General features: G+C 36.6%; 46 protein-coding genes, 17 tRNA genes and 3 rRNA genes (2 of these 66 cut by a window edge). 52 read left to right on the top strand and 14 right to left on the bottom strand.

The features are described from left to right. The 3 genes from pflB to MKX66_RS17375 form a co-directional block, all read left to right on the top strand. A protein-coding gene (gene pflB / locus MKX66_RS17385; protein WP_341086808.1) for a formate C-acetyltransferase crosses the window boundary here: on the top strand, positions 1-512 show its 3' portion. It extends 1738 nt beyond the left edge of the window; only the last 512 of its 2250 coding nucleotides appear in the window; its start codon lies beyond the left edge, outside the window; it ends in the stop codon at positions 510-512. 69 nt (positions 513-581) lie between these two features. Beyond that, entirely contained in the window at positions 582-1313 is a 732-nt protein-coding gene (pflA, locus tag MKX66_RS17380; RefSeq protein ID WP_002029624.1) for a pyruvate formate-lyase-activating protein, read from the top strand. A gap of 411 nt (positions 1314-1724) precedes the next feature. After that, positions 1725-2891: a diglucosyl diacylglycerol synthase gene (locus MKX66_RS17375; RefSeq protein WP_341086805.1), complete on the top strand. Its 1167-nt coding sequence runs from the start codon at positions 1725-1727 to the stop codon at positions 2889-2891. Positions 2892-3341: 450 nt separating this feature from the next. Here the strand turns inward: MKX66_RS17375 and MKX66_RS17370 are convergent, their stop codons facing one another. The 4 genes from MKX66_RS17370 to MKX66_RS17355 form a co-directional block, all read right to left on the bottom strand. Then, on the bottom strand, positions 3342-3461 hold the full coding sequence (locus tag MKX66_RS17370) for a YfhE family protein (RefSeq protein WP_002029627.1): 120 nt from the start codon (positions 3459-3461) through the stop codon (positions 3342-3344). Positions 3462-3571: 110 nt separating this feature from the next. After that, positions 3572-4129 (bottom strand): GNAT family N-acetyltransferase, encoded by a 558-nt coding sequence (locus MKX66_RS17365; protein WP_002091129.1) that lies wholly within the window; start codon positions 4127-4129, stop codon positions 3572-3574. Positions 4130-4369: 240 nt separating this feature from the next. Next, positions 4370-5500 (bottom strand): amidohydrolase, encoded by a 1131-nt coding sequence (locus tag MKX66_RS17360; RefSeq protein WP_002010318.1) that lies wholly within the window; start codon positions 5498-5500, stop codon positions 4370-4372. A 147-nt stretch (positions 5501-5647) separates the two neighbouring features. Beyond that, entirely contained in the window at positions 5648-6553 is a 906-nt protein-coding gene (locus MKX66_RS17355; protein WP_341086802.1) for a TIGR01777 family oxidoreductase, read from the bottom strand. An 81-nt stretch (positions 6554-6634) separates the two neighbouring features. Here MKX66_RS17355 and recX point away from each other — a divergent pair, with 81 nt between their 5' ends. Both recX and MKX66_RS17345 read left to right on the top strand, forming a co-directional pair. After that, positions 6635-7447, top strand: coding sequence for a recombination regulator RecX (recX, locus tag MKX66_RS17350; protein ID WP_002029629.1), 813 nt, complete (start codon positions 6635-6637; stop codon positions 7445-7447). A gap of 9 nt (positions 7448-7456) precedes the next feature. Then, positions 7457-7774: a YfhH family protein gene (locus MKX66_RS17345; protein ID WP_002029631.1), complete on the top strand. Its 318-nt coding sequence runs from the start codon at positions 7457-7459 to the stop codon at positions 7772-7774. 64 nt (positions 7775-7838) lie between these two features. On the opposite strand, the gene MKX66_RS17340 is transcribed toward MKX66_RS17345, so the two are convergent. Further along, positions 7839-7991, bottom strand: coding sequence for a YpzG family protein (locus MKX66_RS17340; protein ID WP_002010325.1), 153 nt, complete (start codon positions 7989-7991; stop codon positions 7839-7841). Between the two features lie 32 nt (positions 7992-8023). Continuing rightward, positions 8024-8182, bottom strand: coding sequence for a small, acid-soluble spore protein K (locus MKX66_RS17335; protein ID WP_002010326.1), 159 nt, complete (start codon positions 8180-8182; stop codon positions 8024-8026). Positions 8183-8304: 122 nt separating this feature from the next. Here MKX66_RS17335 and MKX66_RS17330 point away from each other — a divergent pair, with 122 nt between their 5' ends. After that, complete coding sequence (locus tag MKX66_RS17330; RefSeq protein WP_002010328.1) at positions 8305-8571, top strand: YfhJ family protein; 267 nt, start codon at positions 8305-8307, stop codon at positions 8569-8571. A 24-nt stretch (positions 8572-8595) separates the two neighbouring features. On the opposite strand, the gene MKX66_RS17325 is transcribed toward MKX66_RS17330, so the two are convergent. Beyond that, on the bottom strand, positions 8596-9576 hold the full coding sequence (locus MKX66_RS17325) for a metal-dependent hydrolase (protein WP_002029634.1): 981 nt from the start codon (positions 9574-9576) through the stop codon (positions 8596-8598). A gap of 149 nt (positions 9577-9725) precedes the next feature. Between MKX66_RS17325 and mutY the strand changes: the two genes are divergently transcribed. Further along, a complete protein-coding gene (mutY, locus tag MKX66_RS17320; protein WP_002091125.1) occupies positions 9726-10823 on the top strand; it encodes an A/G-specific adenine glycosylase in 1098 nt (365 codons plus the stop codon). A gap of 240 nt (positions 10824-11063) precedes the next feature. Here the strand turns inward: mutY and MKX66_RS17315 are convergent, their stop codons facing one another. Continuing rightward, positions 11064-11240: a hypothetical protein gene (locus tag MKX66_RS17315; RefSeq protein WP_002091123.1), complete on the bottom strand. Its 177-nt coding sequence runs from the start codon at positions 11238-11240 to the stop codon at positions 11064-11066. 125 nt (positions 11241-11365) lie between these two features. On the opposite strand from MKX66_RS17315, the gene MKX66_RS17310 reads away from it, so the two are divergent. The 4 genes from MKX66_RS17310 (at position 11366) to MKX66_RS17295 (ending at position 14755) form a co-directional block, all read left to right on the top strand. Further along, positions 11366-11647: a gamma-type small acid-soluble spore protein gene (locus tag MKX66_RS17310; RefSeq protein ID WP_002125062.1), complete on the top strand. Its 282-nt coding sequence runs from the start codon at positions 11366-11368 to the stop codon at positions 11645-11647. 188 nt (positions 11648-11835) lie between these two features. Continuing rightward, complete coding sequence (locus MKX66_RS17305) at positions 11836-12090, top strand: YgaB family protein (RefSeq protein WP_002010338.1); 255 nt, start codon at positions 11836-11838, stop codon at positions 12088-12090. Between the two features lie 319 nt (positions 12091-12409). Then, entirely contained in the window at positions 12410-12940 is a 531-nt protein-coding gene (ntdP, locus tag MKX66_RS17300) for a nucleoside tri-diphosphate phosphatase (RefSeq protein ID WP_000506630.1), read from the top strand. A gap of 54 nt (positions 12941-12994) precedes the next feature. Then, complete coding sequence (locus MKX66_RS17295; protein ID WP_002091119.1) at positions 12995-14755, top strand: ABC transporter ATP-binding protein; 1761 nt, start codon at positions 12995-12997, stop codon at positions 14753-14755. Positions 14756-14768: 13 nt separating this feature from the next. Here MKX66_RS17295 and MKX66_RS17290 read toward each other — a convergent pair whose 3' ends face one another. The 3 genes from MKX66_RS17290 to hemL form a co-directional block, all read right to left on the bottom strand. After that, positions 14769-15857 carry an aromatic acid exporter family protein gene (locus tag MKX66_RS17290; protein WP_002063696.1) on the bottom strand — a complete coding sequence of 363 codons (1089 nt, stop codon included), beginning with the start codon at positions 15855-15857 and terminating at the stop codon, positions 14769-14771. A 269-nt stretch (positions 15858-16126) separates the two neighbouring features. Further along, positions 16127-20563, bottom strand: a complete 4437-nt coding sequence (locus MKX66_RS17285; protein ID WP_341086800.1) for a glutamate synthase-related protein — start codon at positions 20561-20563, stop codon at positions 16127-16129. Between the two features lie 203 nt (positions 20564-20766). Further along, positions 20767-22065 carry a glutamate-1-semialdehyde-2,1-aminomutase gene (hemL, locus tag MKX66_RS17280; RefSeq protein WP_002010346.1) on the bottom strand — a complete coding sequence of 433 codons (1299 nt, stop codon included), beginning with the start codon at positions 22063-22065 and terminating at the stop codon, positions 20767-20769. Positions 22066-22192: 127 nt separating this feature from the next. Between hemL and MKX66_RS17275 the strand changes: the two genes are divergently transcribed. The 6 genes from MKX66_RS17275 to perR all read left to right on the top strand — a co-directional run bounded on the left by MKX66_RS17275 (position 22193) and on the right by perR (position 26487). Next, the gene (locus MKX66_RS17275) at positions 22193-23206 is read left to right on the top strand and encodes an ABC transporter ATP-binding protein (RefSeq protein WP_002010347.1); all 1014 of its coding nucleotides are present in this window, start codon (positions 22193-22195) and stop codon (positions 23204-23206) included. After that, on the top strand, positions 23199-23990 hold the full coding sequence (locus tag MKX66_RS17270) for an ABC transporter permease (RefSeq protein WP_002140292.1): 792 nt from the start codon (positions 23199-23201) through the stop codon (positions 23988-23990). Before MKX66_RS17275 ends, MKX66_RS17270 begins: the two co-directional genes overlap by 8 nt. A 4-nt stretch (positions 23991-23994) precedes the next feature. Further along, a complete protein-coding gene (locus MKX66_RS17265) occupies positions 23995-24780 on the top strand; it encodes an ABC transporter permease (protein ID WP_002091114.1) in 786 nt (261 codons plus the stop codon). A gap of 72 nt (positions 24781-24852) precedes the next feature. After that, positions 24853-25257, top strand: a complete 405-nt coding sequence (locus tag MKX66_RS17260) for a potassium channel family protein (protein WP_002091112.1) — start codon at positions 24853-24855, stop codon at positions 25255-25257. Between the two features lie 44 nt (positions 25258-25301). Then, complete coding sequence (gene bcp / locus MKX66_RS17255) at positions 25302-25757, top strand: thioredoxin-dependent thiol peroxidase (protein ID WP_061674649.1); 456 nt, start codon at positions 25302-25304, stop codon at positions 25755-25757. Between the two features lie 301 nt (positions 25758-26058). Beyond that, positions 26059-26487 (top strand): peroxide-responsive transcriptional repressor PerR, encoded by a 429-nt coding sequence (gene perR / locus MKX66_RS17250; protein ID WP_000237831.1) that lies wholly within the window; start codon positions 26059-26061, stop codon positions 26485-26487. A 203-nt stretch (positions 26488-26690) separates the two neighbouring features. On the opposite strand, the gene MKX66_RS17245 is transcribed toward perR, so the two are convergent. Further along, complete coding sequence (locus MKX66_RS17245) at positions 26691-27047, bottom strand: YgzB family protein (RefSeq protein ID WP_044444349.1); 357 nt, start codon at positions 27045-27047, stop codon at positions 26691-26693. Between the two features lie 351 nt (positions 27048-27398). On the opposite strand from MKX66_RS17245, the gene MKX66_RS17240 reads away from it, so the two are divergent. From MKX66_RS17240 to MKX66_RS17150, 19 genes are all read left to right on the top strand, one after another. Beyond that, positions 27399-28950: ribosomal RNA gene (locus MKX66_RS17240) — 16S ribosomal RNA — on the top strand. Positions 28951-29096: 146 nt separating this feature from the next. Beyond that, positions 29097-32018: ribosomal RNA gene (locus MKX66_RS17235) — 23S ribosomal RNA — on the top strand. A gap of 100 nt (positions 32019-32118) precedes the next feature. Beyond that, a 5S ribosomal RNA gene (gene rrf / locus MKX66_RS17230) occupies positions 32119-32234 on the top strand. Together the 16S, 23S and 5S rRNA genes with 16 tRNA genes alongside form the textbook arrangement of a ribosomal RNA operon. Positions 32235-32242: 8 nt before the next feature. Beyond that, positions 32243-32317 (top strand) — tRNA-Asn (locus MKX66_RS17225). A gap of 2 nt (positions 32318-32319) precedes the next feature. Continuing rightward, positions 32320-32411 (top strand) — tRNA-Ser (locus MKX66_RS17220). Between the two features lie 19 nt (positions 32412-32430). Beyond that, positions 32431-32505 (top strand) — tRNA-Glu (locus MKX66_RS17215). A 5-nt stretch (positions 32506-32510) separates the two neighbouring features. Next, a tRNA-Val gene (locus MKX66_RS17210) sits at positions 32511-32586 on the top strand. Positions 32587-32610: 24 nt separating this feature from the next. Further along, positions 32611-32687, top strand: a tRNA-Met gene (locus MKX66_RS17205). Positions 32688-32744: 57 nt separating this feature from the next. Then, positions 32745-32821, top strand: a tRNA-Met gene (locus MKX66_RS17200). 3 nt (positions 32822-32824) lie between these two features. Beyond that, positions 32825-32900 (top strand) — tRNA-Asp (locus MKX66_RS17195). 9 nt (positions 32901-32909) lie between these two features. Further along, a tRNA-Phe gene (locus MKX66_RS17190) sits at positions 32910-32985 on the top strand. 14 nt (positions 32986-32999) lie between these two features. After that, positions 33000-33075 (top strand) — tRNA-Thr (locus tag MKX66_RS17185). 10 nt (positions 33076-33085) lie between these two features. Beyond that, positions 33086-33169 (top strand) — tRNA-Tyr (locus MKX66_RS17180). A gap of 8 nt (positions 33170-33177) precedes the next feature. Further along, positions 33178-33251 (top strand) — tRNA-Trp (locus tag MKX66_RS17175). A 19-nt stretch (positions 33252-33270) separates the two neighbouring features. After that, positions 33271-33346 (top strand) — tRNA-His (locus tag MKX66_RS17170). Positions 33347-33412: 66 nt separating this feature from the next. Beyond that, positions 33413-33487: transfer RNA gene (locus MKX66_RS17165), tRNA-Gln, on the top strand. Positions 33488-33492: 5 nt separating this feature from the next. Next, positions 33493-33567: transfer RNA gene (locus MKX66_RS17160), tRNA-Gly, on the top strand. A gap of 14 nt (positions 33568-33581) precedes the next feature. Next, positions 33582-33652, top strand: a tRNA-Cys gene (locus MKX66_RS17155). A 9-nt stretch (positions 33653-33661) separates the two neighbouring features. After that, positions 33662-33743: transfer RNA gene (locus MKX66_RS17150), tRNA-Leu, on the top strand. A 209-nt stretch (positions 33744-33952) separates the two neighbouring features. Here MKX66_RS17150 and MKX66_RS17145 read toward each other — a convergent pair. Then, a complete protein-coding gene (locus MKX66_RS17145; RefSeq protein WP_002140297.1) occupies positions 33953-34273 on the bottom strand; it encodes a DUF3884 family protein in 321 nt (106 codons plus the stop codon). Positions 34274-34934: 661 nt separating this feature from the next. Between MKX66_RS17145 and MKX66_RS17140 the strand changes: the two genes are divergently transcribed. From MKX66_RS17140 to MKX66_RS17080, 13 genes are all read left to right on the top strand, one after another. Next, positions 34935-35654: a YebC/PmpR family DNA-binding transcriptional regulator gene (locus MKX66_RS17140; RefSeq protein WP_002113875.1), complete on the top strand. Its 720-nt coding sequence runs from the start codon at positions 34935-34937 to the stop codon at positions 35652-35654. Positions 35655-35804: 150 nt separating this feature from the next. Then, entirely contained in the window at positions 35805-36266 is a 462-nt protein-coding gene (locus tag MKX66_RS17135) for an NUDIX hydrolase (RefSeq protein WP_002010362.1), read from the top strand. Between the two features lie 529 nt (positions 36267-36795). Continuing rightward, complete coding sequence (locus MKX66_RS17130) at positions 36796-37572, top strand: transglycosylase domain-containing protein (RefSeq protein WP_088038372.1); 777 nt, start codon at positions 36796-36798, stop codon at positions 37570-37572. A 186-nt stretch (positions 37573-37758) separates the two neighbouring features. Next, positions 37759-38412, top strand: a complete 654-nt coding sequence (locus MKX66_RS17125; RefSeq protein ID WP_002091101.1) for a DsbA family protein — start codon at positions 37759-37761, stop codon at positions 38410-38412. A gap of 115 nt (positions 38413-38527) precedes the next feature. Next, positions 38528-38601 (top strand) — tRNA-Gly (locus tag MKX66_RS17120). Between the two features lie 200 nt (positions 38602-38801). Beyond that, positions 38802-39944: a tRNA epoxyqueuosine(34) reductase QueG gene (queG, locus tag MKX66_RS17115; RefSeq protein ID WP_012260276.1), complete on the top strand. Its 1143-nt coding sequence runs from the start codon at positions 38802-38804 to the stop codon at positions 39942-39944. Between the two features lie 44 nt (positions 39945-39988). After that, positions 39989-40876, top strand: a complete 888-nt coding sequence (locus MKX66_RS17110; RefSeq protein WP_002029655.1) for an amidase domain-containing protein — start codon at positions 39989-39991, stop codon at positions 40874-40876. Between the two features lie 58 nt (positions 40877-40934). Continuing rightward, the gene (trmL, locus tag MKX66_RS17105) at positions 40935-41423 is read left to right on the top strand and encodes a tRNA (uridine(34)/cytosine(34)/5-carboxymethylaminomethyluridine(34)-2'-O)-methyltransferase TrmL (RefSeq protein ID WP_000538149.1); all 489 of its coding nucleotides are present in this window, start codon (positions 40935-40937) and stop codon (positions 41421-41423) included. A gap of 124 nt (positions 41424-41547) precedes the next feature. After that, complete coding sequence (locus tag MKX66_RS17100) at positions 41548-43617, top strand: sensor domain-containing protein (RefSeq protein ID WP_341086798.1); 2070 nt, start codon at positions 41548-41550, stop codon at positions 43615-43617. Between the two features lie 403 nt (positions 43618-44020). Beyond that, positions 44021-45916, top strand: a complete 1896-nt coding sequence (locus tag MKX66_RS17095; RefSeq protein ID WP_002029658.1) for a PrkA family serine protein kinase — start codon at positions 44021-44023, stop codon at positions 45914-45916. A gap of 448 nt (positions 45917-46364) precedes the next feature. After that, positions 46365-47540, top strand: coding sequence for a sporulation protein YhbH (yhbH, locus tag MKX66_RS17090; RefSeq protein WP_002029660.1), 1176 nt, complete (start codon positions 46365-46367; stop codon positions 47538-47540). 127 nt (positions 47541-47667) lie between these two features. Further along, positions 47668-50613 (top strand): leucine-rich repeat domain-containing protein, encoded by a 2946-nt coding sequence (locus MKX66_RS17085; protein WP_341086797.1) that lies wholly within the window; start codon positions 47668-47670, stop codon positions 50611-50613. A 156-nt stretch (positions 50614-50769) separates the two neighbouring features. Next, on the top strand, positions 50770-51633 hold the full coding sequence (locus MKX66_RS17080) for a GNAT family N-acetyltransferase (RefSeq protein WP_193653256.1): 864 nt from the start codon (positions 50770-50772) through the stop codon (positions 51631-51633). A gap of 130 nt (positions 51634-51763) precedes the next feature. On the opposite strand, the gene opuD is transcribed toward MKX66_RS17080, so the two are convergent. Continuing rightward, complete coding sequence (gene opuD, locus MKX66_RS17075; protein ID WP_000591600.1) at positions 51764-53314, bottom strand: glycine betaine transporter OpuD; 1551 nt, start codon at positions 53312-53314, stop codon at positions 51764-51766. 270 nt (positions 53315-53584) lie between these two features. Between opuD and colA the strand changes: the two genes are divergently transcribed. The 3 genes from colA to MKX66_RS17060 all read left to right on the top strand — a co-directional run. Beyond that, entirely contained in the window at positions 53585-56482 is a 2898-nt protein-coding gene (colA, locus tag MKX66_RS17070; protein WP_341086793.1) for a collagenase ColA, read from the top strand. A gap of 246 nt (positions 56483-56728) precedes the next feature. After that, positions 56729-57277: an NfeD family protein gene (locus MKX66_RS17065; RefSeq protein ID WP_088032433.1), complete on the top strand. Its 549-nt coding sequence runs from the start codon at positions 56729-56731 to the stop codon at positions 57275-57277. Between the two features lie 12 nt (positions 57278-57289). Beyond that, positions 57290-57671: the start of a flotillin family protein gene (locus MKX66_RS17060; protein WP_002029662.1), read on the top strand. 1193 nt of this gene lie beyond the right edge of the window; 382 of the gene's 1575 nt are visible here — the first part of the coding sequence; the start codon lies at positions 57290-57292; the stop codon falls past the right edge of the window.

Below are 57671 nucleotides of genomic sequence, written 5' to 3'. Positions count from 1 at the left end.
TGAACAAGATTCGCAAACATAAAACATACCGTAATTCTGTTCATACAATGTCAATCTTAACAATCACATCTAACGTTGTATACGGTAAGAAAACTGGTAACACTCCAGATGGACGTCGTACTGGAGAACCATTTGCACCGGGCGCAAACCCAATGCATGGCCGTGATACAAAAGGTGCATTAGCATCATTATTATCTGTAGCTAAATTACCATATGAAGATGCACAAGATGGTATTTCAAATACATTCTCTATTATTCCAAAAGCACTTGGTAAAGAAGATGATGTACAAGTACGAAACTTAGTATCTATGCTTGATGGATATGCAATAAAAGAAGGACACCACTTAAATATTAACGTATTTAACCGTGAAACATTAATGGATGCAATGGAGCATCCTGAAAAATATCCACAATTAACAATTCGTGTATCTGGTTACGCTGTTAACTTTATTAAATTAACTCGTGAACAACAAATTGATGTAATAAACCGTACAATGCATGAAAGCATGTAAGTGAAAAAAATGTCCCTCTGCTTTTAATATATAGCGGAGGGAGGCTGTTTCAATAAAGGAGGAAGTAACATGGTAAAAGGAAGAATACATTCTGTAGAGTCTTGTGGTACTGTTGATGGCCCAGGGATTCGTTATGTCATATTTACACAAGGGTGTTTATTACGTTGTCAATATTGTCATAATGCTGATACATGGGAAATCGGTAAAGGTAAAGAAATAACAGTTGAAGAAGTGATGCAGGATGTGACATGTTACCTTCCATTTATTGAAGCTTCTGGAGGCGGTATAACAGTTAGCGGTGGAGAGCCACTATTACAGCTAGACTTCTTAACCCAGTTGTTTAAAAAGTGCAAAGAAGCTGGTATCCATACAACAATCGATTCTTCTGGCGGTTGTTATTCTGAAGAACCAGAATTCCAAAATAAGCTAGATATTTTAATGGAGTATACAGATTTAGTTTTATTGGATTTGAAGCATATTGATTCAAAGAAACATCGTAAATTAACAGGGAAACCAAATGAACACATTTTACAATTTGCTCGTTATTTATCGGATATAAAGAAACCAATTTGGGTAAGACATGTATTGGTTCCCGGTGTTACCGATGGTGAAGAGGATTTGCAAAAATTATCAAACTTTATTCAAAGTCTATCTAATGTTAAGAAAGTGGAAGTGCTGCCATATCATAAGCTCGGTGTTTATAAATGGGAGGCACTTGGACATAAGTATCCACTTGCGGATGTGAATCCACCGACAGAAGAAAATGTTGAACATGCAAAACATATTTTACAAGCAGTCTAACCTAAACATTTGGTTAGGCTTTTTGTTTCTTCATAATAAAATCTAGAGTATATATTTAGAAAAGAGTATACTGAAAAGGGAATATCCATATTTTTGTAAAGAATAAGCGGAGAAATTTACATAATTGTAAAGGGAAATCAAAATAGTAAAAAGAATTAAGAAGTAAAAGAGTGAGTATTATGGAATATAGAACATTTGTAAGTTATTGCGAAAGCTCTTATAGGAAAGTATAATGTAAAGATATGAGCACAGATAGGATTAAGGGGTCAATCTTATATGCTTTGCATATCCACGACAGATACATAGCTAACAGGAAAGTATTAGAATCCGAGTATGTAGTTTTTAAGGAAAATGTTTTTCCTATTGTCGTATATGCAATATGGAGAAACAAAAAGCTAGGAGTGGATTTGTTTGATAAAAAACCCCAAGGTTTTAATATTAACTGCACATTACGGTAACGGTCATGTGCAAGTGGCAAAAACATTAGAACAAACATTTCGCCAAAAAGGAATCGAAGATGTAATTGTATGCGACTTGTTTGGAGAATCACATCCAGTTATAACCGATATTACAAAATATTTATATTTAAAAAGCTATACGGTAGGAAAAGAATTATATCGTTTGTTTTATTATGGTGTAGAGAAAATTTATGATAAAAAAATAGCATCTTGGTATGCGAATTTTGGGAGAAAGCGTTTGAAGACGCTATTACAGGTGGAGAAACCGGATATTGTTATTAATACCTTTCCAATCATCGCTGTACCAGAATTGAAAAAGCAAATAGGTATTTCTATTCCTGTTTATAACGTATTAACGGATTTTTGCGTGCATAAAATATGGATCCATCGAGAAGTAGATCGTTATTTTGTAGCAACCGATCATGTGAAAAAAGTGATGGTTGATATCGGTGTACCTGCAGAACAAATTGTTGAAACAGGGATTCCGATTCGTAGCAGTTTTGAGCTAAAGATAAATCCAGCAATTATATATAATAAATATCAGTTATGTAAGGATAAAAAGATGTTACTAATTGTAGCAGGTGCTCATGGTGTGCTAGGGAGTGTAAAAGAGCTATGCCAGTCATTTATGTCAGTACCAAAATTACAAGTAGTTGTCGTTTGTGGGAAAAACGAAGCTTTAAAGCAGGATTTAATGGAACTACAGGAACAAAGTTCTGATGCTTTAAAAGTATTTGGTTATGTTGAAAACATTGATGAATTGTTCCGTGTTACTTCTTGTATGATTACGAAGCCAGGTGGTATTACATTAAGCGAAGCAGCAGCATTACAAGTACCCGTCATTTTATATAAACCTGTCCCAGGACAAGAGAATGAAAATGCGTTGTATTTTGAAAAAAAAGGGGCTGCAGTTGTAATTCGTGATGATAGTGAAGTTTTTGCAAAAACAGAGGCGTTATTACAAGATGATATGAAGCTTCTTCAGATGAAAGAAGCAATGAAAAGTATTTATCGTCCTGAGCCAGCTGGTCATATTGTGGATACAATTTTGGCAGAAAATCATGCAGAGCCGAATCATATACCTATTAAATCACCAGTTCTTGCCGAATCTTTTACTTAATATGAAACCCTCTTTTAAGCATTTAAAGAGGGTTTTTTTTATTGTTGTAAAAAAATAAACGTGAATTATTAACTTATCCCGCAAAAGCCCGATTGGTGAGGGCTAATAATCAGTGGGGATAAACAAAACTCCGACTGATTAAAGTTTCACTTTATCCACAAGGGATTACGCCTTCATTGGACAGTAAAATCGGAATATTAACAGCTATATCCACATAATCCACAATTTTTAGAAAATTATCCACAATTCTCACGTTACGAATTCATTTAAATAAATGAATTCGTAAAATACTTTTGTAATTTATGCACAATTCTACGTTTTTTGTGGATAAGGTTGTCCACAAAAAAGGTTCCTTATAAATAAGGAACCTTTTTTACTAATTCATTGGAAAATCTTATGTAATGAAACTGAATAATTAGGGGGGAAACCTTCTAATTATTCAGTTTCACTTTAAATACTTTTTGAGCGATAGCCCGCTGCACGATCTGCTTTTCGAAATTCTCGCTGATAGAGAACTTCTTGTGTACTAGATAATGTGTTTTTTGCTTTATCACGTTTCCTTTTATCCATTACAAATCACCTCGTGTCCTAAAGTCACTATCTATCGTTTCCAAAGACATGGGGTGATATACATATATGTCAAACTAGTAATGATTAATTATCATTTCTGAATTTTTAGATTACGCTTCTTTTAATTGGTGTGCTTCTTGGAATGTTGTATCTCGCATTGTTGCAAGTGTATACTGATCTTTTGGAATTTCATATAAATTATATACTTCTTCATGCGCGTTAATTTCATCATAAACGGCTTTTCTTGTTTCGTTTGCTAGATTTACATATTGTAGTTTTTCGGCAGCTTTAATAGACCGAATATTTATTTTACGAATACGCATAAAAATCGTTTCAATATCTAATTCATAGAAAAGTTCGCTAAAAAATGAATCTTTCGCCAATTTATTATATCCTTTACCATGATATGGTTTGCCAAGCCAAGTTCCGAGGAATCCAGCTTTTTCTTGCACATCAAATAAAGTAATTGTGCCGATGGGGTTACCCCATTCATCTAAAATTGTGCGTGAGATTAATTCTCCACGCTCTTCGGCTTCGATTGTTTGTTTCGTTAAAAATAAATATTCTTCATAAGAATAGGCCTTTTGACGCACAAAAGGGAAGACAGCAGGATCCACCATTAATTCGTATAGAACGTGGCTGTCGTGTAAGTCGCGTTTTTTCAACACACTAACTCCTCCTCACACGAGGGTAGCATGACGAAAAAGCACCCACCCTCGAAATTTTTATATCAATCTTTAAAAAATTTCGGGGTGGGAATCGAACCCACTAGAACCAGTTTCTAACGCTGGTGGCGCACCATTTGCCTTCCCCATTCATCAATTTGAAAATGATAATCACGACACAAATTGATTATGGTTTCATTCAGTTTATAATCGTATAATACTGTATCTAGTCAAAAAAATAAACTAGTTTTTTTTATTTTTTTTGTAAATTATTTTTCCGTCAATCATAGTGAGTACAGGCTTGGCTAAATAATGGAAAGGATGATGTGTCCATAACACGAGGTCAGCATCTTTTCCAACATCAATGCTTCCAATTCTATCCTCCAAACGTAAATTTCGAGCTGGGAAAATAGTGATTCCTTCCAACGCTGTTTTCTCATCTAATCCTTCTCTTACTGCAATGGCAGCGCAAACATTTAAATATTGAATGGGTGTATAAGGGTGGTCGGTTGTAATAGAAACTTCTACTCCATTTTTCGATAAAATATGATAAGTATCCCACGTTTTGTTTTTAAGTTCGATTTTCGAACGTCGCGTAAGAGTAGGTCCAACTGAAACTTTTAAATTGTGTTTCGAAAGCTCTTCAACAATAAAGTGTCCTTCTGTACAATGTTCAATACGTAAATCAAGATTGAATTCTGTCGCAAAGCGTAAGGCTGAAGTGATATCATCTGCGCGGTGAGCGTGGATACGTACCGGTATTTCTCGGCGGAGTGCTTTTAAAATAGGTAGCATTCGAAAATCAGCTTCATGCCCGTAGTGTTGTGCGTCATAGAATGATTCACGAAGTAACCCCATAATTCCCATACGTGTTATTGATTCTTTTGTACCGTTGCTATGGAACTTTTTAGGATTTTCTCCAAAGGCAATTTTTAAACCAGCAGGTTCCTGAATAATCATATGATCAATACAAGTTCCAGCAGTTTTTATTACGCAAGTAGTACCGCCGATAATGTTTTGGCTTCCGGGCATCACGTGAACAGTCGTAACACCATTTTGTACAGCGTCTTGAAATGCAATATCAAAAGGATGAATCCCGTCTAAAGAACGGATATGTGGTGTTGAAACTTCGGATGTTTCATTTGCATCATTACCAGCCCAACCAGTACCTTCATCGTAGAGGCCAAGGTGAGTATGAACATCAATAAATCCAGGCAAGAGATGAAGAGCTCGTGCATCTATAACGGTCATATCCTGAGTAGTATCAATATGAGGTTTGACCGCGGCAATGCGTTCTCCTATAACGAGTACATCTCCTTGAAACTTTTGGGATGTAATAGGATATACAATGGCTTGTTTGAGCAATATTTTCATAGAGACCTCATTTCCGTCACCTTGTAATGTGTAGAATAGGTTTAGACAAAGTAACTGAAAGGTTTTTCGTGTAGTAATGCTCCGGTGTTTAAAAAGTAAGAAGTCTTGGAGGAGATAGACTACCCGTAAAACTGTATTTTAAAAGTACTACATTGTATGCAAGAGGATATTTTGTAATGCATGGTTAACTGTTGGAAATGTGTATTGATATCCATGTTTAATAGCTTTATTGGGTAATACATGTTGCCCTTCTAATACAAGTATACTCATCTCACCGAGTAAAGCGCGAAGTACAAATGAAGGAACAGGTAGCCAATGAGGTCGCCTAGTTATAGTGGCAATAATTTCACCGAACTCTTTCATCCGTATTGGCGTTGGCGCTGTAATATTAAAAGGTCCGTCAATTTCTTTTTTGTGAATGATGAAATCAATCATGCGAACGACATCGTCTATATGAATCCATGATAACCATTGGTTTCCAAATCCAAGTGTACCGCCGATATATAATTGATAGGGAAGTAGCATTTTGGGAAGAGCTCCTCCATCTGCGCCCAATACGACTCCAAATCTTGTGTAGACAGTTCTTATTCCAATGGAGCGGGCTTTAGATGCTTCTTGCTCCCACAAATATACTGTGTTTGCTAAAAAGTCATCTCCTGGAGTCTCTTGCTGTTCTGTAAAAGATTCGGTTTCAGATGTCCCATAGTATCCAATGGCACTTGCATTAATAAATGTGTGTGGCTTTGTTTCAAGAGTTTGTAATTGTTTAATGAGTCCTTTTGTTGTTTGAATTCTACTGTTTAAAATTGATTCTTTTTGTTTTTTTGTCCATCTACTATTAATAGATTCTCCAGCTAGATTAATAACTACATCGATAGAGGAGAGAGGGAAGGTCTGTAAATCCGGTGTCCACTGTACGTATTGAAGGTTAGTTTGTGAAGTTTCAGCAATTTTTTTTCGAGTAAGAATGTAAACAGTAAATCCCTTTTGAATAAAAAAACTAGAAAGGGATTTGCCTATAAAGCCAGAGCCACCAGAAATTGCGATTTTCACAATTATTTCCTCCTCATTATATATATTCTTGAAAAGAAAAAACGTTCCTTGACTATGTTAAAATAATAGAGAGGTGAGAGTATGACTGTCATTACAAAAATAGAAGTGCAAAAACGATCGAAAGAACGATTTAATATTTATATTGATAAAGGTCAAGGCGAAGAGTACGGGTTTAGTGTGAATCAATCAATCTTAATGAAACATGGGTTACAAAAAGGCTTAGAAATTGATGAAGTAGCGTTAGGGAATATTTTGTACAATGAAGAGGTACAAAAAGCATATTTACAAGCGATTTCCTATTTATCCTATCAAATGAGAACAAAACAAGAAATAGAAGATTTCTTACGAAAAAAAGAAGTGGGACAGGCCATCATCTCTGAAGTCGTTTCGAAATTATTACATGATCGATATATTAATGATAAAGAGTACGCTATTTCATACGTGCGAACGCAAAGTAATGTGAATCAAAAAGGTCCAACTGTTATTAGGAGAGGGCTATTAAGTAAAGGTGTTCAGGATTTAATCATTACACATAGTTTACAAGAGTATCCAAAGGAGAAGCAAATGGAGAATGCTTTGTTTCTTATAGAAAAGAAGAAAAAATCTTATCAAAAGCATTCATTTTTACAAATGAAGCTAAAGTTAGATGAAATGCTTGTTCGTAAAGGATATTCTAGAGATGTGATTCAAATTTGCTTGGAAGAATTGAAAGACGAAAAAGATGACGAACAGCAACAAGAAGCGTTACACTATCATGGGAATAAGTATTATGAGAAATATAAGAAGTATGATGGTTGGACATTCGAAAATAAGGTGAAGCAAGCGTTATATCGAAAAGGATTCTCTATTGATGAGATAGATATATTTTTACAAATGAAACGTGAAGAGGGATGAGGAAATAAGATGGGTACGCCAAAACGCTACAGTGAAATGACACCACATGAGTTAAGGGAAGAAATTGGGGTTTTGAAGGAGCAAGCAGTAAAGGCTGAGCAACTTGGAATTGTAAATGAATTCGATGTATTAATGAGAAAAATGGCTATGGCTCGTGCTTATATGATAGATATAAATAAATTCCATATTGGTGAGACATATGAATTAGTAGAAGAACCTGGTGTGGTATTTAAAATTACGTATTTCAATGGGGTATTTGCTTGGGGATATAAGCAAAATGATAATGAAGAGATTGGAATACCAATTTCCTTGCTGCAGGAAAAATAAAAACCAGAGAGTGAATATCTCTCTGGTTTTCATCTTTGGTAGGCGTTAAAGGAGATAGGAGATTCTAAAATTGGCGTTTTTTACATTCGTTTGCCAGTATAATGAGAGACTGGGTTTGTTGCGTCTGTCCATTAACTTGCGCTTTCGCATGTTTTGGACGAGTCCACGTATGGTTAAATAATTCAGAACGACGATCTAAATGGTCACGGTAGCTCATCTTTATCACCTCGTGTAGGAATTTAATTTGTACTACTCTTCCTGCTGATTTGCAGCACGCATACGCTCTTGTGGGTGCGTGTTAATTGTGCCGTTAGGTCGTTTCGAAGCGAAGCGTGATTTCGCTTTCGGTTGACCGTCGATTTTGCTGTTGTTTTTTGACTCAGACCAAAATTCGGCTTGTCTACCCATTAAGAACGCCCCCTCACTATCAGTCGATACCCCTTTAAGAAGTATCACTTATAGAATGTGCAAAATAGAAGAAACTATCCTTTAGAAATTAAGGGAATAAATAGGTAAAAGGAGAATAGAACATGAATGATATTTATGAAACATTAACGAAAGAATTATTAGATAAAAATGACAACCTTTCTTACGCACAAGCTCGTGCATGGGTTGAATTATTGTGGGAAGACTTCCGAACAACTTATGCTAAATCAGGTCGTTACCAAGGTGAGGAAATGACTGAACAAGTGGTACGAACATGGGTTAATAATCATGGAGGGCGCCTTCATGAAATGCGTACAAATAATCCGAAGTATAGCCATTTAATCAATCAAGAAGATCATTTGAAACATTAAAAAAAGCGACGTAGGTCGCTTTTTTTAATGTGGAAGCAATTCCAGTTTCTTTCGAAGTTTCTCTTCGCTGAAAATCCATCCTGTATATGAACTAATAATATTTAAATTTTGATCGAGCTGAACGATTGCGACGAATGGATAATAATCTTTACTTCGATACCGCAAATCAATAAATCGAACTTCATAATAGTTATCATAATCGAAAATATCCCAGCGATATACAGGCGAGAAAGATAAGAAAGCAGATATATTTTCATCTCGCACAGCGGCTTGCATAATGGCGGTATTCGGGAACAGTACGCGATCGAATTTATCGTATACAAGGATGTTACCGCGGTGCCATCTTGCGACGTAGTAATGTTCAGTTGTAACGACGGCTAAATGATAATGATAAAATTTGTAAGAAGGAGAAATAATTACTTTCTCTACATTTTTGAAACGTTTGTATACTACACTTTTAATATTTCGATGCATCATAATGCGGCCGATATAGTAAACAAACATTAATATATACGCTGCTAAAGCAGTATAGCCTTTATGTGCTCCGACAAGCATACAGGCGATAGCAAGTATATGGATAAAGAAAATGACAGTATCAAACGTATTAATTATGCCGAGCGCTACCCATTTTTTTGTGAAGGGCCTTAATGCCTGTGTACCATAGGCATTGAAAATATCCACAAAGACATGAAGAAAGACGGCAATAAATGACCAAAGTAGTAGATGCAGATAGGGAGCGTCTGAAAAGAAGGCGAAAGAGATGCCACTTATAAGGAGTGACCAAAGGATCACTGCAGGGATGGAATGAGTAATCCCGCGATGATTTCTTATATATTTAGCGTTATTACGCAATTTTAAAACTGTATCGATGTCAGGAATATTGGAACCGGCAATTGTTGCAAGCATCACTGCTTGTGGCCCAATATCACTTTGTGCTATAGCTGGATCTAATGTGGCCAAACTGCCTAGAGTAACGCCCATAACAAGGTGAGTGGCTGTGTCCATAGAAATCCACCTCCGTTTTTTATTAATGTAACTCTTTTTATTCGATACCTCAAGTCCTTTGCCTTCTATTTCCTATGTCATCTTACTTAAATTTTTTCCTAAAATCTTTATAATAGTACGTATATGCAAAAAAATGAGGGGGATCAAGTTTGACACTTGAAATATTAAATGAGTTTAACATAGAACAGTTTCAAAATGATTTAATTGGTTGGTTTGAAAAAGAACAACGTGATTTACCGTGGCGAAAAAATAAAGATCCATACCGTGTTTGGGTTTCAGAAATTATGTTACAGCAAACAAGGGTAGAGGCTGTAAAACCATATTACGCAAATTTTATGGGGAAGTTTCCTACGCTTGAAGCGCTAGCAACTGCCGATGATGAAGAAGTATTAAAAGCATGGGAAGGCTTAGGTTATTATTCTAGAGCACGAAATTTACATGCTGCAGTAAAAGAGGTAAAAGAAGTATACGGCGGGACAGTACCGAGCGATGTAAAGAAAATTGAAAAATTAAAAGGAGTGGGACCATATACAAAAGGTGCCATTTTAAGTATTGCATATGGCATACCAGAGCCAGCGGTTGATGGAAATGTTATGCGCGTATTATCTCGTATTTTATCAGTGTGGGATGATATTGCAAAACCGAAAACGAGAAAAGTTTTTGAAGAGATTGTGCGTGAAATTATTTCTATAGAAAATCCATCTTATTTTAACCAAGGTTTGATGGAATTAGGGGCATTAATTTGTATACCGAAAAATCCATCTTGTTTACTTTGTCCTGTACGTGAACATTGCAGAGGGTATGCTGAAGGTGTTCAAAAAGAACTACCAGTGAAGAGTAAAGCGAAAGCACCTACAATGGTACCGCTCGTTGCGGGAGTACTTCAAACTGAAGATGGCCGTTACGTAATTAATAAACGCCCAAGTACGGGATTACTGGCTAATATGTGGGAGTTCCCGAATATTGAACTAAGTGAAGGTATTCGTAATCAAAAACAACAGCTTACGGATTATATGAAGGAGAGCTTTGATCTCTCTGTTTCTATTGATGAATACGCGATGAATGTACAACATACTTTTACACATCGTACTTGGGATATCTTCATATTTTACGGAAAAGTAACAGGTAATATTGTCGAAACGGATACATTAAAGTTTGTATCGAAAGAAGCGTTTGAACAGTTACCTTTCTCGAAATCACATCGTACAATTTACGAAAAGTGTGTTGAGAAAATTACAATGCAGTAAAGTGAAACTTTAATCAGTGGGGGTTTTCTTCATCCCCCACTGATTATTAGCCCTCACCAATCGGGCTTTTATGGGCAGCCCGACCCCAACCTAACTTCTTTGCTTTCGCTGCATTTTGAGGTGGGGTCTTACTGCCCGGCAAATAGCGGGATAAATAATAAAAAACGTGTTCCAGAACTTTGGAACACGTTTTTTTATATTGAAAATAAATTTGTATTTTGAGGTTGAAAATCCACGCGTTTATAATCCGCCCCGTGACTCGATTTCTTTCACAACTTCTTTATAAATCGTTTGTCCCTCTACATTTAGATAAGGCATAATTTGCTGAAATGAATGATGAAAATAAGCTAATTCATCCTCTTTCCATTCATTTTTGGAAATCATAGTTAGCTCAGTCATATCACGTCCAGTATACATATTCCCACCTCCATCATATGTAGTTTGAATGAGTGATAAGAGATATATACGTGAATTTTTAAAAAGAAAATTAGGGATAACTTCTAAGTGAATTGGTTACATTATTGATTGTGGAGGTGAGAAAGATGAGTAAAAAACAACAAGGTTATAATAAGGCAACTTCTGGTGCTAGCATTCAAAGTACAAATGCTAGCTATGGTACAGAGTTTGCAACTGAAACGAATGTACAAGCAGTAAAACAAGCGAACGCACAATCAGAGGCACAGAAAGCACAAGCTTCTGCTGCTCAAAGTGCAAATGCTAGTTATGGTACAGAGTTTGCAACTGAAACAGATGTGCATGCAGTGAAAAAACAAAATGCACAATCAGCTGCAAAACAATCACAATCTTCTAGTTCAAACGAGTAATGAAAGAAAAACACTTCTCCAATTCGAGAGAAGTGTTTTCTTTGTGTGCGTGTCACTGTAATGAAAATAAAGGGAACGACATAACTTCTAATAAGTCAACAAATATAGTCAAAGGAGAAAGAAGTTCACGATTAGAAAATATGTAATAGGAATTATAAATGGCGAATGAATTAAAAAGGGGGTAAGTGATGAACGATTTTGATAAGTTGGTAGGAGAGCAGTTGGAAACGATGGATGAGCTTTTAAAGTTACAATCACATTTAGAGAAGTATCAGCAAATTGAAATGAGTGGAAGGGATACGTGCGATAAAAAAGAATTGCATTTTATCCGTCAAGAAATATACAGAACAGAAATAGCATTAAAACTTTTGCATGAAAAATTTGAACAGCAAACGAATAATGTGATTCAATCTTTTGAAACCGAAAAAATAATTTCAAATTAAGGGTGAGATATGTTGTTGATTTTAGGTGAAAAGTCCTTTCTTAAACAGAGGTGAGGGGGCTTTTCTTTTTGTTATATCTTCGTTTAATCTTCTAAAATACGTATTGCTAATTCATAGGAAATGTTCCTTCGTTAAAAGGGTTAGTGATGGGGTATTCAATAATACAAACTTCATTATATTCCTCATGAAAACAAGTGTCCTATCGCTTTAGTTTTAAAATTTTGACAAAAAAGTTATAATAGAAAAAAAGTGAATGCAGTTCAAGGGGTAGTTAAGACAACTTAAGAAAAGCATTTGCGGTTGAAAGAAGGGAGCATATATGGGATTTCCCAAAGAAGGAGAAAAGGTACAAATACATAGTTATAAACATAATGGCTCCATTCATAGAATGTGGGAAGAGACAACAATTTTAAAAGGGACGCAGAGCCTTGTGATCGGAGCAAATGATCGTACAGTAGTTACGGAATCAGATGGTCGAACATGGGTTACTCGCGAACCTGCGATTTGTTACTTCCATGCTAATTATTGGTTTAATGTAATTGGAATGCTGAGAGAAGAAGGAGTATATTATTATTGTAATTTAAGTTCTCCTTTTGCATATGACTCTGAAGCATTAAAGTATATTGATTACGACTTAGACATTAAAGTGTACCCAGATATGACATATACACTTTTGGATGAAGATGAGTATGAAAAGCATAGTCAAATCATGCAGTATCCACCTGTTATTGATACAATTTTAAAACGAAATGTAGCACATTTAACACAGTGGATTCATCAAAGAAAAGGTCCATTCGCACCGGATTTCGTAGATATGTGGTACGAAAGATATTTAATGTACAGAAATTAAAACAAACCTGCAGGGAATTTCCCGGCAGGTTTGTCCTATTAGAGGGGGGATTATGTGCAAGGTATAAAAAGATATTTACAATTTGTTAAACCATATCGATGGCTTATTGCTATTACAATTATTATTGGTCTTGTGAAGTTCGGTATCCCGCTTATTATGCCATGGTTATTAAAGTATATTATTGATGATGTTATTCAAGGCACGGGATCGCTTCAAGAAAAAACGTCTCAATTAATAACCGCAATTGGGATTGCTTTTTTTATTTTTGCAGTAGTAAGACCGCCGATAGAATATTATCGTCAATATTTCGCGCAGCGCATTGCCAATACAATACTATACGATTTACGAAAATACATTTTTGGGCACTTGCAAAAATTAAGCTTACGTTATTATTCGAACACAAAAACAGGGGAGCTTATTTCACGTGTAATCCATGATGTAGAACAAACGAAGGACTTTGTAATTACTGGTCTTATGAATGTCTGGTTAGATACTGCAACAATTGTTATTGCCATTATCGTTATGTTTTCTATGAATATAAAATTAACCTTTGTTGCTTTATTAATCTTACCTATTTATGTAGTTGCAGTGAAATATTTTTTCGGGCGCCTTCGAAAATTGACGAAAGAGCGCTCGCAAGCGCTAGCAACTATGCAAGGGTATTTACATGAACGTATTCAAGGGATGCAAGTGACACGTAGTTTTGCATTAGAAGAGTATGAAAGAGGACAGTTTGAAAAGAGAAATAATGAATTTTTAACGAAAGCACTAACTCATACGAGTTGGACGGCGAGAACGTTTTCGGTAGTGAATACGTTAACGGATTTAGGGCCGTTACTTGTTATTGGTTTTGCGGCATATGAGGTAATTCAAGGGTCGTTAACACTGGGTACGATGGTTGCTTTTGTTGGATATATGGATAGTTTATATAGTCCGCTTCGTCGCCTTGTTAATTCATCTACAACATTAACACAGTCTTTCGCCTCGATGGATCGAGTGTTTGAATTGTTGGATGAAAAATACGATATTGTTAATGTGCCAAATGCGGTGCAAACGAAAAGGCTAGATGGGGAAGTTATATTTGATAATGTTTCTTTTCGTTATAATGCGGATGAAAAAGAAATATTGCATAATCTGTCATTAACTATGCGCCCGGGAGAGAAGGTTGCGCTTGTAGGGGCAAGCGGAGGAGGAAAGTCATCTCTTGCTAGTTTAATTCCGCGTTTTTACGATGTTTCTGAAGGTGCAGTTTATATAGACGGGATAGATGTAAGAAAGTATAATATGAGAAATTTACGTAGTCATATTGGAATTGTGCTACAAGATAATTTATTATTTAGCGATACAATCGGGGCTAATATTTTATATGGCAATCCGAAAGCTACAGAGGCGGAAGTGATTTCAGCTGCCAAAGCTGCACAAATTCATAATTTTATTACAGAGTTGCCAGAGGGCTATGATACTGTCGTTGGGGAACGTGGTGTGAAATTATCTGGTGGACAAAGACAGCGTGTAGCAATCGCACGGGTTTTTCTAAAGAATCCGTCTTTACTTATATTAGATGAAGCAACTTCCGCTTTAGATTTAGAAAATGAACGATATATTCAAGAGGCACTGCAAACGTTAGCTGCAGATCGGACAACAATTATTATTGCACATCGATTAGCGACGATTACGCATGTTGATACAATTATTTATGTTGAAGATGGTGAAATAAAAGAAAAGGGTTCTCATGAAGAGTTAATGAAAAAGAGGGGATTTTATTACAATCTATATCAACTTCAGCATATAACAGAAACAGCTCCTTTAGCGTAAAAGGAGCTGTTTTTTATTCGTCTTCTTTTTTATCTTCGATTTGGAGTTCGCTTTCTGGTTTATGGTATGTGTAGAAGCTATCCACAAGTAAATCTAAATGCTCTACTTCCTCACTGTAGTTAATAATTGAAGAAATAAGAGGGAAGAGGTGTAACCATATTTTATATGCTTCCTCATCGTCTTTATTTTGATAATCCATAAAGATATCAATCAATTCTTGTTTACCGGTTTCAACTTCATCAAGCATCTCAACGGATTGTTGTTTCTTTGCTTTACCAATAAATTTTAATAACACTTGTTCGTGATAATGCGTTAATGAATCAAGTTCGTTTTGAATAGATTCCTGAAACTCTTCTGGCATATAGCGCAGTTCATTTTCGGTGCGATGTAATGATTTTAACGTGCTTAAAGCGCGGCTTGTTGTCGCTAACATTTGTCTGAATAAAACGAGCTTACGAATTTTCGCGAATTGTATTTTTTTCGTATAGCTTCTTTCTTCTTTATACAGCAAATAGTAATGATTTAGTTTAATCATTTTTTCTTTCATGCGATCAATATCGGTTTTTAGCGTTGTAAAATCAGAAGCTTGCCTACTGTTCATACGAATCCATTTAACAATTTCCTCTGTATTATCAACGATGCGATGGTAAAGTTTTGTTTCATATTTTGGCGGCATAAATACTAAATTCACAAGCGAAGCCGCAATAATTCCAATCATAATCGTCGCGAATCGAAGTAAGGCAAAATTAAAGAAATCTTCGCCTTGATACTCCATAATGGCGATAACTGTTACTAAAGCGAGTGATATTGTTTTTTCTAAGCGTAATTGTAAAGTAAGAGCAATTACTAATATACACGTTAATCCAATAATAAAAGGATTATGTCCAAAAGCAGTAGCAAATACGATAGCGAATACAGCACCAATTACGTTTGCTTGAATTTGCTCAAGAGCAGTTAAATACGAGCGGTATACAGACGGTTGAACAGCAAAGATAGCTGAGATTCCCGCAAATACAGGACTCGGTAATTGAAGTAAAATACAAGCAAATAAAGCTAATGTAATGGCAATACCCGTTTTTAAAATGCGAGCACCAAGTTTCATACCCTTATTGATATCCTTTCTCTTGTCATAATGAATGTACAACATGATACTATACATTCATTACAATATGTTAGCAAGTGATATTTTAGTGACGTTAAAAAGTTTAATAAATAAATTACAATCAATTTATAATTTCTCCAAATTCTCTTTAAACATCTATTCTTTAATAAAAAAACCTGCTGAATTTCAGCAGGTTTCAAATTGTTATTCTAGATTACTATGCGATGCTCGCTTCGTCAATTTTTTTATGAAAATAAATATTGTACATATCATTCAGTTGAAATAGATGGATCCGCCTGTTCTTTTTTCGGGATAATTTCATAGAAGTGAAGCTGGATATCATCTAATAATGGTGTTAACAAAGCGACTTCTTCATATTGTTCGTGCTCATTTAATACACGAATGTAGTCTAATAATAATTCATTCACATCTTGCAAACCATTTTTACTAATTGGCTGCAATGTTACATTTGCACCTTTAGCAATTCTTCTTTTTAAAGCGTGCTCTGTTAAACCTAAGTTTGGCTCATGATGTAAATAAACAACACCACCAGTCATGCCGGCACAAATCCATGGACCAGGATCTCCTAAAACAAGAGCGCGACCATTTGTCATATATTCAAAAGCAAATCCTTTTATATTAGAATATACTCCGATATTTCCTTGTTCTTTTTCGCGGAGTGGTTTTGTAATTCTGCCTCCAATTATCATATCTGCTCCAGAAAGGCGAATGCCAGCACGAGCATCAGCGTTACCTTGCACGTATAATGCACCTTTTTGAGCACCGTATCCAAATCCTTTTCCGACAGAACCGTTATAATATGTTCCATCTGTTCCTTTTGCTTTCGTTATATAAATGCCACCGCCAAATGAAGTTTTTCCAATTCCATCTTGCGCGCCACCATTTACGTGTATAAATAAGTTCTCGCTATTGTACGCGCCTAATCCGTTTCCGGGAACAGATCCGTTTGTATACTTTAATGTAAGTGGTTCAAGATGAGTGTTTTCATATAATTTGCTACGAATACGATAACAGGATTCTAGACCGCCCATTACGCGTTGCTCTACGCCGACGCTTACTAATTCTTTTGACTGGAGAGAATTTGTTGTTTCAAATTGTTTTTCTTGTACAGATGCCGTTATTTTCACAGATGAATCTTCTATCGTTTGTATTAAATTACGTAAGTCTAATAAGTCCTTGCCTCGAGTTTGTTCTAATAAATCCGATCGTCCGATAATATCTTGTAAGTTTGTGTAACCAAGCTGCCCTGTTAAACGTTTCAATTCTGTACCGAAAGTAGTGAATAGGCTTAATAGCCCTGTAACTGCGCTTTCTAATTCACGTGGAACGAAACGGCGCAGTCCATGTTCTTTCGCTTGAGCTTCAGATTCAATTTGTGTTGCAATTCCGACGTGGCACGTATCAAGATGACAACCACGGCAAGTTGTACAGCCAATTGCAATCATTGATAATGTGCCAAATCCGATCCGGTTTGCTCCGAGGAGCATGATTTTTAAGGCGTCATTTACACTTCGAATACCACCATCTGCCCAAATCTCTACTTTATGTCTCATATTTGCTTCTAGTAACGCATTGTGAGCAGCTTTAACACCAATCTCTACAGGAAGACCAACATGTTGCAATGCGTGAATACGCGCAGCACCTGTTCCGCCATCAAATCCACTAATGTTAATAAAGTCAGCGCCAGCTTTTGCGATACCGACAGCAATTGTTCCTATGTTAGGAACGACAGGAACTTTTACAGCTACTTTTGCAAGATGATTAGCCGTTTTAATTTCTGTAATCATTTGAGCCAAGTCTTCAATTGAATAAATATCATGGTTGTTGGAAGGTGAAATTAAATCCGAACCAATTGTAGCATTACGTGCTTCCGCAATTTTGGCAGTCACTTTTGAACCAGGCAAATGTCCACCTTCACCAGGCTTTGCTCCTTGACCTATTTTAATTTCAATTAAATTTGATGAATTTAGTAGTTCGGCGTTTACTCCAAATCGGCCAGATGCAACTTGTTGTCCGCGTGTATGTGGGTACTTACCAATCATATCTTTAATTTCGCCGCCTTCACCGTTCAAACTAATCATATTTAGCTGATCGGCAGCTTCTGCATACGCGCGAAAGGCAATTTCATTTTGAGAACCAAATGACATGGAACTAATAATAAATGGTAAATCATGATTGTGAATGCCGATGGACACTTCTTCAGTCGGAACTACATGCTGTGCTTGTTTTGTTTGAACAAGGTGCCTGATTGCGATGGGAGTGTTTTCTTCTAATTCACTTAACTTGTCGCGGTAATCATCATAAGAGTTTCCTTTTGCAACATCACCAATTGCTTTCCAAATCCGCGGGAATATATGAAATGATTTTCGCATTCTAACTTTTGGATTGTTAAAATCCTCAGCTCGAATTTTTGCATCTTCAGCAAGTGATTCAAGTGAAAAAGCTAAATTATTTGAACCGCAGAAGTTTGTAATTTGTAATATATTTGCGACTTCCTCATGTAATCCAATAGAGGAGAAGAGGCGACCGTAACCGCGTAATTCATGAATTCCAATCGTTGAAATTACTTTCTCTAGTCCTTTATTAAGTGCGGTATACAAATTAGTAATTGGTACTTTTGTTTCATCATTTACCGTTGCGAACAATAAATATGGATTAATACTATCTGCCCCTAATCCGTATAGCGTGACGATATCGTGTAAGGAGCGAAGGGCACCGGAACGTATAACGAGAGAGCATTTCCGGCGTAATTTATTTTCAGTTAATGCTTGATGTACTTTAGCAGTAACTAAATGTGGGTCAATCCATAACAGTTCATTTTGATGAGATTTAGCGTCATCTAATAATAGTAGGGAAGCACCATTTTTAACGGCTGCTATCGCTTCGGAACTAATTCGATTTAATGCGATTTGTAGAGTTTCTGATGGACTAAATGTAATAGAAATTGTAGAGACAGAGCTATGAGTAATGAATAGCTGTATAAGTTGTTCGTACGTAATCGTGTGTAAGTCTGCCGCGATAGATTGAGCTAAATTCCCTTCTAAAATAATGGGTGAAAGCATCTCGATTACAAATGGTTGTTTAGAGTTATCTAATAAACCCGGACGCTCTCCGAGTACAGTACGTGTGGAGAAGTGTTCAACTTCTCGATCGCGATCGATTGCTGGATTTGTAACAACGGCTACACTTTCCTTAATGAAATCAGCAATATTTCGTCTATCTGTATCAAGTGCGGCAAGTGGTGAGTCATGCCCAAGTGACCGAATTGGTTCGACGCCTTTTGTCGCCATTTGTTCAAGGAGCTGAATATGTTCTCGATCCCAGCCAAAAGCGACGTATTGATTCGTTTCAACTTGAACCGAAGCACATAATCCCTCAGTTTCTTTCGTTTCAGGGATAGATAAGTTTACATGATAATTGGTAACATCGATTCGTTTCTTAAAACGGTTATATACTTCAATTTGATAATTGTCGTATTCATAGAGAACGAGCTCATCTTGTTGATTCCATTTTAATCCAACTTTTTCTCCAGGAGCGAGTGGTTTCGGCTCTGCTACATATTCAGTTGGTGATACAACTCCAGGTTCAGAAGAGAAAATATAGGAGCTCTCTGTCTCTACTTTCCAAACTGGGCGTAATCCAAGGGAATCGACACTGAAAACAGCTTCATCTTTATAACGTGAAATAATACCAGCTGGACCTTGTGCGAAATGCCCCCAAGCCTCACGTATATAAGTGTATAAGTTTTGTAAGTTTGTTTCGTAAAGTTTTATTTCATTAATAATTGGTGGAAATAATATATCCATTGCTTCAAATAAACTGTAGTTATACTGAACGAGAAGGGTTTCTAAGGTGCGGTTTAAATCTTGGGAATCACTGCCCCCGGCAGTAAGTGGTACATTAATCATTTCAGCTTGATCGCGTAATTTTGCAATCGTGTTAATTTCGCCATTATGCCCGAGAATGCTAAATGGTTGTACACGAAAAAAATTAGATAACGTATTAGTAGAATAGCGATTATGTCCTAGTGTCATAGTTGAAGCGATAAGTGGGTGTTGTAAATCATTGTAATAAGCAACGAGTGTATCGCCAGCACCGAGAACTTTATATACAACATGTTCATGACTTAATGAGGCAACATGAATTGCTTCATTTTCTTCGATTTTTATTGTTACAGAAAATAATGTTTGTTCAATATTTTTAACTTCACTTTCGGCGATAAGGGCAATTTGCCAAAATAAAGGTTCTTCTTGTTTACCAAGAGGACCGAGTGCATCTGAGTTTATTACATCATCATTTTCGAGAACAATTGTAAAGCTTTCATTGTTTAGTTGCGTACGAATGTAATCTTTTAACTCAGCAATGTTTTCTTTTTTGTTTAGAAAAAAATGTCCAACGATAAAGTGGGGATGATCCACAATCGTTGGATTATATCCGCTACTTTTCAGTTTTTCATTCCAAAGTGCTTTTGGCATGTCGATATGAATTCCGATACCATCTCCTTCGCCATTAATGAAACCAGCTCTATGATTCATTTTGACTAGCGATTGTATACAAAGATCGATGTTTTCTTTTGTAGGAATTCTTCGTTTTTCCATAACGGAAACGATTCCACACGCATCGTGTTCTGCATTTTTATAATTCCGAAATAAAGACGGTGTCCATTTATTTTTTTTGTTGAGCATCCGTCAATCCCCCCTCTGGAAAATGATTTTTGAATAATCTTACTATTTAAGGCATGAACTGCCTTGTATACATGGATAGTAAGGATATAAAAGAATATAAAACAGATAATTATGAATAATTATACTATTAATGAGGGATTTATGAAATAGAAAAAAGGAAAAAAGAAAGATGGGCTTTCTTTTTTCCTTTTGTAATGAAGAGATTATTTATTGTTCGCTAGGGTAGAAAATGCTCTGCCAACAGCTTCAATTGTATATTCAATATCTTCTTTTGTATGTTCTGTCGTTAAGAACCATGCTTCATATTTAGAAGGTGCTAAATTAATACCTTCTTGAAGCATCAGCTTGAAGAATCTACCGAACATTTCACCATCTGTATTTTTGGCTGCATCGTAATCTTCAATTGTATTTGTTGTGAAGTATACAGTTAATGCACCCTTTAGACGGTTTACTGTAATATCGATGTTATGTTTTGTAGCTTGATCTAAAATTCCTTTTTCAAGCATTGCGCCAAGTGCATCTAATTTCTCGTATACGCCTTCTTGTTGAAGTACTTCTAGGCAGGCAATCCCTGATGCCATAGAAGCAGGGTTCCCAGCCATTGTACCAGCTTGGTATGCAGGACCGAGCGGTGCAACTTGTTCCATAATTTCTTTCTTACCACCGTAAGCACCAATTGGAAGTCCACCGCCGATAACTTTACCAAGTGCTGTTAAATCTGGGGTTACGCCAAGTAAGTCTTGAGCGCCGCCATACATAAAGCGGAAAGCAGTAATAACTTCATCATAAATTACTAGTGCACCAGCTTCGTGAACAAGTTCGTTAACTTTTTCAAGGAAGCCAGGTTTTGGCTCAACAATACCGAAGTTTCCAACGATTGGCTCTACAAGGATAGCTGCTACTTCATGTCCCCATTTATCTAACGCTTCTTTTAAAGTTTCTACATTATTAAATGGAACAGTAATAACTTCTTGAGCGATACTTTGTGGCACACCCGCTGAATCAGGAATTCCAAGAGTAGAAGGACCCGAGCCAGCTGCTACAAGTACTAAATCGGAATGACCGTGGTAACAACCAGCGAATTTCATAATTTTTGTGCGGCCAGTGTAAGCACGAGCAACACGAATGGTTGTCATAACGGATTCTGTACCAGAGTTCACGAAGCGGACTTTATCTAAAGCGGGCATTGCTTCTTTTAACATTTTTGCGAATTTTACTTCTAATGCTGTTGGTGTACCGTATAGTACGCCGTTTTCAGCCGCTGTTTTAATTGCTTCTGTCACGTGTGGGTGAGCATGTCCAGTAATAATAGGGCCATACGCTGCTAAATAATCGATATATTTATTTCCATCTACATCCCAGAAATAAGCACCTTTTCCGCGTTCCATTGCAACAGGAGAACCGCCTCCAACTGCTTTAAAAGAACGGGAAGGACTATTAACACCACCAACGATATGTTCTAAAGCTTCTTTATGTAACGCTTCTGATTTTGTGAAATTCACTACAATTCATCTCCTTACAAAAATCTATGTATTATTCTAACATGTTTTTTGAAAAGACGTATTGTTTGTGATAGAAGGAGCAGTTGGGTAAACTATTCGTTGTGACATTTAGGAAGGGGGTCCGATTATGAAATCGGTAATTGAGGTACAAGGGTTACGTAAAGAGTTTACAGCTTATTCAAGTCGTCCGGGATTAAAGGGTGCATTTCGCGATTTATTAAATCGTAATTATAAAATAGTACCAGCAGTAAATGATGTTTCTTTTACTGTAAAGCAAGGTGAAATGGTTGGTTATATTGGTGAGAATGGTGCTGGTAAATCAACGACGATTAAAATGCTTACAGGGATTTTGACTCCGACATCAGGACAAATTACAGTGAATGGAATGAATCCACACAAACAGAGAGAAGAATTTGTAAGAACAATCGGCGTTGTGTTTGGTCAGCGTTCCCAGCTTTGGTGGGACATTGCTGTACAAGAATCATTTCGTTTATTGAAGAAAGTGTACGGTGTATCAGACGCTCAGTATAAGGAACATATGGAACATGTTATTGAAACGTTAGATATCGGTCCTTTGTTAGATAAACCGGTACGGAAATTATCTCTTGGTCAAAGAATGCGTTGTGAATTGGCAGCGGCGTTAATTCATAATCCGCCGTTATTATTTTTAGATGAGCCAACAATTGGACTAGATGTTCTTGTGAAATTGAAAATACGAGAATTCTTAAAAGAGATGAATGAACGTTATAAAACAACAATTTTATTAACGACACATGATATTACTGATATTGAAGCTTTATGTGAACGCGTCATCATGCTTGATGAAGGAAATATTATGTATGACGGATCTTTAGATAATCTTCGTACGCAGTGGGGAGTAGAGAAGGAAATACATTTTCAGTTTGTTGCCCCAGTTTCATACCAGGAGTTATCAATGGTTATGCCAGATAGCCATGTTGTTTGGTTAAAAGCGAAAGAAGAAAACGCATGGGTTGCAAAAATACCGAATGAAGAAGTTATCATTTCTATGTTGATTTCTAAAGTAGTACAAGCCTTTCAAATTAAAGATTTGAAAATTAACGAAGTGTCTACAGAGGAAATTATTCGTAACATTTATGAAGAAGGTATTATGCATGGGTAAGTATATTGAAATGATTCGGATTCGCTTTTTAATGATGCTTGCTTATCGTACAAATTATTACAGCGGGATTTTAATTTATACGATTAACATTGGTGCGTATTATTTTTTATGGCAAGCAATTTATAGCGGGAAAGAGAATATTGAAAGTTTATCTATTTCGCAAATGACTACGTATATTGCGATCGCATGGATGGCACGCGCTTTTTATTTCAATAATATAGATAGAGAAATTGCGATGGAAATTCAAGAAGGACGTGTGGCGGTAGAGCTAATTCGTCCATATAACTATTTAGGTATGAAAGTTATGCAAGGGCTTGGAGAAGGGATATTTCGTTTTGCTTTCTTTTCAATTCCGGGTATGGTTATTGTTACGTTATTATTTTCATTACAAATTACAACAAATTTTCAAACGTGGTTATATTTCTTCTTATCTTTAATATTTAGTTTTATCATTAATACACAAATAAATTTAATGACAGGAATGCTTACATTCTTCTTATTTAATAATAGTGGAATTATGTATGCGAAACGTGTTGTTATCGATTTATTTTCTGGTTTATTATTACCGATTAGTTTTTATCCGTTATGGGCCCAAAAAGCAATGGTGTTTTTACCGTTTCAAGCAATTAGTTATATTCCGAGTATGATTTTCTCTGAAGGTATACAAGGAAATAAGTTATATGAAGCTTTATTATTTCAAGTGATTTGGGCAATTATACTTATTATTCCAATTGTACTGATGTGGAAAACGGCGAGAAAACGTCTAATCGTACAAGGGGGATGACGAGATGATATATATAAAATTATTTTTGCAATATGCAAGTCAATATATAAAAACAAAATTGGAGTATCGTGGCGATTTTATCGTCGGATTACTTTCAGATTTATCACTACAAGCTGTTAATTTAATCTTCATTCTCGTTGTGTTTGGGCATACCCAAGCACTAAAAGGGTGGAGCCGAGAAGAAGTAATCTTTATTTATGGTTTCTTTTTAGTACCGTTTGCCATTTTTTCAGCTTTCTTTAATATATGGGATTTTAATGATCGTTACATTATTAAAGGAGAAATGGATCGTATATTAACGAGACCGATTCATAGTTTATTTCAAATTATATTAGAAAGAATGGAACTTGAATCTTTAATTGGAGCCATTACGGGGATTATTGTGATGGGTTATGCAGCAATGGAGCTGCAATTATCTTTTTACTGGTATGATTTCTTCTTATTCCTACTTATGGTAGGGGGAGGGGCACTTGTGTACGGCGGGATATTTGTTACGCTTGCAAGTCTTGGCTTTTGGTCGGATGCGAAAAGTTCCATTATGCCGCTTATGTATAACATAGGGAATTATGGACGCTACCCTGTTGATATTTATAACCGTGTTATTGGCTTTGTTTTAACGTTTGTTTTACCGTTTGCATTTGTTGGGGTATATCCAGCAGCATACTTTTTAAGAAAAACAGAGTGGAATAGCTATGCTTTCGCAACGCCAATTGTCGGTGTTATCTGTTTTACTATTGCAATTACCCTCTGGAATCAAGGGGTTAAACGATATCGTGGTGCGGGGAATTAATTATAGAAGCTTGTTCGTTTCTAAGGGATAAATCAGCTATAGTCCTCATACATATAAACTGAGGTGGAGGACATGTTATGGGGATTTATTCTATTAATTGCGGCAATCGCTATTTTGAGAAGTGTCCAATTATTATGGAGTTCATATTCAAATTCCAATCGTTTCTTTTCGCTGTACAATTTAGCTACGTTGTTTTTAATTTATACAACGGTACTGATTGCGTTTGGATTAAGCTATGTTGTGCTAGAGGAAATGGGTTTTGCGGTTTTAAAAGAAGATGGGGATAGGCTAAGTGCTCATTCCTTTCAACTCGTTGAAATATGTTTATATTTTAGCGCGGTTACTTTATTGTCCGTTGGATATGGTGATATAGCTCCGATTGGAATCGGAAGATGGATTGCAATTGGAGAAGCACTAATTGGATATACATTACCGTTTGCTTTTGTGGTAAGGACTGTAATGGACAATGAAAAATAAGGTAGCATTTGTTATAGTAATAGAAAAGAAAAGGAGTGATAACAATGATCACAGTAGGAGAAATAGCACCGGAATTCACATTAGAGGGAAGTACCGGAGAACAAATTCGCTTAGCTGACTTCCGAGGTAAAAATGTAGTTTTATATTTTTACCCGAAAGATATGACTCCAGGGTGTACAACCGAAGCATGTGATTTTCGTGATGCATATGGATTATTCCAAGAGAAGGACACGGTCATCCTTGGTGTAAGTCCTGATTCGGTGAACAGACATATGAAATTCATCGAGAAGCATGAGCTTCCATTTGTACTTTTAGTAGATGAAGATCATAAAGTAGCAGAATTGTACGATGTTTGGAAGCTGAAAAAGAACTTCGGAAAAGAGTACATGGGAATTGAGCGTTCTACATTCCTTATTAATAAAGACGGTGAGCTTGTAAATGAGTGGCGTAAAGTGAAAGTGAAAGGGCATATTGAGGATGTTCTTTCTTATATAAAATAAATCTATATTAATGAGGAGAAAAAATACATATGTAAGGCATGCGTCTATACATATTTTCTTGCGATACATAAAGTGAAAGTGTAGGGCATACCTCCTCAGATGATAGTATTCCAAGTGCGATTATGTCGCACTTTTTTCTATGTAAATGTATAGGGAATGGGGGAAGATACATAAGAATAAGGCTATATACGAAAATAAACCACATACTTATAGTAGAAATATTGACGATTTATAAGAAAAAGAGTACACTCTTTATAAGAATTATAAAATAATAATCCGTATAGAATCGGGGTGCATGACGGTGGTCAAAGAAGAATTAAAAGAAGCGCTAGAAATGCTGAAAAATACGGGTGTACGCATTACTCCACAGCGTCATGCTATTTTAGAGTACCTTGTGGAATCTATGACGCACCCAACAGCGGATGACATTTATAAAGCATTAGAAGGTAAGTTTCCAAATATGAGTGTTGCAACTGTCTATAATAACTTACGTGTGTTTAAAGAAGTTGGACTTGTAAAGGAATTAACTTATGGGGATGCTTCAAGTAGATTTGATTATGTTACAAGTCAACATTATCATGTGATTTGCGAAAAATGTGGTAAGATTGTTGATTTTCCTTATGGAGGATTGGAACAGCTTGAAGAGGAAGCTGCAAAAACGACAGGCTTCGTTATTAATAGTCATCGCTTAGAAATTTATGGCGTTTGTCCAGAGTGTCATAAGGCGTAATATATAATAAAAAGAAAGAGGCTGACGGCTATACGTCGACCTCTTTCTTTATTATATATGGGAATCGTGTTAGACTCATGAGGATTTAAAATGTTAAGTGAAGAATCAAATTTAATAAGAACAAATACAAGAGGTGATTTCTTAGTTAAGAAATCACCTTTTTAATGAGATGAAACTTCTTTAGTTTTGTAAGCTCCATATACCTATGATTTATAACTCTTCTTATTATATTTCTCATCAAATTCTTTTCCTTCTAGATTTCGATCAAGTGTTAAAGGTTGATTGCAATGCATACATGCGTCGACACGACCGAGCATTTTTGTTGGTTTATCGCAGCTTGGACAAATAATTTGTATCGTTTTTGTAGATAACATACCAATCCAAAAGTAAACAACAGTGCTAGCGATGACAGCTAAAAAACCAACCATCATAAAGGTTGTCATAATAATGATGTTTTCGCGAAAAAAGACACCTAAGTATGCAATGAAGAGGCCGATAAATACTAAACTCAATGCAAAGGTTCGGATTTTATTGATTTTGTTCGAATATTTAATGCTCATTCTCACCACGCTCCTATAATAATAATATAACATAAAATTTAGAATTTTCACTCGTGTGTAAACTTAGTAAAATGATAAGGAGATATGATTTTTTAAGCTTTTAACGGGACGTGAAATTTTTTTATAAAAAGTATTGACCCTACATATACTGCATGATATATTAATAAACGTCGCTGATGCGGAAACGCAGTAAACGACAAAAAAGAAATTTGAAAAACTTAGTTGACATCGAAAAACGAAGATGTTAACATAAGGAAGTCGCAATTGAGCGGCGAAGTAGTTCTTTGAAAACTGAACGAAACAAACAACGTGAACGTCAATTTTTATTTTTAGATGCTAGACAAACTAACTTTATTGGAGAGTTTGATCCTGGCTCAGGATGAACGCTGGCGGCGTGCCTAATACATGCAAGTCGAGCGAATGGATTAAGAGCTTGCTCTTATGAAGTTAGCGGCGGACGGGTGAGTAACACGTGGGTAACCTACCCATAAGACTGGGATAACTCCGGGAAACCGGGGCTAATACCGGATAATATTTTGAACTGCATAGTTCGAAATTGAAAGGCGGCTTCGGCTGTCACTTATGGATGGACCCGCGTCGCATTAGCTAGTTGGTGAGGTAACGGCTCACCAAGGCGACGATGCGTAGCCGACCTGAGAGGGTGATCGGCCACACTGGGACTGAGACACGGCCCAGACTCCTACGGGAGGCAGCAGTAGGGAATCTTCCGCAATGGACGAAAGTCTGACGGAGCAACGCCGCGTGAGTGATGAAGGCTTTCGGGTCGTAAAACTCTGTTGTTAGGGAAGAACAAGTGCTAGTTGAATAAGCTGGCACCTTGACGGTACCTAACCAGAAAGCCACGGCTAACTACGTGCCAGCAGCCGCGGTAATACGTAGGTGGCAAGCGTTATCCGGAATTATTGGGCGTAAAGCGCGCGCAGGTGGTTTCTTAAGTCTGATGTGAAAGCCCACGGCTCAACCGTGGAGGGTCATTGGAAACTGGGAGACTTGAGTGCAGAAGAGGAAAGTGGAATTCCATGTGTAGCGGTGAAATGCGTAGAGATATGGAGGAACACCAGTGGCGAAGGCGACTTTCTGGTCTGTAACTGACACTGAGGCGCGAAAGCGTGGGGAGCAAACAGGATTAGATACCCTGGTAGTCCACGCCGTAAACGATGAGTGCTAAGTGTTAGAGGGTTTCCGCCCTTTAGTGCTGAAGTTAACGCATTAAGCACTCCGCCTGGGGAGTACGGCCGCAAGGCTGAAACTCAAAGGAATTGACGGGGGCCCGCACAAGCGGTGGAGCATGTGGTTTAATTCGAAGCAACGCGAAGAACCTTACCAGGTCTTGACATCCTCTGAAAACTCTAGAGATAGAGCTTCTCCTTCGGGAGCAGAGTGACAGGTGGTGCATGGTTGTCGTCAGCTCGTGTCGTGAGATGTTGGGTTAAGTCCCGCAACGAGCGCAACCCTTGATCTTAGTTGCCATCATTAAGTTGGGCACTCTAAGGTGACTGCCGGTGACAAACCGGAGGAAGGTGGGGATGACGTCAAATCATCATGCCCCTTATGACCTGGGCTACACACGTGCTACAATGGACGGTACAAAGAGCTGCAAGACCGCGAGGTGGAGCTAATCTCATAAAACCGTTCTCAGTTCGGATTGTAGGCTGCAACTCGCCTACATGAAGCTGGAATCGCTAGTAATCGCGGATCAGCATGCCGCGGTGAATACGTTCCCGGGCCTTGTACACACCGCCCGTCACACCACGAGAGTTTGTAACACCCGAAGTCGGTGGGGTAACCTTTATGGAGCCAGCCGCCTAAGGTGGGACAGATGATTGGGGTGAAGTCGTAACAAGGTAGCCGTATCGGAAGGTGCGGCTGGATCACCTCCTTTCTATGGAGAATTGATGAACGCAGTTCATCAATAAACGTTGACTTGTTTTGTTTCGTTCAGTTTTGAGAGAACTATCTCTCAAGTTTAAATGTATGTTCTTTGAAAACTAGATAACAGTGTAGCTCATATTTTTTTAATTTTAGTTTGGTTAAGTTAGAAAGGGCGCACGGTGGATGCCTTGACACTAGGAGTCGATGAAGGACGGGACTAACGCCGATATGCTTCGGGGAGCTGTAAGTAAGCTTTGATCCGAAGATTTCCGAATGGGGAAACCCACTATACGTAATGGTATGGTATCCTTACCTGAATACATAGGGTATGGAAGACAGACCCAGGGAACTGAAACATCTAAGTACCTGGAGGAAGAGAAAGCAAATGCGATTTCCTGAGTAGCGGCGAGCGAAACGGAATCTAGCCCAAACCAAGAGGCTTGCCTCTTGGGGTTGTAGGACATTCTATACGGAGTTACAAAGGAACGAGGTAGACGAAGCGACCTGGAAAGGTCCGTCACAGAGGGTAATAACCCCGTAGTCGAAACTTCGTTCTCTCTTGAATGTATCCTGAGTACGGCGGAACACGTGAAATTCCGTCGGAATCTGGGAGGACCATCTCCCAAGGCTAAATACTCCCTAGTGATCGATAGTGAACCAGTACCGTGAGGGAAAGGTGAAAAGCACCCCGGAAGGGGAGTGAAAGAGATCCTGAAACCGTGTGCCTACAAATAGTCAGAGCCCGTTAATGGGTGATGGCGTGCCTTTTGTAGAATGAACCGGCGAGTTACGATCCCGTGCGAGGTTAAGCTGAAGAGGCGGAGCCGCAGCGAAAGCGAGTCTGAATAGGGCGTTTAGTACGTGGTCGTAGACCCGAAACCAGGTGATCTACCCATGTCCAGGGTGAAGTTCAGGTAACACTGAATGGAGGCCCGAACCCACGCACGTTGAAAAGTGCGGGGATGAGGTGTGGGTAGCGGAGAAATTCCAATCGAACCTGGAGATAGCTGGTTCTCCCCGAAATAGCTTTAGGGCTAGCCTTAAGTGTAAGAGTCTTGGAGGTAGAGCACTGATTGAACTAGGGGTCCTCATCGGATTACCGAATTCAGTCAAACTCCGAATGCCAATGACTTATCCTTAGGAGTCAGACTGCGAGTGATAAGATCCGTAGTCAAGAGGGAAACAGCCCAGATCGCCAGCTAAGGTCCCAAAGTGTGTATTAAGTGGAAAAGGATGTGGAGTTGCTTAGACAACTAGGATGTTGGCTCAGAAGCAGCCACCATTTAAAGAGTGCGTAATAGCTCACTAGTCGAGTGACTCTGCGCCGAAAATGTACCGGGGCTAAATACACCACCGAAGCTGCGAATTGATACCAATGGTATCAGTGGTAGGGGAGCGTTCTAAGTGCAGTGAAGTCAGACCGGAAGGACTGGTGGAGCGCTTAGAAGTGAGAATGCCGGTATGAGTAGCGAAAGACGGGTGAGAATCCCGTCCACCGAATGCCTAAGGTTTCCTGAGGAAGGCTCGTCCGCTCAGGGTTAGTCAGGACCTAAGCCGAGGCCGACAGGCGTAGGCGATGGACAACAGGTTGATATTCCTGTACCACCTCTTTATCGTTTGAGCAATGGAGGGACGCAGAAGGATAGAAGAAGCGTGCGATTGGTTGTGCACGTCCAAGCAGTTAGGCTGATAAGTAGGCAAATCCGCTTATCGTGAAGGCTGAGCTGTGATGGGGAAGCTCCTTATGGAGCGAAGTCTTTGATTCCCCGCTGCCAAGAAAAGCTTCTAGCGAGATAAAAGGTGCCTGTACCGCAAACCGACACAGGTAGGCGAGGAGAGAATCCTAAGGTGTGCGAGAGAACTCTGGTTAAGGAACTCGGCAAAATGACCCCGTAACTTCGGGAGAAGGGGTGCTTTCTTAACGGAAAGCCGCAGTGAATAGGCCCAAGCGACTGTTTAGCAAAAACACAGGTCTCTGCGAAGCCGTAAGGCGAAGTATAGGGGCTGACACCTGCCCGGTGCTGGAAGGTTAAGGAGAGGGGTTAGCGTAAGCGAAGCTCTGAACTGAAGCCCCAGTAAACGGCGGCCGTAACTATAACGGTCCTAAGGTAGCGAAATTCCTTGTCGGGTAAGTTCCGACCCGCACGAAAGGTGTAACGATTTGGGCACTGTCTCAACCAGAGACTCGGTGAAATTATAGTACCTGTGAAGATGCAGGTTACCCGCGACAGGACGGAAAGACCCCGTGGAGCTTTACTGTAGCCTGATATTGAATTTTGGTACAGTTTGTACAGGATAGGCGGGAGCCATTGAAACCGGAGCGCTAGCTTCGGTGGAGGCGCTGGTGGGATACCGCCCTGACTGTATTGAAATTCTAACCTACGGGTCTCATCGACCCGGGAGACAGTGTCAGGTGGGCAGTTTGACTGGGGCGGTCGCCTCCTAAAGTGTAACGGAGGCGCCCAAAGGTTCCCTCAGAATGGTTGGAAATCATTCGTAGAGTGCAAAGGCATAAGGGAGCTTGACTGCGAGACCTACAAGTCGAGCAGGGACGAAAGTCGGGCTTAGTGATCCGGTGGTTCCGCATGGAAGGGCCATCGCTCAACGGATAAAAGCTACCCCGGGGATAACAGGCTTATCTCCCCCAAGAGTCCACATCGACGGGGAGGTTTGGCACCTCGATGTCGGCTCATCGCATCCTGGGGCTGTAGTCGGTCCCAAGGGTTGGGCTGTTCGCCCATTAAAGCGGTACGCGAGCTGGGTTCAGAACGTCGTGAGACAGTTCGGTCCCTATCCGTCGTGGGCGCAGGAAATTTGAGAGGAGCTGTCCTTAGTACGAGAGGACCGGGATGGACGCACCGCTGGTGTACCAGTTGTTCTGCCAAGGGCATAGCTGGGTAGCTATGTGCGGAAGGGATAAGTGCTGAAAGCATCTAAGCATGAAGCCCCCCTCAAGATGAGATTTCCCATAGCGTAAGCTAGTAAGATCCCTGAAAGATGATCAGGTTGATAGGTTCGAGGTGGAAGCATGGTGACATGTGGAGCTGACGAATACTAATAGATCGAGGACTTAACCATATAATATGAAGCAACGTTATCTAGTTTTGAGAGAATATAAAAAACTTATTGACTTTCAGAGTGAATAAGTTATAATAATGATTGTCTCAAAAGAATAATGTCTGGTAATGATGGCAGAGAGGTCACACCCGTTCCCATACCGAACACGGAAGTTAAGCTCTCTAGCGCCGATGGTAGTTGGGACCTTGTCCCTGTGAGAGTAGGACGTTGCCAGGCAATATTATTCCGCAGTAGCTCAGCGGTAGAGCTATCGGCTGTTAACCGATCGGTCGTAGGTTCGATTCCTACCTGCGGAGCCATTGGAGAGCTGTCCGAGTTGGCCGAAGGAGCACGATTGGAAATCGTGTATACGTCACAAGCGTATCAAGGGTTCGAATCCCTTGCTCTCCGCCATAAGGAATTTATAATATTTGGCCCGTTGGTCAAGTGGTTAAGACACCGCCCTTTCACGGCGGTAACACGGGTTCGAATCCCGTACGGGTCACCACTTTTGGAGGATTAGCTCAGCTGGGAGAGCACCTGCCTTACAAGCAGGGGGTCGGCGGTTCGATCCCGTCATCCTCCACCATATAAATTATATGAATAATATTATCGCGGGGTGGAGCAGTACGGTAGCTCGTCGGGCTCATAACCCGAAGGTCGCAGGTTCAAATCCTGTCCCCGCAACCAAACATTCTCGTAATGTGGTTGATAACACTTATCATATAACTATATAAATAATATTATCGCGGGGTGGAGCAGTACGGTAGCTCGTCGGGCTCATAACCCGAAGGTCGCAGGTTCAAATCCTGTCCCCGCAACCAAATGGTCCCGTGGTGTAGTGGTTAACATGCCTGCCTGTCACGCAGGAGATCGCCGGTTCGACCCCGGTCGGGACCGCCATTTTAATAAGGCTCGGTAGCTCAGTCGGTAGAGCAGAGGACTGAAAATCCTCGTGTCGGCGGTTCGATTCCGTCCCGAGCCACCATTTTAATAAAATATGCCGGCTTAGCTCAATTGGTAGAGCAACTGACTTGTAATCAGTAGGTTGGGGGTTCAAGTCCTCTAGCCGGCACCATGTAAGTTTCGGAGGGGTAGCGAAGTGGCTAAACGCGGCGGACTGTAAATCCGCTCCTTCGGGTTCGGCAGTTCGAATCTGCCCCCCTCCACCATTTTACATAGGGGCATAGTTTAAAGGTAGAACTGAGGTCTCCAAAACCTCCAGTGTGGGTTCAATTCCTACTGCCCCTGCCAAATATATAAACACAACATGGCGGTTGTGGCGAAGTGGTTAACGCACCGGATTGTGGCTCCGGCATTCGTGGGTTCAATTCCCATCAGTCGCCCCATTTTTATTTTTTAAAAAATTACAAATAAATTAATGGATACTTACATATAATTAAGTAAAACTTCGGTGGGCTATAGCCAAGCGGTAAGGCAACGGACTTTGACTCCGTCATGCGCTGGTTCGAATCCAGCTAGCCCAGCCATTTTTGCGGAAGTAGTTCAGTGGTAGAATACAACCTTGCCAAGGTTGGGGTCGCGGGTTCGAATCCCGTCTTCCGCTCCATTTTAACTTCATATGGCGGCATAGCCAAGTGGTAAGGCAGAGGTCTGCAAAACCTTTACCACCGGTTCAAATCCGGTTGCCGCCTTTCTTTTATGCCGATGTGGCGGAATTGGCAGACGCGCACGACTCAAAATCGTGTTCCTTCGGGAGTGTCGGTTCGACCCCGACCATCGGTATCACGAACGGCGTAACATCAAGGCTCTACACTAATTGTGTAGAGTTTTTTTGTGTTTTTTTCACACTACAAAATAAGCACTAATAGTGCGTTGGGGTAGTGTGCGGTGAGTAAGTGAAGAACTTTAGATACAGTTGGAAAAAACTATGAAGTATTAAAAGGATAAAATTTCAGTAGAATATTACATATACAAGAATTTTTTCGAGCACTCTAGAGAGAATCTCTCCACCCTGGTGACATGAAGTTAAATCCGATACCACCAGTTGAAATTACCACATTATCAGCTGGTAATTTCGTAATTTCGAAAAACTTCTTTTCAAACTCTTCTCTGTTGTACTTGTACATAGTTGAGTGACACGACCATATTTGTGTTGAAGTACTCAACCAGTCCCCTAATTCCTTTAATTTAGGGAACGAATCAAAGTGAATTGGACCATCCAATTTTATGAATCTCACTTGATAGATAGTTGGGTTTAACTTCTCTCCTATTCCTTTAAAACCATGTGATTTTTTCTCATTTGAATGTGTCATAATTCTCCCCCTATCTTTCCTTCAAATTTTTTCCTATTTTAATTATACAGCAATAGAAAGTAATTAAGGAAATATTATGGGATTAGTAGAGGAATGAAAAGGAATAACTTTAGTTTGATAATGAATAGTTCATAACATACTACATAACAAATCTTTAAAAGGACATGGCAGCTTTGCCCTGTTTCTTATTGTTTAGCGAGAAATAATAAAATAAATCATCACAGTAATAAATGAAATATGATAAATTTAATCAAGGGAGAGAAATGAAAGTAAAAGGTGTCAGTTATTTAATATGATTCCATTTTGGCTCCGTTTCATTTTAATTTATCATGTTTAAAGAAGCTCAAAATTTTTAAAATGCTTTAAAATAAAGGATTTTAAGGGTAGCACTCTATATAAATGTCACCTAAAAAGACCCTAACAGAAATGTTAGGTTTTTTTTTGTTAAATTATGCTATGTGATTCTAAAATTCGTAATAAACTTAGGAATTCATGTATAATATAACTTGTCGAAAGAACAAAATGATAGTGATTTATATTATGTCTGTAATATGAATCAAAAATGAACTTTTTATATTTCTTTTAAAAATGTGTTGAATACACATTATATTTCATATTAATATTTTTATGTAGATTTAAAATGGGAAAGAGAGTGGAAAGTATGGGCCGTAAATGGAACAATATTAAAGAAAAAAAAGCATCAAAAGATGCAAATACAAGCCGTATATACGCGAAATTTGGACGTGAAATTTATGTGGCAGCAAAACAAGGCGAGCCAGATCCAGAATCAAACCAAACGTTAAGAGTTGTATTAGAACGTGCGAAAACATACAACGTGCCAAGAACAATTATTGACCGTGCGATTGAAAAGGCAAAAGGCGGTTCAGAAGAAAACTATGACGAGCTTCGTTATGAAGGCTTTGGACCAAACGGATCTATGGTAATTGTAGATACACTGACAAATAACGTAAACCGTACTGCAGCAGATGTACGAGCTGCATTTAGCAAAAACAGTGGTAACATGGGTGTAAACGGTTCTGTCGCTTACATGTTTGATGCGACAGCTGTTATCGGTCTTGAAGGTAAAACATCAGATGAAGTTCTTGAAATCTTAATGGAAGCAGATGTAGATGCACGTGACATTCTAGAAGAAGAAGATTCTGTTATCGTTTATGCTGAACCTGATCAGTTCCATTCAGTACAATCTGCACTTAAAGGTGCTGGTGTTGAAGAATTTACAGTTGCAGAATTAACAATGCTTGCACAAAGTGATGTAGAACTTCCTGAAGATGCTCAAGTGCAATTTGAAAAAATGGTTGATGCATTAGAAGATTTAGAAGATGTACAGCAAGTTTACCACAACGTAGACTTAGGGGAATAATATAAGATAGAAGACCCTTTCCTTTAACGGATAGGGTCTTTTTTTATGGAGTTAATTAAGGTGGTAAAGTATTAAAGGTATTTTGTAGCTGCTAGGGAATATGGTTATAGGTTTGTATTTTAAATAATCATATTTCTAGGAGGTATTTCTGTGGAGCATAAAACACCAAAGCATATTGTTGCCGTAGCAGGTTATTTAACAAATGAAAAGAATGAGGTGCTTTTAACGAAAGTGCACTGGCGAGCAGATACGTGGGAAATGCCTGGAGGACAGGTAGAAGAAGGGGAAGCGCTCGATCAAGCTGTTTGCAGAGAAATAATGGAGGAAACAGGATTAACTGTGAAGCCTATCGGAGTTACAGGGATTTATTATAATGCTTCTATGCATATTGTAGCTGTTGTTTTTAAAGTAGCATATGTTAGTGGTGAAATAAAAATTCAATCTGAAGAAATACAAGAGGCTAAATTTGTTGCTTTAAACGAAGAGAACATTGATGAGTATATAACGCGTCCTCATATGAAATCAAGGACACTTGATGCGATGAAAGCAATGCATTTTATTCCATACGAAACATGGGAAGTTCAGCCATATAATCTTATAGGAAGGTTGTAAAGAAAAGGTTAGTTATTTGAGGACAGCTCAAATTGCTAACCTTTTCTTTATGTATACTGTTTCAGAAAAAGGTCACAATAATAAAGTGTAGGCTAATAATTGGTGGAGGAAGCAGGACTACCACCTAATTTCCTAGTTTTAGCCAAGTTTTGAGGGAGAATTCTTACTGCACACAAATAGCGAGATAATCCGAAAGCTAGTATTGATTTATAGAACGTTCGTTCTGTATAATGGTGATATATCGTATATAATTAGATTGCTAGATGTTTAAAAGCATAAATGTATAAACTGATATAATAAAAGAATAAAGTGAAATTAAGGAGAGTCCTACTTCCTATGAATAGTGTGATAAATAAATGTATATTCAATATTTCATATGAATAGTAGATAAAAAGGGACTGTGATACAATACATTTTTACACCTTACAATGTTGTAAGGTAGGTGTAAGAGAAATCGATGGGATATTCTTTTATAACAAGGTATTCTTAAATTAAGAGTTAAATGCTGTGTGGAAAAGAGGTGTTCGAGATGAAAGAACGAGTATTATCTAGAGTGAACTATCATCAAAAAGTTGCATTAAATCCATTAACTAAATTTCTTTATAAAGCCATTATATTATTATTATTGTTAAGTTTTGCATTATTATTCGTTGGAAATGTAATGATTGAGCGAAGTGATATTGGTAAATTACATGTACCTGCTAATTTAGAGGTGCCAGAATCATTAACACACGCATTTATTGCGACGGAAGATAAAAGATTTTATCATCATAACGGTTTAGACTATATAGCGATTATCAGGGCGTCTATTGAGAATATAAAAGCTGGTGGTGTTGTGCAAGGAGGAAGCACGATTACACAGCAGTTATCTAAAAATGCTTTCTTATCTAATGAACGTACATTTTCCCGTAAGTGGAAAGAAATTTTTTATACGAAAAAGATTGAACGTACATTCACAAAGGATGAGATATTAAAATTGTATGTAAGTAATATTTACTACGGAGAAGGCGCATGGGGGATTGAAAAAGCAGCAAACCTTTACTTCGGTAAAAAAGTGGATCAATTAACACTGGCTGAAAGTGCAATGATGGCTGCTATAGTAAAAGCACCGGCTTATTACTCACCTGCACAAAATTATGATAAAGCAGTTGAGAGACGGAATGTAGTTTTAAGGCTAATGGAGAAAGAAGGGTATATAAATCATGATGAATATGTGCAAGCAGTTAGTGAGAAATTAGTAATTCGCCATGATATAAAAACAGAGCAATCCATGTTAAAAAATGCCCGTGAAAAAGCAGTAAGTTAAAAGAAGTTCCTACATAGGAGCTTCTTTTTTTAATAATTTGTGACAAAAGGCGACACAATATTGTCACAAACGTTGTATTTTTGTAATTTATGTGAGCGTGTTCATTGCGTGACCTATGTAAGTATTGATATTATGTGTATTGTGTACAATGATGTATACAGAATATGAAATTAAAGAGGAATGTATATGAAATCATCAAACAAACTCATGGCTCTTGGTATAGTTTTTTCTATCGCAGTATTGATTGTAATCGGGACGATTGTGTATAGCATCATAAATGACAAGAAAGATAAAGGGAATGAGATGTTTGCTTATTCTACGCAACAATCTTTAGGAAAAGATGATGCTCCAGTTAAGGTAGTTGAATTTGGAGACTTTAAATGTCCAGCTTGTCGTACTTGGGATGTAACAGTATTACCACGATTAAAAGAAGAGTATATTGATAAAGGTAAAGTGCAGTTATATTTTATTAACTTCCCGTTTATCGGAAAAGACTCTGATTTAGGTGCAGCTGCCGGTGAAGCAATTTATAAACAAGATCAAGATTCATTCTGGATTTTCTATGATGAGATTTATCAAAATCAAAAGAAAGATACGGAAGAATGGATTACAGAAGAATTACTTCTTAATATTGTGAAAGAAAAGCTTCCGAAAATTAATGTAGAACAGTTTAAAAAAGATTTACACAGTAAAGAAATGAAAGACAAAGTACGTAAAGATTCAGATCGTGCTCAAAAATTAAAAGTTCAAGGTGCTCCTTCAGTATATATAAATGGGAATCTTGCAAACCCTGATTTCGATAGTATGAAGAAGGCGATTGATAAAGAATTGAAAAAGTGATGAGGTATCTCATCACTTTTTCGACTTTTTTCGATAAATTTCTTGCTTCGATTTTTTTTACATGCTATACTACTTTACATAAGTTATTTCAATATCTTATATTTTTTTCATATTTGCGGGTGTAGTTTAGTGGTAAAACAAGAGCCTTCCAAGCTCTGGTCGAGAGTTCGATTCTCTTCACCCGCTCCAAATTTTATTTAATGTTTTTCTAATAAATTGTGATCAACGCAGTGTTTCGTTTCTAAGATAAACGAAGCATTGCGTTTTTTAATGTTTGAAAATCATAATTGTATGCGAAAATAGAAGTGAAGAATATTATTCCAAAAGTGAATTGATAACCAGTATAGTCGTTACATAAGGGATGGATTCATCGGTGGAGGCGATTGAAAATGGACTTTGAACAATTAAAGCAAGATGTAATTGCGTATAGTAAAACGATTGGTATAGATAAAATAGGTTTTGCCAGTGCTTCACCATTTGAGGAATTAAAGCAGCGCCTAATCCAGCAACAACAATTGAATTATCAGTCTGGATTCGAAGAGCCTGATATAGAGAAGAGAACGAATCCACAGCTATTGCTACCTGGTGCGAGATCAATTATTGCGATTGCTTTAGCATACCCTTCAAAATTAAAAAATGCACCATTAAGTAAACGAGGGGAACGACGTGGGATTTTTTGCCGTGCTTCTTGGGGCCAAGATTATCACCTTGTTCTACGAGATCGTTTGCAAAAGTTAGAGGCATATTTAATCGAAAAGCTGCCGGATATAGAAGTGAAATCAATGGTTGATACAGGGGAGCTAAGTGATCGAGCTGTTTCAGAGCGTGCCGGTATTGGATGGAGTGGTAAGAACTGCGCTATTATTACGCCGGAATTTGGTTCGTATGTATACTTAGGAGAAATGATTACGAATGTTCCATTCCCTCCTGATCGGCCAATAGAAGATCAATGTGGAAGTTGTACGAAATGTATTGATATTTGTCCTACAGGTGCTTTAGTACAAGGCGGGCAGTTGGACTCGAAGAAATGTATTGCATTTTTAACACAGACAAAAGGGTTTCTGCCTGAAGAATATCGCGATAAAATAGGAAACCGTATATATGGATGTGATACGTGTCAGACTGTTTGTCCGAAAAATAAAGGAATGGATTTTCATAACCATCCTGAAATGGAGCCTGACCCTGAGTTAGTTAAACCGTTATTAACACCACTTTTAACAATTAGTAATCGTGATTTTAAAGAGAAGTATGGAATTATGTCTGGTTCATGGAGAGGTAAAAAACCATTGCAACGAAATGCTATTTTAGCACTTGCGCATTTTAAAGAAACAGCAGCAATTCCTGATTTAATCGGTGTTATGAAAGATGATCCAAGACCAGTCCTTCGGGGAACAGCAGCATGGGCACTTGGGAAAATTGGTGGAGATGGAGTAGGAGAAGCGATTGAAAAAGCGATGGAACGTGAGAAAGATGAAGAGGTTCTTCATGAAATGAATCGTGGACTTGAATTGTTAGCACAGAAAAAAGAGTAGATAATATCTCCCTTTTTCATATTGTAATATGGGAGGGAGACGAAATGGTTGTAAAAGCGAATATTGAAAAGCAAGTGCAACAGTTTTTAGCATATATAACAGAGAAACGAACAGATGTAGATGGTATTGCAGTAGATTTGTTACAAATGGTACAGAGAAAGAAACAATTGTTTCAAAAGCGTAGTGCACATATAGTGAAAGCAACTGCAGATATTTCTTTCGTTAGACAATTAAATAGTAATGAGCATCAAGAAATTGATTATCAAATACACTTGAAATATTTAATTAAGCATAAAGAATTATTTTATATCGAAGAGGAACAATTAAAACGACGAGTTTGTTTAAAAAATAGTTGTATAATAGATGATTATGCTCTCGAAGTGTCAGAAGAAATAGGAATAGGTGAAACGTTAGAACGGGAAGTCACGAAAGAAAAATACGGTTCATATCAATATAATCGTTTAGAGGCAGTGAAATATGCAGAGCGTTGGTGGGATGATCGCAATTCTGCATACCGTAATTTTCCGGATAATTGTACAAATTTCATTTCACAATGTCTGCACACTGGAGAAGTACCAATGAATGGACATCCTAATATTCGTAAAGGGTGGTGGCAAAGGGGAAACCAGTGGAGTTGGAGCTGGGCTGTAGCACACTCTTTTTATTGGTATTTGTCAGGTGCCACAACAGGGCTTCGAGCAGAAGCAGTAGAAAGGCCAGAAGACCTTATTCTTGGCGATGTAATTGCGTATGATTTTGAGGATGATGGTAGGTGGAATCATACGACAATTGTAGTAGCAAAAGACGCAGATGGTATGCCGCTTGTAAATGCACATTCAGCGAATAGCCGCAGGCGTTATTGGAACTATGAAGATTCTAGTAAATATACACCACAAATGAAATATAAATTCTTTCATATTATTAATGGGTAGAGATTTTTCGTTCAAGTGGTATAATACGTAGTAGATAAAAAATAGAGGTGAATATCGCGTGGGAGTACATGTTGTTTTATATCAACCAGAAATTCCAGCAAATACAGGAAATATTGCACGTACTTGTGCAGCAACTGGAACAGAATTACATTTGATTAGACCGCTTGGATTTTCAACGGATGACAAAATGTTAAAGCGTGCAGGATTAGATTATTGGCAGCACGTAAAAGTTACGTATTATGATTCAATCGAAGAATTTTATGAGAAAAATAAAGATGGTGAATTCTTTTATTTAACAAAGTATGGCGAGAAAGCTCATACAGCATTTGATTATAGCAAACGTGAGAAGGATTACTATTTCGTATTTGGAAGAGAAACAAATGGATTACCAGCTAATGTAATTGAAGAAAACTTCGATCATTGTTTACGTATTCCAATGACGGATAAAGTACGTTCATTAAATTTATCTAATACAGCAGCAATTTTAATTTATGAAGCGTTCCGTCAACAAAATTATCCAGGATTAGATTTAGAAATCGTGTATTAAAAGTCGCCATTTGGCGGCTTTTTTATTTTTTAAAAAAATATGTAATCATACATTTTAAAAAAGGTACATATTCATATAGAATGAGATATATGAATAAAAATAGATAAGACGGGTTGAGATAAATATGAAGGAACAATATAATAATCAAAATACCTTTTTAAGTATGATAGATATGGATTTAGTAAGACAGGGATTGTTACATGCTATTCAAGATTTAGTGTTTATTGTGAAAGTTATTGATGATGAAACTTTTAAATATATTTATGTGAATAAAATAGGAATGAATCACGCCAGGCTAGGGAAAGAATGTTATGGGAAAACTTTTGCAGAAGTATTACCAGAAGATACGGCAAGGTTATTGCAAGGACACTATGCAAAAGTAATGAGAGAAGAGAGAGCAATTACATTTTGTGATGTAATTAGTTTGCCAACTGGTGATATACATTATGAATCTTCACTTAATCCAGTATGCGATGTAAATGGAACATGTCAGTTTATTATTTGTATTACTAGAGATATTACAGCACAGGTTAAGAAAAAAGTGGAAATAGAAGAAAAACAAATGTTATTTAAGTCATTACTAGAATATAATAATGATTCCATTATATCTGTAGATTCTATTGGAAGAATTACATATGCAAATCCAGCGACTTATGAAATTTTTGGGTATCGATATGAAGAGTTAAAGGACCAATTTATTTTTCAGTTTATAAATAAAGAATATGAAAAAACTTTTCAAATTATATTTAAAAATGCTTTACAGGGAAGAGCAAAACAAATTGTTGCAAAGAAATATATTCATAAAGAAGGATATGAACTTTATATTTCCGTGAGGACAATCCCCATTATTGTGAATAGTGAAATCGTCGGGGTGTACATTGTTACGAGGGATGTTACGAGGCAAGTATTAAATGAGATGAAAACAGAATATTTGGCTTACTTTGATCAGTTAACGGGGTTAATGAATAGAATATCATGTACAAATAAGCTAAATGAATTTTTAGCTGAGAATAAAGAATTCGCATTGGTTTTTATAGATTTGGATGAATTTCACCTTATTAATGATACATTTGGTCATAAAGAAGGGGATCAAGTCTTAAAAAAAGTTACTGAATGCTTACGAGACCTAAAAATAGAAGATATGCATTTATTTAGAGAACATGATGATCAATTTGTTATGTTAATAGAAAATATAACGAGAGAATACGTAGAGGAAGTTGCACAAACAATATTAAAGAAAATTAGTGGGCATTTTGTAATAGAAGAAGAGGATGTTTATTTGAGTGCATCAATTGGGATTGTAATGGCCCCAGAAGATGGAATGGATGAAAAAATGCTTTTCCAAAGAGTCGACGCAGCTTTGGAAAAAGCAAAGGAAAAAGGAAAAGGGTATTATCATTTTTATTGTAGTGGATTAGATTGTGAACGTGAACAAAGGTTTATAATAGAAAATCAGTTACATCGTGCTATAGAGAAAAATGAATTTTCCCTCTATTATCAACCTCAAATTAATATTGAAACGGGAAAGATGGCCAGTATGGAAGCCTTAATAAGGTGGGAGAATAAGGAGCTAGGTTTTGTCTCGCCAAATCAATTTATCCCACTTGCTGAAAGAACAGGGTTTATTATTAAACTTGATGAATGGGTAGTACATCAAGTTTGTGAACAGATACGTGAATGGTTAAATAAAGGATATGAGGTTGTACCAATCGCAGTTAATATTTCAGCTAGACATTTTCGTTCTATTACATTAATAGAGATGATTACACGTGCTTTAAATAAGTACAACGTTCCCCCTCATTTATTAGCAATAGAAGTTACAGAAGGGGCTCTTATACATAAAGATGTATCAAAAAGAGTGTTATTGCAGTTAAAAGAACAAAATTTAAAGATTCATTTAGATGACTTTGGAACGGGATATTCATCTTTAAGTTATTTAAAAACATATCCGATTGATACGTTAAAAATTGATCGTTCTTTTATGGAAGGTATATATAAAGATGAAAGAGATACGAATATTACGGCTGCAATTATTCATTTAGCACATACTCTAGGGTTAAATGTAATTGCAGAAGGAGTAGAAAAGGCGGAACAAATACAGTTCTTAAAGGAAAAGAATGTGAAAATCGTACAAGGTTATTTTTATAATCGCCCTTTATCGATATACGATGTGGAAAATATTTATTTTAAATAGTGTATAAAAAACAAGAAAAAAAGTGATGTGCTGAAAAGCACATCACTTTTTTTGTGTACCTGGTTTATCGTTATAACCAGATGTGAAAATAGCTGTAAGAAATGTGAGTGATACACCTAAAATTAATAATAACTTCATACTAATTTCCCCCTTACTTTTTCGGTTTACGAATCCTATTTGTGAATCGAAATGTATGTAAGGTTCCCAGAAGAAAAGAATTTATTTACAATGAATAGCAGCGTGAAAACTTTAATATCTTTATTATACAGAATTTTCTTTGAATTTTGGAGAGAATTTTATCGCGCTATTATATATTTCGTTTTGATTTAAAGAATGTTTAAGGACATCCTAGCATACCTTTTATAATAATCCGATTGAACAAGGAGATGGGGGAGGAGCTATAATGGATATTCTAAAGAAAATTGAACAATATCGGGAAGCAGAGGAACGTTTACAATGGGAAGGTACGTTTGCGGAGTATTTGGAGCTTGTGAAAGAAAGACCATGGGTGGCTCAAACAGCACACTCTCGCATTTACAATATGATAAAAGATGCTGGAATTGAAGAAGTTGATGGTAGAAGAAAATATAACTTCTTTAGTAATCAGCTATTTGGATTAGAGGATGCTTTAGAACGCCTTGTGGAAGAATATTTTCATCCATCTGCAAAACGATTAGATGTTAGGAAACGTATTTTGTTATTAATGGGGCCTGTTAGTGGGGGGAAATCAACATTAGTTACGATGTTGAAACGAGGATTAGAAACATATTCACGAACAGATCGTGGAGCGATTTTTGCAATAAAAGGATGCCCAATGCATGAAGATCCACTTCATTTAATTCCGCAACATTTACGGAATGATTTCTTTGATGAATATGGAGTAAGGATTGAAGGGAATTTATCACCATTAAATGTTATGCGTCTAGAGCAAGAATATGGGTCAAGAATTGAGGATGTAGTTGTAGAGCGTATTTTCTTCTCTGAAGATCGCCGTACAGGAATTGGTACATTTAGTCCTTCTGATCCAAAATCACAAGATATTGCCGATTTAACAGGTAGTCTAGACTTTTCTACAATTGCAGAATACGGTTCGGAATCAGATCCTCGTGCATATCGATTTGATGGAGAATTAAATAAGGCGAACCGCGGCATGATGGAATTCCAAGAGATGTTAAAATGTGATGAGAAATTTTTATGGCATTTACTATCGCTTACACAAGAAGGGAATTTTAAAGCAGGAAGATTTGCGCTTATTTCAGCAGATGAATTAATTGTAGCGCATACAAATGAAACAGAGTATCGTTCCTTCATAGCAAATAAGAAAAATGAAGCATTGCATTCACGAATTATTGTAATGCCGGTTCCATATAATTTACGGGTTAGTGAAGAAGAACATATTTATGAAAAAATGATTCGTGAAAGTGATGTGTCCAATGTTCATATTGCACCGCATACACTTCGCGTTGCAGCAATGTTCACTATTTTAACTCGTTTAAAAGATCCGAAGCGTCCAGATATTGATTTAATTAAAAAGATGCGTTTATATGATGGAGAAACGGTAGAAGGATATAATACGATTGATGTAGAGGAACTGCAACGCGAATATCAAGATGAAGGTATGAAGGGGATTGACCCTCGTTATGTCATTAACCGAATTTCTTCTACAATTATTCGAAAAGAGGTACCATCTATTAATGCACTAGATGTACTGAGATCGTTAAAAGACGGATTGGATCAGCACCCGTCAATTAGTAGTGAGGACCGAGAGCGCTATATGAATTTCATCTCATTAGCGAGAAAAGAATACGATGAAATTGCTAAGAAAGAAGTACAAAAAGCATTTGTTTATTCATACGAAGAATCAGCTAAGACACTTATGGATAATTACTTAGATAACGTCGAAGCATACTGCAATAAATCAAAATTACGTGATCCGTTAACTGGTGAAGAAATGAGCCCAGATGAAAAACTTATGCGTTCGATTGAAGAGCAAATTGGAATTTCAGAAAATGCTAAAAAGGCATTCCGTGAAGAAATTTTAATTCGCATTTCTGCTTATGCACGTAAAGGAAAACGCTTTGATTATAATTCACACGAACGTCTTCGTGAAGCGATTCAGAAAAAACTATTTGCCGATTTAAAAGATATAGTGAAAATTACAACATCAACGAAAACACCAGACGAAAATCAGCTTAAGAAAATCAATGATGTTGTTGCACGCTTAATTGATGAGCATGGCTATAATTCTTCATCTGCGAATGAATTGTTACGATATGTAGGTAGTTTGTTAAATCGATAGTTTGATAACAAAACGCTGTCTCTTATTCTTGGGACGGCGTTTTGTTATCTATTGATATTTGTAAAAAATGTCATAGCTTGTCCGAATATAATAAATTAAGATGCGATTTTATGAATTTCTTGTCAATTATTTTTACAATATGCATATGATAGAGTAACCAACCATTCATACAAAAAAGCCAACACAATACAATATGTTGCAAAACGAAAATGTGTGCAACAATGCATTGTGTTTCTTTCTTATCAACGGCTGAATGTTTCTTTCTATTATGTGAGTGGCAAAATTTTGTTTAGGATGCTCGGAGTATTGTATGAAAAACGCTATATATGTTTATGGGATGATTTTCGATGAACAGTTATTTTTCAAATATTCTAGTTACGCACACTAGAAAACAAAATTATAGATTGCTGTTCATAGGGGAAGACAATTACAGTAAGGAGGGAAAGGAATGAGCGAAGAAAACCAACCAAATTACACGATTTCACAGGAAAACTGGTCCCTCCATCGCAAAGGATATGACGACCAACAACGCCATCAAGAAAAAGTGCAGGAGGCAATCAAAAATAATTTACCAGACCTTGTAACAGAAGAAAGTATAGTTATGTCTAATGGCAAGGATGTTGTGAAAATACCGATTCGTTCTTTAGATGAATATAAGATTAGATACAATTATGATAAAAACAAACACGTTGGGCAAGGAAACGGTGACAGTAAAGTTGGTGATGTTGTTGCAAGAGATGGATCAGGTGGTCAAAAGCAGAAGGGACCAGGAAAAGGGCAAGGGGCAGGAGATGCAGCTGGAGAAGATTATTATGAAGCAGAAGTCTCAATTTTAGAATTGGAGCAAGCGTTTTTCAAAGAGTTAGAGCTGCCTAATTTAAAGAGAAAAGAAATAGATGAAAACCGGATTGAACATATTGAATTTAATGATATTAGAAAAACAGGATTATGGGGAAATATTGATAAGAAACGGACGATGATATCTGCATATAAACGAAATGCAATGCGTGGTAAAGCATCTTTCCATCCAATTCACCAAGAAGATTTAAAGTTCCGTACTTGGAATGAAGTGTTAAAGCCAGATTCAAAAGCTGTTGTATTAGCGATGATGGATACGAGTGGATCGATGGGAATATGGGAGAAGTATATGGCACGTAGCTTCTTTTTCTGGATGACAAGATTTTTACGCACAAAGTATGAAACCGTAGACATTGAGTTTATTGCTCACCATACGGAAGCGAAGGTCGTCACAGAAGAAGAGTTTTTCTCAAAAGGGGAAAGTGGCGGAACGATCTGTTCTTCTGTATACAAAAAAGCACTTGAGTTAATCGATAATAAATATTCACCAGACCGTTATAATATTTATCCATTCCATTTTTCAGACGGTGATAATTTAACTTCGGATAATGCTAGATGCGTAAAGCTTGTGGAAGAGTTGATGAAGAAGTGTAATATGTTTGGGTATGGGGAAGTGAATCAGTACAACCGCCACAGTACGCTTATGTCAGCATATAAAAATATTAAAGACGAGAATTTCAGATATTATATTTTAAAGCAAAAAGCAGATGTATTTCATGCGATGAAGAGCTTTTTTAAAGAAGAATCAGGAGAAAGAATGGCATAACCCCTTGTAAAGGGGTTATTTTTTGTAAACTTTTTATTTTTTTAGTTGACAATGATAATGAAAATCATTATCATTTATTCGAGAAATGATTATATTTTGATTTATATATTTTGGAGGAGATGTAAAGTTGAAAAAAACTAAAAGAAAACATATAAATGCGATGATTATCGCTGCGGCGTTATCACTTCCATTTGCTACGTATTCAACGCCTGCTTTAGCAGCTGTAGCAATTGAGGCGAACAAAACTGGACAGGCTTTAGAAGATGGTACATATGATGCTGTTATTAAAGCGTATAAAGATAAAACGAATGAAGAGTCTATGGCAGCTGTTTATATAAAAGATCCTAAATTAACAATTGAGAATGGGAAGAAAATTGTAACGGCAACGTTAAGTGATAGTGATTTCTTCGAATACTTGAAAACAGAGGATATTGATACTCCTGGTGTATTCCATGATGTAAAAGTCATATCAGAGGATAAAAAGAAAAATGGGACGAAGGTTATTCAATTTGAAGTTGGAGAATTAGGAAAAAGATATAATATGCAAATGCATATTTATATTCCGACAATGGCCTATGATAATAAGTACCAGGTGCAGTTTGAAGTAAATGCGTTAAATCTAGAAAACAATGTTCCAAAAGATCAAAAGGAAAATAAAGAGGATAAAGTGGATCAACAAGATGGAAATGTAATAGTAGATAAGCAATTGCAAATGCATATTAATAAATATAACTTGAATAGAGAGAATCTAAATACGCCAATAACTAAGGAAGATTTATTAAAAGTTAAATCTTTAATAGTCGTTGAGGCAAAAAGTAAAGGAATAAAAGACGTAAGCGGTCTAGAATATATGACGAACTTAGAAAACTTAACGTTGGAAGAAGTTAAGTTAGAAAATATACAATTTATCTCGAAGTTGAGACAATTAAAATCATTAAGTATAACTTATGGTGAACTCGAAGATATTGGACCTTTGGCTGAGTTAGAGCATGTTGAGATTTTAAGTTTGAGAAACAATAAAATTTCAGATTTAAGCCCATTGAGTCAAATGAAGAAGATTAAAATGTTAGATTTAAATAGCAATTATATAAAAGATATTAAACCATTATTTACAGTAACGACTTTAAGGACTTTGACTGTAGCAAATAATCAAATTAGTAATGCTAATCTTGCTGGGATTGAGCAATTGAAAAATGTGAAGAATTTATCTTTAAGTAACAATGGACTTACTAATATCGAGCATATTACCTCAATGAAAAAGTTAGTGGAGTTAGACCTTTCTAAAAATGAATTAAAAAACATCGAATCTTTATTAAGATTATCTACTGTACAATCACTTAATTTAGAGGAAAACTATATTTCAGATATAACACCACTTAGTCAATTAACAGGTTTATATGATTTAAAGCTGGGTTCGAATGAAATTCGTGATGTTAGACCTGTCCAAGAATTAGGAAAAAGAATGTATATCGATATTCAAAGACAAAAAATCTTTTTAGATGAAGCAAGTGTGGATGAAGAAATAAAAATTCCAATATACAATCTTAAAGGAGAAACACTTCAAAATATTAATGTAAAAAGTGAAGAGGCTACTCTGAATAACGGATTTATAAAATGGAATAGTCCTGGAGAAAAAATATATGAATTTAAACTAGATACGAATTCTGCTGAAAGTAAAATAAGATTTAATGGGACGGTTATACAAAGTATAGTTGAAAAACAAACAGAAAATAAAAATGTAATTCTTGATAAAAATTTACAACAACATATTAATAAAAAGAATTTTGGTAGAGAGAATCTAAATGCCCCTATAACAAAAGAAGATTTATTACAGATTAAAACATTAGAGATACTTAAAGAAAAAGGAAAAGAGATAAAAGATCTAACTGGTTTAGAATATATGACGAACTTAGAAAACCTCACTTTAGAAGGAGTAGGGTTGAAAAATATTGAGTTCATTTCAAACTTGAAACAATTGAAAGACGTGAATGTATCTCATAATAAAATTGAAGATATAACGCCGTTATCTTCACTGGAAAATTTACAGTGGTTAAACCTTGCGGATAATCATATTAAAGATGTATCAGTTCTTGGTTCAATGTTAGACCTACTCAGTTTAAAATTAGCTGGAAATGAGATTCGTGATGTAAGGCCGTTAATACAATTAGGTCAATGGTTTTCAATTGATGCCGGAAGACAAAAAATCATTTTAAATGAAGCGAAAGTAAATGAAGAAATTCAAGTTCCGGTATATGACTTAGAAGGAGAAACTATTGAGAATATTAAACTAACAAGTGAGGGTGGAACGTTTAATAACGGAGTAATGAAATGGAGTACTCCAGGTGAAAAGGTATATAAATTTGATTTAGAGTCGGATGAAACTAGTATAAGCTTTAACGGAACAGTTATCCAGAATATAGTTGAAAAAGAAGAAGTGAAAGAACCGGAAAAAGAAGTTGAGGAAGCGAAAGAAGAAGTGAAAGAACCGGAAAAAGAAGTTGAAGAAACGAAAGAAGAAGTAAAAGAGCCAGCAAAAGAAGTTGAAGAAACGAAAGAAGAAGTGAAAGAACCGACAAAAGAAGTTGAAGGATCAAAAGAAGAAGTAAAAGAACCAGCAAAAGAAGTTGAAGGATCAAAAGAAGAAGTAAAAGAGCCTGCAAAAGAAGTTGAAGGACCAAAAGAAGAAGTAAAAGAGCCTGCAAAAGAAGTTGAAGAATCAAAAGAACCAGCAAAAGAAGCTGAAGGCTCGCAAGAAGTGAAAGAGCCAACAACAGAAGTTGAAGGGGCGAAAGAAAAAGAAGTAGCACGAGAGATTGAAAAATCGAAAGAAGAAATAAATCAAGCCACAGTAGTTCAAGAACAAAACGTGAATAATCAGGTTGTGACAGAAAAAGTAGTAGAGAATCAAAGCATGAAAGAAAATAAACCAGTTGTTAATAAACAAGAAGAAAGTAAGAAGTCGCTAGGAGCAACAGGTGGACAAGCGAATACATCAACGTTACTTTCAGGCGTAGCATTAGTTCTTTCAGCACTGAGTATGTTTGTATTTAGAAAGAGATTATTTAAGAAATAAAAACGTTTTATCTTATTATAATGTAAAGTGATTATACGAGTTTTTGAGAAGACATTATCATGGCGATTTCATTTTGAAATATGCTTATGATGATGTCTTTTTTTAGAAGGATATAAATGAGGAAAGTGTAAATGTATTAGAGAAGGAGGAGAGGTTATGCATGTTAGTTCTATTTTGAAAATCGAAGAAGTGGCATCATTTATTGCAACTGTAAATAAAGATGCTACGCATCATGTTGGTTATTGTGGAGATGAGAAAGAGGAGTTATTACAGACAATTACCCATGATTTTTCTGATATAGGCTGGGAACAATCTTTTGTTATTACTTATGAAAATAATAAAATAATAGGTGTATTAGGATTTGATGTGGATGAAGTAAAAAAATGTGCAGAAATATGGGGGCCTTTTATTATTGCAGAGAATTGGGAAGAAGTTACTTTACATATGTGGAAGGAACTTATAGAAAAGGTGCCTTTTCATATTGAGAAATTTTATGGTTTTTATCATGTGGAAAATAATAATTGTGCCCGCTTAATGAAGGATTTACATGCTAAAGAACAAGATCGACATAGTATTCTCATTTTAAATAATATTGCGGGACAACGTATTATATGTAATGTAGAAGAAGCTTTACCAAAAGTATTTGAGCAGTTTATTACTTTACACAATAATGTTTTCCCTAATACATATTATGAAGGAAATGAAATTATCAAACGTTTAAGTGATACGAATAAATTATTTGTAAGTATGAAGAATGATAAGTTAGAAGGTTATGTATATATTGAAGTAAATCCGGAGTTTCAAGAAGCGAATATAGAATTTATTGCAACCACTGAAAATAGTAGAAGAAAAGGTGTTGGAGAGCGGTTATTACAAGGTGCAATTCAGTATATTTTCTCCTTTCAAGGGATGAGAGAGATAGAACTATGTTTGAATACGAATAATGTTCGTGCGATGAAGTTGTACAAGAAAGTAGGTTTTGAGGAGAAAGCATGTTTACAGCACTATATAATAGAGTAAAAACCCATTCGTATGAAAATTATATTTCATACGAATGGGTTTTATTTAATTTACTTTGCCGCTCTCAGTAATAACGGATTCAGGACTAATCTGAGGAGCGAATACCCCCATTTAGAAGAGGTGCTAATTGTTACATAACCTTTTTTATCTTTTGCGGAACTTCTTTTGTTTGCGAATTAACATCTTCCTTTCTCAGCTCTTTAAAGAGCGAAGTAACCATAAGGACGACTACGATAGAAAATGGTAGAGCTGCGATTATAGCTGCAATTTGTAGTGCATTTAGTCCTCCTGCTTGTAATAAAATAGCTGCAATTATCGCGATTGTTAATCCCCATATAAGTTTTAAACTGTTTTTCGGTGATAAGCTTCCGTTACTCGTTTGCATTGAAACAACAAATGTTGCCGAGTCGGCAGAAGTAACGAAAAATGTGGCTACTAAAATTAACCCGATAATTGTTAAAAATGTAGAGAATGGTAGGTGTGAAATAACAGCAAATAATCCAATCTCTGTACCATTTTTTGCGATTTCATCAGCTATTCCAAGCGATTGGAACATTTCCATATGGATAGCGGTACCGCCAAATACTGCAAACCAAAATGTACAGATAAGAGTTGGAACTAATACAACTCCAAAAATAAATTCTTTTATTGTGCGCCCTTTAGAAATACGGGCGATGAATGTGCCAACGAATGGAGACCAAGAAATCCACCATCCCCAATAAAAAATAGTCCAGTTTTCAATCCAAGAAGAAGATTTTTCATTAAATGCTCCTAAATTTAATCCCATACTAGGTAAAGCCCCAATATAAGAACCGAGTGTAGATGTGAAATATTTCATAATAAATACAGTTGGTCCTAAAAGTAAAAAGGAGACGAGTAAAATACCTGCAAGAGAGAAATTTAAGTTACTCAAATATTTAATCCCACGATCTAAGCCAGTTTGTGCACTTGTTAAATATAAAACAGCGAAGATGGCGATAAGTACGAGCTGTGTAAGTAAAGTGTTATGAATAGAAGGGAATAAATAGCTTAATCCTCCGGCGATTTGTTGAGCACCGATCCCAACAGATGGCACAATACCGAATACTGTGGCTAAAACAGCTAAAATATCGACTGTTTTTCCGATAGGAGAATTTTTCGATCGATTAAATAATGGAGTAACTGTAGCACCAATTGTGCTACCTTTTTGTTTGCGGAACGTGAAATATGCAATTGTTAAAGCAACCATCGCGTATAGTGACCACGGAAAGAGTCCCCAGTGGAAAAATGAATATTGCATAGCGAGCTTGGCGCTTTCTTCTGTGCCTGCTTTTCCTGTTAATGGATCTGTAAAATGTGAAATCGGTTCAGTAATTCCGTAAAAGAGGAGTCCAATTCCCATTCCTGCCCCAAACAACATGGATAGCCAAGATGGATAACTATACTTTGGTTTTTCTCCATCTTTACTAAGACGAATAGATCCATACTTAGAAAATGCTAAATAAGTAGCTAAAATAAGCATTGAGGTCATAAGTAGAGAGTAAAACCATCCAAATTTATTGAGAATGAATGAGTTTAAAGAAGATGTAACGCTTTGTAAATCATAGCCTTGTATCCAACTTGCCGGGGTAATTCCCCATATGATGAATAATGTTGTTAGCAAGATGGAGATATAGAATACACTGTTCTCTTTTTTTATCATAGAATCCCACCTTTATTTAATAAAGTTAACAATTATATTAATCATAACAATTAAAGGTTTAATTGTCAAAAAATTCGTTTTTTTATCGTGTGTAAAAGGACAGTTTAATCGCTATAGATTCATAATCATTGGAGGTTAGATAAAGGCAAGGGCGTTCACGATATGTACAAAATGTAGGAAGAAATAATATGAAATATTGCATTTTATATCTCTGTATCTAGATTTTATGTTAAATTCTTGGATGGAATATTTAAATAGGGGGACAAGGATATGAACAAGAAATCAAAGATTAATAAAGTTATGCTTAGTATTAGTACAATGGCTCTATCGTTAGGGGCACTTCAAACTCATGCATCAGCGGAAGAAAAAGTACCGTATAATGTGTTGAAAACGAAGCCGGTTGGAATTGAAAAACCAGTAGATGAAGTTGGGCATATTTCGAAAGTTGATGAAACATTATCGTTTCAAGAACGTTTAAAAGTAGGAGATTTTTCACAGCGACCAGCATCTATTACGAAGAACTCGGCAGTAAAGCAAGCTAAAGAAAGCTATTCAATGGCTGATTTAAACAAAATGAATGATCAAGAATTAATTGAAACGTTAGGCAGTATTAAGTGGCACCAAATTACAGACTTATTCCAGTTTAATGAAGATGCAAAAGCCTTTTATAAAGATAACGGAAAAATGCAAGTAATTATAGACGAATTAGCTCATAGAGGTAGTACATTTACGAAAGATGATTCAAAAGGAATTCAAACGTTTACTGAAGTGTTACGTTCAGCTTTTTATCTTGCATTTTATAATAATGAATTAAGCGACTTAAATGAAAGAAGCTTCCAGGACAAATGTTTACCAGCGTTAAAAGCTATTGCGAAAAATCCCAACTTTAAGCTTGGAACAAATGAGCAAGATACAGTCGTATCTGCATACGGAAAATTAATTAGTAATGCATCAAGTGATGTTGAAACGGTGCAATACGCATCGAATATTTTAAAACAATATAATGATAATTTTAATGCATATGTAGACGATCGTATGAAAGGACAAGCTGTATACGATATGATGCAAGGCATTGATTATGATATACAGTCTTACTTAAATGAGGCTCGTAAAGAAGCGAATGAAACGATGTGGTATGGAAAAGTAGATGGGTTTATTAATGAAATAAATCGTATTGCTCTTCTAAATGAAGTAACGCCAGAAAATAAATGGCTCGTTAATAATGGAATTTATTTTGCTAGTCGTTTAGGTAAGTTTCATAGTAATCCAAATAAAGGATTAGAGGTTGTTACACAGGCAATGCATATGTACCCGCGTTTAAGTGAGCCGTATTTTGTTGCAGTAGAACAAATTACAACAAACTATAATGGGAAAGATTATAGCGGGAATACGGTAGATTTAGAGAAGATACGTAAAGAAGGAAAAGAGCAATACTTACCAAAAACGTATACATTCGATGATGGATCTATTGTATTTAAAACTGGGGATAAAGTGTCAGAAGAAAAAATCAAGAGATTATATTGGGCTGCGAAGGAAGTAAAAGCGCAATATCACCGTGTGATCGGAAATGACAAAGCTTTAGAACAAGGTAATGCAGACGACGTATTAACGATAGTAATCTATAATACTCCAGACGAATACCAGTTAAATAGACAATTGTATGGATATGAAACAAACAACGGTGGAATTTATATTGAAGAGACAGGGACATTCTTTACATATGAGCGTACGCCAGAGCAAAGTATTTATAGTTTAGAAGAGTTATTCCGTCATGAGTTTACTCATTATCTTCAAGGGAGATATGAAGTTCCCGGTTTATTTGGAAGAGGAGATATGTATCAAAATGAAAGATTAACTTGGTTCCAAGAAGGGAATGCAGAATTTTTCGCAGGAGCTACTCGTACAAATAACGTTGTACCAAGAAAGAGCATCATTAGTGGATTATCATCTGATCCTGCAAGCCGTTATACAGCAGAGCGTACACTATTTGCTAAATATGGTTCTTGGGATTTCTATAACTACTCGTTCGCATTGCAGTCTTACTTATATACTCATCAATTTGAAACGTTTGATAAAATTCAAGATTTAATTCGTGCGAATGATGTGGGAAATTATGATACGTATCGTGAGACTTTAAGTAAAGATTCTAAGTTAAATAAAGAGTATCAAGAGTATATGCAGCAGTTAATTGATAATCAAGATAAGTACAATGTGCCGGAAGTAGCAGATGATTATTTAGCTGAACATGCACCAAAAGCACTAACAGAAGTGAAGAAAGAAATTAGTGAAACGTTGTCTATGAAAGATACAAAAATGACAAAGCATACATCTCAATTCTTTAATACATTTACATTAGAAGGCACGTTTACAGGTAGTGTAACAAAAGGTGAGTCAGAAGACTGGAAAGCAATGAGTAAAAGAGTAAATGAGGCTTTAGAACAATTGACGCAAAAAGAATGGAGTGGCTACAAAACGGTTACAGCATATTTCGTCAATTACCGTGTGAATAGCTCTAATCAATTTGAATATGATGTAGTCTTCCACGGTATCGCAAAAGATGACGGAGAAAATAAAGCCCCGACGGTTAATGTAAACGGACCTTATAACGGGCTTGTAAAAGAAGGAATTCAATTCAAAAGTGATGGGTCAAACGATGAAGATGGAAAAATCGTTTCTTATTTATGGGACTTCGGGGATGGAAGTACAAGTACAGAAGTTAATCCAGTACATGCATATGAAAGAGAAGGAACTTATAAAGTAGCGTTAGTAGTAAAAGACGATAAAGGAAAAGAGAGTAGAAGCGAAACAACTGTTACAATTAAAGATGGAAGTGTAACAGAATCAGAACCAAATAATCGTCCAGAAGAAGCAAATCGTATTGGGTTAAACACTACTATAAAAGGTAGCCTTATCGGCGGGGATCACACCGATGTTTATACATTTAATGTCGCATCAGCGAAAGATATCGATATTTCTGTTTTAAATGAGTATGGAATCGGGATGACATGGGTACTTCACTATGAATCAGATATGCAAAATTACGCAGCTTACGGTCAAGCTAATGGAAATCATATAGAAGCAAAATTTAATGCAAAACCAGGTAAGTACTACTTGTATGTATATAAATATGATAATGGCGATGGAACATACGCATTATCAGTAAAATAAGTGCTTTTCCAATGTATGTTTAACTTTACTTTTTGTGGAAAATAGTATATTATATAGATATACAATATATCGGTTATTTACTAGGAGGAGCCTGTCACAATAGGTTTCTCCTGTTCTTTTTTAGAGACCTGTCTTACAGGTTTTTCTTTAAAAAGTAAATAACTGAAAATTAAGATTAATGATTTTTGAAAGAGGTGGGGCATACACATAACAAAAAAGGGATTGTTTAAGAAAGGGGGATAAGAAATGGTCTTGTTTGGTTATCCACTTGAAACAATTTATTTATACGGATTTATAATTGCAACTATACTTACTGTCATTTATATCTTCTTTGGAGATATATTTGAATCAATATTTAGCTTTGGTGGAGGATCTGTATCCATTGTAACTTTATTACTTAGTTTTTTTGCAATGTTATGTGGATTTAGTTATATAGGAGAATATTTATTTTCCTTTAATAGCATTATTATTTTTGGTGGCTCATTTGCTATATCCTTTATCGGTGTTTTCATAATGAAAATATTAATTTTAAAACCGATTGCAGAGGCAGAGCAAAATACAATGCACCGCATGGATGAATTTATTGGACGAAAAGGAGAAGTAATTATATCGATTCCGAAAGAAGGATTTGGAGAAGTATTAATCTCATCCCAATTTGGAAGTAATGCAATACCAGCGAAAACAATTGGGAAAAAAGATATTTCACAAGGAACCGAGGTCATTATTGAAGGAGTTCAAGATGGTGTTTTGCTTGTACAAAACATCGCTTATTCTTTAAAGAAACCAAAATTATAAGGGGGAATTTACATGACGATTCCATTAATTATCGGTGGAGTTTTACTCGCAATTTTACTTCTACTCATTTTAGTATTTATTACGAAGTATCGTACAGTTGGTCCAGATGAAGCATTAATTGTAACAGGGAACTGGCTTGGTGGTGGAAAGAATGTTGTTATCACTGATGATGGAAAGAAGATTAAGATTATCCGCGGTGGTGGTACTTTCGTTGTTCCAATTATGCAACGGGCAGAACTTCTTAGTTTATTAAACTACAAATTAGAAGTTGGAACACGTGATACGTATACGAAACAAGGTGTTCCGATTACAGTAAACGGTGTTTCTATTATTAAAGTAGGATCGACAATTGAAGAAGTTTCTACAGCAGCTGAACAATATTTAGGAAAAGAAA

It is taken from the genome of Bacillus sp. FSL R9-9530 (assembly GCF_038008145.1).
Classification (GTDB): Bacteria; Bacillota; Bacilli; order Bacillales; family Bacillaceae_G; genus Bacillus_A; species Bacillus_A mycoides.
The sequence above is the reverse complement of the archived record's forward strand: the minus strand, read 5'-3'. Positions and strand labels throughout refer to the sequence as shown.

Excerpts from the sequence above, each read along its gene's own strand:
- pflA (WP_002029624.1), top strand. The coding sequence starts at position 582 with ATGGTAAAAGGAAGAATACATTCTGTAGAGTCTTGTGGTACTGTTGAT.
- MKX66_RS17370 (WP_002029627.1), bottom strand. The coding sequence starts at position 3,461 with ATGGATAAAAGGAAACGTGATAAAGCAAAAAACACATTATCTAGTACA.
- MKX66_RS17360 (WP_002010318.1), bottom strand. The coding sequence starts at position 5,500 with ATGAAAATATTGCTCAAACAAGCCATTGTATATCCTATTACATCCCAA.
- recX (WP_002029629.1), top strand. The coding sequence starts at position 6,635 with ATGACTGTCATTACAAAAATAGAAGTGCAAAAACGATCGAAAGAACGA.
- MKX66_RS17345 (WP_002029631.1), top strand. The coding sequence starts at position 7,457 with ATGGGTACGCCAAAACGCTACAGTGAAATGACACCACATGAGTTAAGG.
- MKX66_RS17340 (WP_002010325.1), bottom strand. The coding sequence starts at position 7,991 with ATGAGCTACCGTGACCATTTAGATCGTCGTTCTGAATTATTTAACCAT.
- MKX66_RS17335 (WP_002010326.1), bottom strand. The coding sequence starts at position 8,182 with ATGGGTAGACAAGCCGAATTTTGGTCTGAGTCAAAAAACAACAGCAAA.
- MKX66_RS17330 (WP_002010328.1), top strand. The coding sequence starts at position 8,305 with ATGAATGATATTTATGAAACATTAACGAAAGAATTATTAGATAAAAAT.
- MKX66_RS17325 (WP_002029634.1), bottom strand. The coding sequence starts at position 9,576 with ATGGACACAGCCACTCACCTTGTTATGGGCGTTACTCTAGGCAGTTTG.
- MKX66_RS17315 (WP_002091123.1), bottom strand. The coding sequence starts at position 11,240 with ATGTATACTGGACGTGATATGACTGAGCTAACTATGATTTCCAAAAAT.
- MKX66_RS17310 (WP_002125062.1), top strand. The coding sequence starts at position 11,366 with ATGAGTAAAAAACAACAAGGTTATAATAAGGCAACTTCTGGTGCTAGC.
- MKX66_RS17305 (WP_002010338.1), top strand. The coding sequence starts at position 11,836 with ATGAACGATTTTGATAAGTTGGTAGGAGAGCAGTTGGAAACGATGGAT.
- ntdP (WP_000506630.1), top strand. The coding sequence starts at position 12,410 with ATGGGATTTCCCAAAGAAGGAGAAAAGGTACAAATACATAGTTATAAA.
- MKX66_RS17290 (WP_002063696.1), bottom strand. The coding sequence starts at position 15,857 with ATGAAACTTGGTGCTCGCATTTTAAAAACGGGTATTGCCATTACATTA.
- MKX66_RS17285 (WP_341086800.1), bottom strand. The coding sequence starts at position 20,563 with ATGCTCAACAAAAAAAATAAATGGACACCGTCTTTATTTCGGAATTAT.
- MKX66_RS17275 (WP_002010347.1), top strand. The coding sequence starts at position 22,193 with ATGAAATCGGTAATTGAGGTACAAGGGTTACGTAAAGAGTTTACAGCT.
- MKX66_RS17270 (WP_002140292.1), top strand. The coding sequence starts at position 23,199 with ATGGGTAAGTATATTGAAATGATTCGGATTCGCTTTTTAATGATGCTT.
- MKX66_RS17265 (WP_002091114.1), top strand. The coding sequence starts at position 23,995 with ATGATATATATAAAATTATTTTTGCAATATGCAAGTCAATATATAAAA.
- MKX66_RS17260 (WP_002091112.1), top strand. The coding sequence starts at position 24,853 with ATGTTATGGGGATTTATTCTATTAATTGCGGCAATCGCTATTTTGAGA.
- bcp (WP_061674649.1), top strand. The coding sequence starts at position 25,302 with ATGATCACAGTAGGAGAAATAGCACCGGAATTCACATTAGAGGGAAGT.
- MKX66_RS17245 (WP_044444349.1), bottom strand. The coding sequence starts at position 27,047 with ATGAGCATTAAATATTCGAACAAAATCAATAAAATCCGAACCTTTGCA.
- MKX66_RS17145 (WP_002140297.1), bottom strand. The coding sequence starts at position 34,273 with ATGACACATTCAAATGAGAAAAAATCACATGGTTTTAAAGGAATAGGA.
- MKX66_RS17140 (WP_002113875.1), top strand. The coding sequence starts at position 34,935 with ATGGGCCGTAAATGGAACAATATTAAAGAAAAAAAAGCATCAAAAGAT.
- MKX66_RS17130 (WP_088038372.1), top strand. The coding sequence starts at position 36,796 with ATGAAAGAACGAGTATTATCTAGAGTGAACTATCATCAAAAAGTTGCA.
- MKX66_RS17125 (WP_002091101.1), top strand. The coding sequence starts at position 37,759 with ATGAAATCATCAAACAAACTCATGGCTCTTGGTATAGTTTTTTCTATC.
- queG (WP_012260276.1), top strand. The coding sequence starts at position 38,802 with ATGGACTTTGAACAATTAAAGCAAGATGTAATTGCGTATAGTAAAACG.
- MKX66_RS17110 (WP_002029655.1), top strand. The coding sequence starts at position 39,989 with ATGGTTGTAAAAGCGAATATTGAAAAGCAAGTGCAACAGTTTTTAGCA.
- MKX66_RS17100 (WP_341086798.1), top strand. The coding sequence starts at position 41,548 with ATGAAGGAACAATATAATAATCAAAATACCTTTTTAAGTATGATAGAT.
- MKX66_RS17095 (WP_002029658.1), top strand. The coding sequence starts at position 44,021 with ATGGATATTCTAAAGAAAATTGAACAATATCGGGAAGCAGAGGAACGT.
- yhbH (WP_002029660.1), top strand. The coding sequence starts at position 46,365 with ATGAGCGAAGAAAACCAACCAAATTACACGATTTCACAGGAAAACTGG.
- MKX66_RS17080 (WP_193653256.1), top strand. The coding sequence starts at position 50,770 with ATGCATGTTAGTTCTATTTTGAAAATCGAAGAAGTGGCATCATTTATT.
- opuD (WP_000591600.1), bottom strand. The coding sequence starts at position 53,314 with ATGATAAAAAAAGAGAACAGTGTATTCTATATCTCCATCTTGCTAACA.
- colA (WP_341086793.1), top strand. The coding sequence starts at position 53,585 with ATGAACAAGAAATCAAAGATTAATAAAGTTATGCTTAGTATTAGTACA.
- MKX66_RS17065 (WP_088032433.1), top strand. The coding sequence starts at position 56,729 with ATGGTCTTGTTTGGTTATCCACTTGAAACAATTTATTTATACGGATTT.